This is a genomic window from Leptospira fletcheri (assembly GCF_004769195.1).
Lineage (GTDB): Bacteria > Spirochaetota > Leptospiria > Leptospirales > Leptospiraceae > Leptospira_B > Leptospira_B fletcheri.
The window spans coordinates 114,311-171,363 of the sequence record NZ_RQET01000004.1 but is presented as its reverse complement, the minus strand read 5'-3'; the positions used below and the strand labels follow the sequence as shown (position 1 = coordinate 171,363).

Annotated in this window: 56 protein-coding genes and 1 riboswitch (2 of these 57 running past the window's edge); of the genes, 34 read left to right on the top strand and 22 right to left on the bottom strand. The window is 47.5% G+C overall.

Features of this window, described 5'->3' with window-relative positions:
• The 7 genes from EHO60_RS04145 to EHO60_RS04115 form a co-directional block, all read left to right on the top strand.
• A protein-coding gene (locus EHO60_RS04145) for a neutral/alkaline non-lysosomal ceramidase N-terminal domain-containing protein (RefSeq protein ID WP_135766911.1) crosses the window boundary here: on the top strand, positions 1-1,705 show its 3' portion. It extends 332 nt beyond the left edge of the window; the window shows 1,705 of its 2,037 coding nt (coding positions 333-2,037); its start codon lies beyond the left edge, outside the window; its stop codon occupies positions 1,703-1,705.
• Positions 1,706-2,072: 367 nt separating this feature from the next.
• A complete protein-coding gene (locus EHO60_RS04140; protein ID WP_135766910.1) occupies positions 2,073-2,594 on the top strand; it encodes a GlcG/HbpS family heme-binding protein in 522 nt (173 codons plus the stop codon).
• 76 nt (positions 2,595-2,670) lie between these two features.
• A complete protein-coding gene (locus EHO60_RS04135) occupies positions 2,671-3,903 on the top strand; it encodes a hypothetical protein (RefSeq protein ID WP_135766909.1) in 1,233 nt (410 codons plus the stop codon).
• 138 nt (positions 3,904-4,041) lie between these two features.
• The gene (locus tag EHO60_RS04130; protein WP_135766908.1) at positions 4,042-4,833 is read left to right on the top strand and encodes a dienelactone hydrolase family protein; all 792 of its coding nucleotides are present in this window, start codon (positions 4,042-4,044) and stop codon (positions 4,831-4,833) included.
• Between the two features lie 138 nt (positions 4,834-4,971).
• Positions 4,972-6,000 carry a synaptic vesicle VAT-1 family membrane protein gene (locus EHO60_RS04125; RefSeq protein WP_135766907.1) on the top strand — a complete coding sequence of 343 codons (1,029 nt, stop codon included), beginning with the start codon at positions 4,972-4,974 and terminating at the stop codon, positions 5,998-6,000.
• Between the two features lie 6 nt (positions 6,001-6,006).
• Positions 6,007-6,957 (top strand): polyprenyl synthetase family protein, encoded by a 951-nt coding sequence (locus EHO60_RS04120; RefSeq protein WP_135766906.1) that lies wholly within the window; start codon positions 6,007-6,009, stop codon positions 6,955-6,957.
• Positions 6,938-7,720 carry a TlyA family RNA methyltransferase gene (locus EHO60_RS04115; protein ID WP_135766905.1) on the top strand — a complete coding sequence of 261 codons (783 nt, stop codon included), beginning with the start codon at positions 6,938-6,940 and terminating at the stop codon, positions 7,718-7,720. The genes EHO60_RS04120 and EHO60_RS04115 overlap by 20 nt, the downstream gene beginning before the upstream one ends.
• Here EHO60_RS04115 and EHO60_RS04110 read toward each other — a convergent pair whose 3' ends face one another.
• From EHO60_RS04110 to fcpA, 3 genes are all read right to left on the bottom strand, one after another.
• Positions 7,721-9,298: a flavin-containing monooxygenase gene (locus EHO60_RS04110; protein ID WP_135766904.1), complete on the bottom strand. Its 1,578-nt coding sequence runs from the start codon at positions 9,296-9,298 to the stop codon at positions 7,721-7,723.
• 165 nt (positions 9,299-9,463) lie between these two features.
• The gene (locus tag EHO60_RS04105) at positions 9,464-9,838 is read right to left on the bottom strand and encodes a hypothetical protein (protein WP_135766903.1); all 375 of its coding nucleotides are present in this window, start codon (positions 9,836-9,838) and stop codon (positions 9,464-9,466) included.
• Between the two features lie 133 nt (positions 9,839-9,971).
• Positions 9,972-10,895 (bottom strand): flagellar coiling protein FcpA, encoded by a 924-nt coding sequence (gene fcpA / locus EHO60_RS04100; RefSeq protein ID WP_135767941.1) that lies wholly within the window; start codon positions 10,893-10,895, stop codon positions 9,972-9,974.
• Positions 10,896-11,263: 368 nt separating this feature from the next.
• Here fcpA and EHO60_RS04095 point away from each other — a divergent pair, with 368 nt between their 5' ends.
• The 4 genes from EHO60_RS04095 to EHO60_RS04080 all read left to right on the top strand — a co-directional run bounded on the left by EHO60_RS04095 (position 11,264) and on the right by EHO60_RS04080 (position 14,620).
• Entirely contained in the window at positions 11,264-12,133 is an 870-nt protein-coding gene (locus EHO60_RS04095) for an ATP-binding protein (RefSeq protein ID WP_135766902.1), read from the top strand.
• Complete coding sequence (gene folK / locus EHO60_RS04090; protein WP_135767940.1) at positions 12,133-12,567, top strand: 2-amino-4-hydroxy-6-hydroxymethyldihydropteridine diphosphokinase; 435 nt, start codon at positions 12,133-12,135, stop codon at positions 12,565-12,567. Before EHO60_RS04095 ends, folK begins: the two co-directional genes overlap by 1 nt.
• Positions 12,568-12,576: 9 nt before the next feature.
• Positions 12,577-13,377 carry a 3-methyl-2-oxobutanoate hydroxymethyltransferase gene (gene panB, locus EHO60_RS04085; protein WP_135766901.1) on the top strand — a complete coding sequence of 267 codons (801 nt, stop codon included), beginning with the start codon at positions 12,577-12,579 and terminating at the stop codon, positions 13,375-13,377.
• Positions 13,378-13,477: 100 nt separating this feature from the next.
• Positions 13,478-14,620 (top strand): N-acetylneuraminate synthase family protein, encoded by a 1,143-nt coding sequence (locus tag EHO60_RS04080; protein WP_135767939.1) that lies wholly within the window; start codon positions 13,478-13,480, stop codon positions 14,618-14,620.
• A gap of 62 nt (positions 14,621-14,682) precedes the next feature.
• Here the strand turns inward: EHO60_RS04080 and EHO60_RS04075 are convergent, their stop codons facing one another.
• Entirely contained in the window at positions 14,683-15,030 is a 348-nt protein-coding gene (locus EHO60_RS04075) for an Hpt domain-containing protein (RefSeq protein ID WP_135766900.1), read from the bottom strand.
• A 167-nt stretch (positions 15,031-15,197) separates the two neighbouring features.
• On the opposite strand from EHO60_RS04075, the gene lpxA reads away from it, so the two are divergent.
• Both lpxA and galE read left to right on the top strand, forming a co-directional pair.
• Positions 15,198-15,977, top strand: a complete 780-nt coding sequence (gene lpxA, locus EHO60_RS04070) for an acyl-ACP--UDP-N-acetylglucosamine O-acyltransferase (RefSeq protein ID WP_135766899.1) — start codon at positions 15,198-15,200, stop codon at positions 15,975-15,977.
• Complete coding sequence (gene galE / locus EHO60_RS04065; protein ID WP_135766898.1) at positions 15,974-16,945, top strand: UDP-glucose 4-epimerase GalE; 972 nt, start codon at positions 15,974-15,976, stop codon at positions 16,943-16,945. The genes lpxA and galE overlap by 4 nt, the downstream gene beginning before the upstream one ends.
• Here the strand turns inward: galE and EHO60_RS04060 are convergent.
• From EHO60_RS04060 to EHO60_RS04050, 3 genes are all read right to left on the bottom strand, one after another.
• Positions 16,940-18,523, bottom strand: coding sequence for an aldehyde dehydrogenase family protein (locus EHO60_RS04060; RefSeq protein WP_135766897.1), 1,584 nt, complete (start codon positions 18,521-18,523; stop codon positions 16,940-16,942). The genes galE and EHO60_RS04060 overlap by 6 nt on opposite strands.
• Positions 18,520-19,899: a proline dehydrogenase family protein gene (locus tag EHO60_RS04055; RefSeq protein WP_135766896.1), complete on the bottom strand. Its 1,380-nt coding sequence runs from the start codon at positions 19,897-19,899 to the stop codon at positions 18,520-18,522. The genes EHO60_RS04060 and EHO60_RS04055 overlap by 4 nt, the downstream gene beginning before the upstream one ends.
• A gap of 243 nt (positions 19,900-20,142) precedes the next feature.
• Complete coding sequence (locus EHO60_RS04050) at positions 20,143-20,934, bottom strand: M15 family metallopeptidase (protein WP_135766895.1); 792 nt, start codon at positions 20,932-20,934, stop codon at positions 20,143-20,145.
• Between the two features lie 149 nt (positions 20,935-21,083).
• Here EHO60_RS04050 and EHO60_RS04045 point away from each other — a divergent pair, with 149 nt between their 5' ends.
• Entirely contained in the window at positions 21,084-21,428 is a 345-nt protein-coding gene (locus tag EHO60_RS04045) for a TIGR04452 family lipoprotein (RefSeq protein ID WP_135766894.1), read from the top strand.
• 47 nt (positions 21,429-21,475) lie between these two features.
• Here EHO60_RS04045 and recG read toward each other — a convergent pair whose 3' ends face one another.
• From recG to EHO60_RS04020, 5 genes are all read right to left on the bottom strand, one after another.
• On the bottom strand, positions 21,476-23,596 hold the full coding sequence (gene recG, locus EHO60_RS04040) for an ATP-dependent DNA helicase RecG (protein ID WP_135766893.1): 2,121 nt from the start codon (positions 23,594-23,596) through the stop codon (positions 21,476-21,478).
• Complete coding sequence (locus EHO60_RS04035) at positions 23,577-23,978, bottom strand: hypothetical protein (protein ID WP_135766892.1); 402 nt, start codon at positions 23,976-23,978, stop codon at positions 23,577-23,579. The genes recG and EHO60_RS04035 overlap by 20 nt, the downstream gene beginning before the upstream one ends.
• Complete coding sequence (locus EHO60_RS04030; protein WP_135766891.1) at positions 23,975-24,652, bottom strand: hypothetical protein; 678 nt, start codon at positions 24,650-24,652, stop codon at positions 23,975-23,977. Before EHO60_RS04030 ends, EHO60_RS04035 begins: the two co-directional genes overlap by 4 nt.
• A 4-nt stretch (positions 24,653-24,656) precedes the next feature.
• Positions 24,657-25,655 carry a metallophosphoesterase family protein gene (locus EHO60_RS04025; protein WP_135766890.1) on the bottom strand — a complete coding sequence of 333 codons (999 nt, stop codon included), beginning with the start codon at positions 25,653-25,655 and terminating at the stop codon, positions 24,657-24,659.
• Between the two features lie 183 nt (positions 25,656-25,838).
• Positions 25,839-26,531, bottom strand: coding sequence for a hypothetical protein (locus tag EHO60_RS04020; RefSeq protein ID WP_135766889.1), 693 nt, complete (start codon positions 26,529-26,531; stop codon positions 25,839-25,841).
• Between the two features lie 170 nt (positions 26,532-26,701).
• Between EHO60_RS04020 and EHO60_RS04015 the strand changes: the two genes are divergently transcribed.
• Positions 26,702-27,703 carry an NAD(P)H-dependent glycerol-3-phosphate dehydrogenase gene (locus EHO60_RS04015; RefSeq protein ID WP_135766888.1) on the top strand — a complete coding sequence of 334 codons (1,002 nt, stop codon included), beginning with the start codon at positions 26,702-26,704 and terminating at the stop codon, positions 27,701-27,703.
• Here the strand turns inward: EHO60_RS04015 and EHO60_RS17085 are convergent.
• The gene (locus tag EHO60_RS17085; RefSeq protein ID WP_167880146.1) at positions 27,684-27,944 is read right to left on the bottom strand and encodes a hypothetical protein; all 261 of its coding nucleotides are present in this window, start codon (positions 27,942-27,944) and stop codon (positions 27,684-27,686) included. The two genes, EHO60_RS04015 and EHO60_RS17085, sit on opposite strands and share 20 nt — an antisense overlap.
• On the opposite strand from EHO60_RS17085, the gene EHO60_RS04010 reads away from it, so the two are divergent.
• The 4 genes from EHO60_RS04010 to EHO60_RS03995 all read left to right on the top strand — a co-directional run bounded on the left by EHO60_RS04010 (position 27,934) and on the right by EHO60_RS03995 (position 33,184).
• Positions 27,934-30,372: a tetratricopeptide repeat protein gene (locus EHO60_RS04010; RefSeq protein ID WP_246028129.1), complete on the top strand. Its 2,439-nt coding sequence runs from the start codon at positions 27,934-27,936 to the stop codon at positions 30,370-30,372. The two genes, EHO60_RS17085 and EHO60_RS04010, sit on opposite strands and share 11 nt — an antisense overlap.
• Positions 30,373-30,589: 217 nt before the next feature.
• A complete protein-coding gene (locus EHO60_RS04005; RefSeq protein WP_135766886.1) occupies positions 30,590-31,930 on the top strand; it encodes a hemolysin family protein in 1,341 nt (446 codons plus the stop codon).
• A gap of 36 nt (positions 31,931-31,966) precedes the next feature.
• Positions 31,967-32,503 (top strand): phosphopantothenoylcysteine decarboxylase, encoded by a 537-nt coding sequence (locus EHO60_RS04000; protein ID WP_425460267.1) that lies wholly within the window; start codon positions 31,967-31,969, stop codon positions 32,501-32,503.
• A gap of 18 nt (positions 32,504-32,521) precedes the next feature.
• Entirely contained in the window at positions 32,522-33,184 is a 663-nt protein-coding gene (locus tag EHO60_RS03995) for a phosphopantothenoylcysteine decarboxylase domain-containing protein (RefSeq protein ID WP_135766884.1), read from the top strand.
• On the opposite strand, the gene EHO60_RS17310 is transcribed toward EHO60_RS03995, so the two are convergent.
• On the bottom strand, positions 33,181-33,306 hold the full coding sequence (locus EHO60_RS17310; RefSeq protein ID WP_281276660.1) for a hypothetical protein: 126 nt from the start codon (positions 33,304-33,306) through the stop codon (positions 33,181-33,183). The genes EHO60_RS03995 and EHO60_RS17310 overlap by 4 nt on opposite strands.
• A 117-nt stretch (positions 33,307-33,423) precedes the next feature.
• On the opposite strand from EHO60_RS17310, the gene murB reads away from it, so the two are divergent.
• From murB to EHO60_RS03970, 5 genes are all read left to right on the top strand, one after another.
• Positions 33,424-34,383: a UDP-N-acetylmuramate dehydrogenase gene (gene murB, locus EHO60_RS03990; RefSeq protein WP_425460279.1), complete on the top strand. Its 960-nt coding sequence runs from the start codon at positions 33,424-33,426 to the stop codon at positions 34,381-34,383.
• A gap of 20 nt (positions 34,384-34,403) precedes the next feature.
• Positions 34,404-34,982 carry a TetR/AcrR family transcriptional regulator gene (locus EHO60_RS03985; protein ID WP_135766882.1) on the top strand — a complete coding sequence of 193 codons (579 nt, stop codon included), beginning with the start codon at positions 34,404-34,406 and terminating at the stop codon, positions 34,980-34,982.
• A 25-nt stretch (positions 34,983-35,007) separates the two neighbouring features.
• Positions 35,008-35,760 carry a GNAT family N-acetyltransferase gene (locus EHO60_RS03980; protein ID WP_167880153.1) on the top strand — a complete coding sequence of 251 codons (753 nt, stop codon included), beginning with the start codon at positions 35,008-35,010 and terminating at the stop codon, positions 35,758-35,760.
• A 161-nt stretch (positions 35,761-35,921) separates the two neighbouring features.
• Positions 35,922-36,725 (top strand): SDR family NAD(P)-dependent oxidoreductase, encoded by an 804-nt coding sequence (locus EHO60_RS03975; RefSeq protein WP_135766880.1) that lies wholly within the window; start codon positions 35,922-35,924, stop codon positions 36,723-36,725.
• A 413-nt stretch (positions 36,726-37,138) separates the two neighbouring features.
• Positions 37,139-37,810 carry a TetR/AcrR family transcriptional regulator gene (locus tag EHO60_RS03970; protein WP_135766879.1) on the top strand — a complete coding sequence of 224 codons (672 nt, stop codon included), beginning with the start codon at positions 37,139-37,141 and terminating at the stop codon, positions 37,808-37,810.
• Positions 37,811-37,865: 55 nt separating this feature from the next.
• Here EHO60_RS03970 and EHO60_RS03965 read toward each other — a convergent pair whose 3' ends face one another.
• The 3 genes from EHO60_RS03965 to gpmI all read right to left on the bottom strand — a co-directional run bounded on the left by EHO60_RS03965 (position 37,866) and on the right by gpmI (position 40,894).
• Entirely contained in the window at positions 37,866-38,768 is a 903-nt protein-coding gene (locus EHO60_RS03965; protein WP_135766878.1) for a haloalkane dehalogenase, read from the bottom strand.
• 119 nt (positions 38,769-38,887) lie between these two features.
• Positions 38,888-39,238: a DUF3147 family protein gene (locus EHO60_RS03960; protein WP_135766877.1), complete on the bottom strand. Its 351-nt coding sequence runs from the start codon at positions 39,236-39,238 to the stop codon at positions 38,888-38,890.
• 12 nt (positions 39,239-39,250) lie between these two features.
• Entirely contained in the window at positions 39,251-40,894 is a 1,644-nt protein-coding gene (gpmI, locus tag EHO60_RS03955) for a 2,3-bisphosphoglycerate-independent phosphoglycerate mutase (RefSeq protein WP_135766876.1), read from the bottom strand.
• Between the two features lie 246 nt (positions 40,895-41,140).
• Between gpmI and EHO60_RS03950 the strand changes: the two genes are divergently transcribed.
• Positions 41,141-43,177 (top strand): hypothetical protein, encoded by a 2,037-nt coding sequence (locus EHO60_RS03950; protein ID WP_135766875.1) that lies wholly within the window; start codon positions 41,141-41,143, stop codon positions 43,175-43,177.
• A gap of 318 nt (positions 43,178-43,495) precedes the next feature.
• On the top strand, positions 43,496-44,530 hold the full coding sequence (locus tag EHO60_RS03945) for a DUF1554 domain-containing protein (protein WP_135766874.1): 1,035 nt from the start codon (positions 43,496-43,498) through the stop codon (positions 44,528-44,530).
• 71 nt (positions 44,531-44,601) lie between these two features.
• Here EHO60_RS03945 and EHO60_RS03940 read toward each other — a convergent pair whose 3' ends face one another.
• Together EHO60_RS03940 and EHO60_RS03935 are read right to left on the bottom strand one after the other, a co-directional pair.
• On the bottom strand, positions 44,602-45,051 hold the full coding sequence (locus EHO60_RS03940; RefSeq protein WP_135766873.1) for an AgmX/PglI C-terminal domain-containing protein: 450 nt from the start codon (positions 45,049-45,051) through the stop codon (positions 44,602-44,604).
• A 3-nt stretch (positions 45,052-45,054) separates the two neighbouring features.
• Positions 45,055-46,686, bottom strand: coding sequence for a hypothetical protein (locus EHO60_RS03935; protein WP_135766872.1), 1,632 nt, complete (start codon positions 46,684-46,686; stop codon positions 45,055-45,057).
• A gap of 84 nt (positions 46,687-46,770) precedes the next feature.
• On the opposite strand from EHO60_RS03935, the gene EHO60_RS03930 reads away from it, so the two are divergent.
• The 4 genes from EHO60_RS03930 to chrA all read left to right on the top strand — a co-directional run bounded on the left by EHO60_RS03930 (position 46,771) and on the right by chrA (position 49,266).
• Complete coding sequence (locus EHO60_RS03930) at positions 46,771-47,022, top strand: type II toxin-antitoxin system HicA family toxin (protein ID WP_246028128.1); 252 nt, start codon at positions 46,771-46,773, stop codon at positions 47,020-47,022.
• 82 nt (positions 47,023-47,104) lie between these two features.
• Positions 47,105-47,458 (top strand): helix-turn-helix domain-containing protein, encoded by a 354-nt coding sequence (locus EHO60_RS03925; protein WP_246028127.1) that lies wholly within the window; start codon positions 47,105-47,107, stop codon positions 47,456-47,458.
• 72 nt (positions 47,459-47,530) lie between these two features.
• Positions 47,531-47,950 (top strand): GNAT family N-acetyltransferase, encoded by a 420-nt coding sequence (locus EHO60_RS03920; RefSeq protein ID WP_210409315.1) that lies wholly within the window; start codon positions 47,531-47,533, stop codon positions 47,948-47,950.
• A 113-nt stretch (positions 47,951-48,063) separates the two neighbouring features.
• Positions 48,064-49,266: a chromate efflux transporter gene (gene chrA / locus EHO60_RS03915; protein ID WP_135766870.1), complete on the top strand. Its 1,203-nt coding sequence runs from the start codon at positions 48,064-48,066 to the stop codon at positions 49,264-49,266.
• Positions 49,267-49,271: 5 nt separating this feature from the next.
• Here chrA and EHO60_RS03910 read toward each other — a convergent pair whose 3' ends face one another.
• The 3 genes from EHO60_RS03910 to ppnP all read right to left on the bottom strand — a co-directional run bounded on the left by EHO60_RS03910 (position 49,272) and on the right by ppnP (position 52,773).
• Positions 49,272-49,973 (bottom strand): universal stress protein, encoded by a 702-nt coding sequence (locus tag EHO60_RS03910; RefSeq protein ID WP_135766869.1) that lies wholly within the window; start codon positions 49,971-49,973, stop codon positions 49,272-49,274.
• Positions 49,974-49,982: 9 nt separating this feature from the next.
• Positions 49,983-52,136 (bottom strand): cation:proton antiporter domain-containing protein, encoded by a 2,154-nt coding sequence (locus EHO60_RS03905; RefSeq protein ID WP_135766868.1) that lies wholly within the window; start codon positions 52,134-52,136, stop codon positions 49,983-49,985.
• Positions 52,137-52,258: 122 nt separating this feature from the next.
• Positions 52,259-52,380: riboswitch (cyclic di-AMP (ydaO/yuaA leader) on the bottom strand.
• A 75-nt stretch (positions 52,381-52,455) separates the two neighbouring features.
• Entirely contained in the window at positions 52,456-52,773 is a 318-nt protein-coding gene (gene ppnP / locus EHO60_RS03900) for a pyrimidine/purine nucleoside phosphorylase (RefSeq protein WP_135766867.1), read from the bottom strand.
• A gap of 273 nt (positions 52,774-53,046) precedes the next feature.
• Here ppnP and hrcA point away from each other — a divergent pair, with 273 nt between their 5' ends.
• The 4 genes in view from hrcA to dnaJ are tightly spaced (at most 36 nt apart) and all read left to right on the top strand, a layout consistent with a single transcriptional unit that may run on beyond the window.
• Positions 53,047-54,075 carry a heat-inducible transcriptional repressor HrcA gene (gene hrcA, locus EHO60_RS03895; RefSeq protein WP_135767936.1) on the top strand — a complete coding sequence of 343 codons (1,029 nt, stop codon included), beginning with the start codon at positions 53,047-53,049 and terminating at the stop codon, positions 54,073-54,075.
• 14 nt (positions 54,076-54,089) lie between these two features.
• Positions 54,090-54,764 carry a nucleotide exchange factor GrpE gene (grpE, locus tag EHO60_RS03890; protein ID WP_425460266.1) on the top strand — a complete coding sequence of 225 codons (675 nt, stop codon included), beginning with the start codon at positions 54,090-54,092 and terminating at the stop codon, positions 54,762-54,764.
• A 36-nt stretch (positions 54,765-54,800) separates the two neighbouring features.
• The gene (gene dnaK, locus EHO60_RS03885; protein WP_135766866.1) at positions 54,801-56,735 is read left to right on the top strand and encodes a molecular chaperone DnaK; all 1,935 of its coding nucleotides are present in this window, start codon (positions 54,801-54,803) and stop codon (positions 56,733-56,735) included.
• Positions 56,736-56,742: 7 nt separating this feature from the next.
• Positions 56,743-57,053: the beginning of a molecular chaperone DnaJ gene (gene dnaJ / locus EHO60_RS03880; protein WP_135766865.1), read on the top strand. 805 nt of this gene lie beyond the right edge of the window; only the first 311 of its 1,116 coding nucleotides appear in the window; it begins with the start codon at positions 56,743-56,745; its stop codon lies off the right edge, out of view.

Sequence of the window (57,053 nt, the reverse complement as noted above, 5' to 3'; positions counted from 1 at the left end):
ACTGATTCATCATCTTTTGGCGGAAAGACTGGCTGCCAAAACCGATATTTCCTTCGGAGGAATCATGTTTGCGGGAACTCACACTCATTCTGCTCCCGCGAATTTCTATGATAATAATTTTTATAACGAATTTGCCTCCAACAAGCCCGGATTCGATAAAGTTTGGACGAAATTCGTTTTGGATCGTTTGACCACTGCAGTGGAGGAAGCTTACAAAACGGCCAGACCGGCAAAGATCGCGTCCGGGAAAACTTCCGTCTGGGGACTTACAAGAAACCGATCCTTGGATGCGTTTCGGGCGAATAAAAATTCAGGAATTACCGAGCTGAAACCGGAAATCCAGTATGAGGCGATTAATCCTGAGCTGGTCATGATACGAATCGATGCTCTGGACAAGGACGGCAAATATAAGCCCTTGGGCGCTTTCAGCACGTTCTCCGTTCACGGAACTACCGTCTCCGATTCTACGGAAGTCGTGAATGCCGACGTGTTCGCTTATCCGGAAAGAATATTGGAAAGAAAAATCCGTAAGGAATTCAAACCTAGTTGGGAGCCGATCCATGCGCTTAACAATTCCACCCATGGCGATAATTCCCCTGATTATCGCGAATCTATGCAGGGTTTTATCGAATCTAAACGAATCGGCGATGTATTGGGAAGGAAGGCTGTCGAACTTTTCGAGTCCCTAGGTTCGTCTTTGCATTCGGATGTAACGATTTCCTATCATTCGAAAGAAGTGGATCTTTATGAATCTCCGAAATTCGGAGATTCGGAAGTTTGCGATCGCCCATACGTAGGCACTGCTTTGACTGCAGGAGCGGAAGACGGGAAAACTCCTATTCTGAACTGGGCGCCTTTCTTTGCGGAAGGTTGGCCGAGATGGATTTTTACGGAAGGCTGTCAGGGACACAAGCGCATTGCCGGGTTCAAATATCTTCAGCCGATCGTATTGCCGAAATCTAAATTTCCACATAAGCTTCTTTTTCAGTCGATTCGTGTAGGGGACACCTTGATACTTCCTCTGCCTTTCGAGGTCACTAAAGAATCGGGCAGACGTTTCGTGGAAGCCGCGCTGCGTGCCGACAACGGGGTTTCTAAAATCAAACATGCGTCCATTATCAGTTGTGCTAACGGCTATTTTGGATACGTTACCACTCCGGAAGAATACACTCGCCAGCATTATGAAGGAGGTCATACTCTTTACGGACCAGGCACGCAACCTTTTTTGCAGGCTCATGTTGCCGCTCTTACAAAAGAATTACCCGCAGTAGGCGGTAAGGAGGCGTTCCCCGTTTCCTGGGAATATGAACTCGACGCAAAGAACCATTATCCTTCGGAAGAATCCTTTTCCGGGTCCAGAAAGATCGTTGAAAATCCCGAATTGGTAATGGCCGAGGAAAACCAAGAGAAATATTGGAGTTTCAGATACCGGGATGTCGGTCCTTCCAAGATCAGTTTACACGAATCTTTAGTATCCATAGAATACAAGGATGAAACGGGAGACTGGAAATCTCTTAATACTGAGGGTGAAGCGACAGATGACAAAGGAACCGACATAGAGGTTAAAAAAGTCGGAGGCGCGGGGGAGGGAATGGCCGTTTACGAAGTTAGATGGTATAACCCGGAGCATCTCGGTCGGAGAAAATATAGATTCCGGATCGAATCCCGCGAGAAATTGCCTGTTTTCCTTTCTCCGGAATTTTAATTTCGGATTCCTTGTAGGAGTTCCAACAAGGATCGAAGCAAAAAAAGATTTCCTTTTTTCGCGAAATTGTGTTATGCGCATTGGAGTTGCCGCTTCGGGGGTACCACCGCACCGGCCCCCACCCAGAGCAGGGTGGGGCCTCAATCCTCACAAAATTGATTTGACCTTATCGATTCTCTCTCTATCATGAAAAAGCTCGACGGAGACTTTCGCTCGGGTCCATTTTAGGAAATTCTTCCACACGGGATGAATTTCTTCCCACCTCACATTTTTTACCGTTTCCTTTATCAATACGGTAAGGCACCCAAATCAAAACCGATGACTGTTATCGCCTGTCGATAATCGAAGTCATCGACAGGAGAACACTATGACCAAAAAAGAGAATCTTGTTTCGAAAGCAGTTCCGGCGATTTTGCTGTCTTCCGGCCTACTTTTCTTCGGAATTATAAGTTCGTTGGAATCTCAGACACAGCAACCGTTGATGTACGGTTCGCCCATTAATTTGGAGCAGGCTAGAAAGGTGATTTCAGCCGCGCAGGCCGAAGCCAGAAAAAATAACTGGCTTATGGCGATTGCGATCGTGGATACTGGCGGCAATTTGGTATTGTTCGAGAGATTGGATGGTACTCAGATCGGTTCCATAGAAATCGCAAGATTGAAAGCGGTCACAGCCAATAACTTTAAACGACCTAGTAAAAGTCTGGAAGAGGCGATCGCAGCGGGAGGAATCGGTTTGAGACTACTTGCGATCCAGGGAATCGCCCCTCTGGAAGGAGGCGAATTGATCCTACTGGACGGGAAAATCATCGGAGCGATCGGCGTTTCCGGCGCACAATCCGTTCAGGACGGACAAGTTGCGAGAGCGGGGACAGCCGCCTTAAAACAATAGAAAAACATTTTCGATTGGGAAAGTCGGTAACCGACTTTTTCCTTTTGCTTCTACGGGGGGAAAGGAAAGTTCCCATATGGATTGGGTTTTTTCCAAATGGAAACCAGGAAGGCTCCAGAGATGGGAGTTTCTGCTGCCTCCCGGCAGCGCTAAGGAAACGCAAATGGAACTGGAGTCGGCTATTTCTTCTCCGTATTTACCTAGAACTAATTTTCCGAAAGTGAACGTCTTTCCGGAAAAATTCATATTAGAAAAAGCGAATTTTCGCCAGGCCTTGGAAATTCTGGCGAGATTCCCTTGGGTGCGCGATTTTCGTATAAATCTAGGAAAGTTTTATTTGTCGGAAGATTTTAACTTTTCGGGATTGCAGGAATCTTTGCGCAAGGCCTCTTTACTTCCGGATGGTTGGCAAATTCGATTTCACCCACAAAGTCGAGGTCGAGCTATTGCGAGCCGAGAGGATCTCCAAGTCCTTTGGGAGGAAGCGTACGGAGAATCCCCAAGCGATTCCACGACGGGTAATTTTACGGAACTGAACGCTCTCTGCGTAGGGGAGGATTTAATTCTTTCCTTAAGTTTAGCAGGCGACCCCCTCTTTAAACACGGCGGCTTTGCCCCTCTTTCTAAATCCGCCCCGGTGCGGGAAGATATGGCTCGCTTTTTGTTAAGCGAATTGAAGAAAATTCTTCCGGATCCTGACGCGGTTCTGGTGCCGTTTGCCGGTTCGGGTACTTTCCTTTGGGAATCCGCTTTTCATATTTTCGGAATAGGATTTCCACACTATGATAGGTCCTATGTTTTCGAAGATTTAGAGGAATTCCCGAGGACCACTTGGGACTTCTTAAAACGAAAGATTTCGGAAATGGCGATCAATAAGACCGCCATTCTTTGGTGGAACGAAAAAGAAGCGGATGCCGCTTCGTATTTGCGAGAAAGAGGGGGCCGATTTCAGGAATTTTTGGAGAAGCAAAGGTCCGATCTTCGACCCCTTGCCTTGGTCTCCAGTGAAAAAGATTTTTTTTCCCTTTCTCCACACGAAATTTGGATCTCCTTAGGAAAACCTGCCAAGATCTGGATGCCATTAAATCCTCCATATGGATTGAGGATCCGACAAGAAAACGTTTTCGATCCCTACCGGCGTTTGGCGGAGGTTCTAAAAGAATGGAGAAAACTCCCTGCCGAAATTGCCGGATTTTTACTTTGTCCGGAGGAGGCCGCCTGGTCTTCCTTTGTTCGAGCGAGCGGAACGGAGACGAAAACCGTTCATGTAACTCATGGAGGCATCGATCTGCGGGTCGTCTATTTTTGAGCTTATACTTCTCATCGCAGCGATTAGTTAACCTTCTTAAATATTTTTTGGAGACTTCAATTTTTCGCTGACAATTTTTTTGTAAGATCGTCTATCCTTTATCTGAAATAGGGAGAGATCCCGAGGAAGTCCTCACGTATGAAAAAAGTTCTAACAGGCATTGCGGCGTTGATCCTGTCAGCGTCTTCGATTTCCGCTAAGGTAAAAACCGAAATCGTGGAATACAAACAAGGAGATACCGTTCTGGAAGGCTTCTTGGCTTATCCGGAAGGCAAGGAAAAGAAAGCTCCCGGAATCGTATTGGTACATGATTGGTTCGGGCTAGGTGAAAACACCAAGGCAAGAGCTAAGCAGCTAGCTTCCCTAGGATATGTTGCCTTCGCGGCAGACATTTACGGTAAAGGGGTCCGGCCTAAATCGAATGAAGAAGCGGCAAAAATCGCCGGAAGTTTTCGGCAGGGCGGAGATCGGAAGCTGCTTCGAGACAGGACTCAAGCCGCACTCGACGCCCTCAAAAGCAGACCACAAGTGGATCCGGAAAACTTGGCAATTCTAGGTTATTGCTTCGGAGGTACGGCGGCTTTGGAACTCGCTAGGAGCGGAGCTCCACTTAAAGGAACGATCAGTTTTCACGGTGGATTATCGACTCCGAAACCGGAAGAGTCCGTTGCCATTCGAGGAAAAGTTTTGGCTTTACACGGTGCGGATGATCCTTTCGTAAAACCCGAAGAGGTTGCAGCTTTCCAAGAGGAGATGAGAAAGGCCAAGATTGATTGGCAATTCATTTCCTACGGCGGAGCGGTACATTCTTTTACGATCAAGGAAGCCGGAAACGACAATTCTAAAGGAGCCGCTTATAACGAAAAGGCGGACTTACGCTCCTGGATAGAGTTGAAGAATTTTTTGAAGGAAATCTTTCCTTCCCTATAAGGTTTCCATCTCCAAAGGGCGAGCTCCGGATCGCAGGGATTTTCTCCTGTTTTCCGGGGCGTTTTCGGTAAAAGAAAGAAATCGATCCGATCCGATTTTTTCCTTTAAGAATATCAAAATGCAAAACAGAATGCCCCCATGATTCGCACCGTTTACAGAGTCGATACGAAAGGCTCGCTGGATTCGTTGGAAAGAAAGGAAGAGGAACTCTCCGAACCTGGAGAATTCGAAGTCACCGTTCAGGTTCACGCTATCGGCTTGAATTTTGCGGATATTTTCGCCATCCAGGGTCTCTATAGCGCGACACCGAAAGGTTCCTTCATTCCAGGTTTGGAATATTCGGGAAAGATCGTAGCCCTAGGAAAAAAAGTAAGACATTTTCGTAAAAACGATCGAGTGATGGGTGTGACCCGCTTCGGGGCTTATGCGGATCATCTGAATATCGACCAACGCTATGTTTACAAACTGCCTCCGAAATGGTCCTATGAGGAAGGCGCCGGTTTTTTGGTCCAGGCGTTGACGGCCTACTATGCTCTGGCTCCTTTGGGAAACCTTCGGAAAGGTCAGACGGTTCTGATCCATAGCGCCGCAGGCGGCGTGGGAATTTACGCGAACCGAATCGCGAAGAGAATGGGCGCCTATACGTTAGGAACGGTCGGAAACCCTTCCAAAATTTCTCTCCTGGAAAAAGAAGGATACGACGCTTGGATCATCCGTTCCGGAAGGTTTGCGCAGGAACTAAAGACCGCATTGGGTGGAAGAGAATTGAATCTGGTTTTGGAATGCATCGGGGGAAAGATCTTTGCGGATAGCTATCGTGCCTTGGCTCCCATGGGAAGGTTGGTGGTCTACGGATCTGCTTCCTTTATGAGTCAGGGCGATAAAGTCAATTGGCTATCGTTGGCATGGCGATATTTAAATAGGCCCAAGGTAGATCCGATGGAAATGATTTCTGCGAACAAGGGCGTACTAGGGTTTAACCTCATTTGGTTGTATGATCGTGTGGAGGAAATATCTTCCTATATTAGAAATCTATTAAAAATGAATCTGCCGGCACCGCATATAGGAGCGACATATCCCTTCGTGGATCTGCAGGACGCGGTGAAATATTTTCAAACGGGAAATAGCGTCGGTAAGATTGTTGTTAGTTCGGGTGTAAAAAGGTAGGACGCTTTGGAAACCGGCGGAGCAGATTCTTCCTTTATCGCCCTACTTTCCGAAGCGAAGAAGGATTTCGAATCTTATTTAGAAACGGAAGTCTTTCCTCGATTCCAGAAAGAATCGGCGTCCGAACTCGCCGAAGCCATGGAATACAGCTTAAAAGCCGGAGGCAAACGACTTCGTCCGATTCTGGCAATCGCCGCGTTCGGCTCGATGACCAAGGATTCCCTTGCCGTCGGTTCCTCTTTGGAATTTTTGCACACTTATAGTCTGATCCACGACGACCTTCCTAGTATGGACGATGATGATTTTCGTCGGGGAAATCCCACGCTGCATAAAAAGTATTCCGAAGCTACGGCGATTCTAGCGGGAGACGCATTGCAAGGGTATGCCTTCGAGTGGTTGACCCATGCCAAAGGCCAGGAAACGGATCCTTTTTTACACCGGGATTTGGTCCGTATTCTGCACCAAGGCGGAGGAGGACCGGGTATGGTCTCCGGGCAGGTATTGGATTTAGCGTTGGAGAGAAATCCCGATTCTTTGCATGGAACCAAGCAGGAGCTATTGGCGATGACTCATCGTTTGAAAACCGGCGCCCTGATTCGAGCTTCTCTTCTTCTTGGGAACCGCTTGCGGCCAGATCATCAATCCCGGGCGGCGCTTTTTTCGGACTATGGAATTAAGCTGGGCTTATTGTTTCAGATCACCGACGATATTTTGGACGTGGAAGGATCCCGAGAGGATTTGGGAAAAACTCCGGGAAAGGATTCCCGCTCGGGAAAAATCACATATCCCTTTCTATACGGATTAGACGAATGCAAGAAGATGGTATCTTCACTTGCGCGGGAACTGGAAGAATTGGGAAAAAATTTGGATTCTTCTCTCTCTTCTCCCGAGTCGGGGATCCGTTTTACCGATTTCTTTCGAAGATTACCGGGATCCCTTGGCTCGAGGAAAAACTAGACTGGACCGATTGGTCCTGGAAAAGGGCCTGGCTTCGGACCTCGCTCGTGCCCGGAGTTTAATTCTTTCCGGATCGGTTTTAGTGGACGATCGAGTGGTGGATAAGGTCGGCGTTGCCGTTTCGGATTCGGCCGAAATCAGAATTCGAGAAGCCATACCCGAATACGTGAGTAGAGGCGCCTATAAACTCCTGGAGGCGTTTCGGAAATTCGAAGTTTCCGCGGAGGGCAAACTTTGTATAGATTGGGGAGCTTCGACGGGCGGATTTACTCAAGTCCTTTTGGAAAAAGGGGCTTTTGCGGTTTTTTCCTTCGATGTCGGTTACGGACAAATGGCCTCCCGAATCGCGAACGATCCTCGCGTAACCGTACAGGATCGATTTCACATACGTGATACGGATTGGAATCTGCTGACCGAACTTTGGAAGAACCGCTCACCGGATTCTTTTCCCGGAGAGATTCTCTTAACGATGGATTTGAGTTTTATCTCCTTACGTTCCGTGCTTCCCATTGTTCAGAGATTAAAATCTGAAAATCCGGAGGTGACCTGGACCGGCATCAGTCTATTTAAACCTCAGTTCGAAGTTTCCAAGTCGGAACTATTCAAGGGAGTATTGAAGGATCCGCGGATCCGTTGGCGAGCAATCCGCTCCTTTGCCCGTTTTTTGCGTTCGGAACTGAAAGCGAAGGTCCGCGGCCTTGTGGAATCTCCGATTACCGGGAGAGACGGTAATCGGGAGATTCTAGTGTATTGGATGTTGTGATCAACCCAAGGCTGCGTTTAGTGCCATGGATACGCGGGAACCTAGGCTGATCTTTTCTTCTTTTCCGTCCATCCGGACGAATTCATAATCGCTCGGCCTTAGGAAGAAGGTCTTTGCCTTGAATTCGAACGTAAAACCCGGCCATAAGGTGGTGTTTCTACCCGAGCTGGTATTGTACCAACTTACACAACCTCCTGTCAACCAAACGGACCTGCCGAGCCTTTCTTGGATTTCCGAATTGTACTTATCCTGAACCTCTTTACGCACATCTAGATACTTGATATCTTTCTTTAACAGAGATCGAATGCACTGCAGCGTATATTGAGCTTGGGATTCGATCATTAGAATCATGGAACTGTGACCCAAACCCGTGTTCGGTCCGACGATCATGAAAAAGTTCGGAAACCCGGCGATGGTGGTTCCTAAGTAAGCTTCGGCGGCTTCTTTCCATGCGTCGCTTAACAATTGGCCGTTTTTGCCTCGGATTTCGAAAGGCGAGACGGCCTCGGCGGCCTGAAAGCCGGTCGCGAATATGATCGCGTCCACCTTGTGTTCTTTTCCGTCCTTCGTCAGGATCGAATCCTTTTTGATTTCTCGGATTCCTTCCGTTACGAGATGCACGTTCTCACGGTTCAAAGCCGGATAATAATCGTTGGACAAAAGGATTCTCTTGCAACCGATCGTGTAGTTCGGGGTCAACTTGGTTTGTAACACAGGGTCGTTAACGCTTTTTACAATGAAACCCTTCGCGAATTTTTCGAAGATCTTCATCAGCTTCGGATTGATCGCAAAAGCGATGACTCCCAATTCGTTTAACCAATAGATCGCTTTTCTAAACAACCAACGCAGCGGAGGTAAAAAACGGAAAATCCCGCGTACATTTCCGCCGATAGCCGCGTCCGGTTTAGGAAGGATCCAGGGAGCCGTTCTCTGAAAGAGTTCCAATCGACCCACTTTAGGGGCGATCGCGGGAACGATCTGAATGGCGCTGGCTCCGGTCCCTATCACCGCAACGGTCTTACCGGTCAAGTCGTAGCTGTGATCCCATCTTGCGGAGTGGAATTTCACCCCTTGAAAGGCTTCGATTCCGGGGATATCGGGCAATGCAGGCCGACTGAGACCGCCGGTTCCTCCTACGAGAGCGCGGGCTCGAAACTTTTCCCCGTCGGCGACGGTGATTTCCCAGGTTCCGGTCCTTTCGTCAAAGAAGGCTCCGTCAACTTCCTGGTTCAGAAGGATATGAGGGCGAAGGCCGAATTTATCGGCGCAGTCGTTCATATAATTCAATATTTCCTTTTGAGGCCCGAATAAACGGGACCAATCCGATTTTGGAGCGAAGGAATACGAGTACAAATGGGACTGAACGTCGCATGCAGCTCCGGGATAATCGTTATCTCTCCAGGTTCCTCCGATTCCATTTCCTTTTTCCAAAATCAGGAAGGAATGGTTGCCTGCTTGTTTGAGTCGGATTCCCATACAGAGTCCCGCAAATCCGGAACCGATGATGACTACATCTAGTATCTTTGTGGATTGGGAGGTTCGGCTTTGGCTCGGTCTTTCCAAGGTTTGAGCTACCATCTTTTCTTTCTCTCCTATAAACGGATCCTCCGACGGGTTCCGGCGGAGTTGCAGATTATAGAATAACGGATCGAAAAAAATAGATCGTCCGATCTTAGAAATTGCGACCGGCTTTATTCTCCCGATTTCGGAATCGATAGGGATTTTTCGGTGATTTGCCCGGAGTTATTTCCCCTTTTCTAGGAGATTTTTCACATCTTTCCGCTTCATCCAACCTTGGGGGATGCAAGCTCCGAGTTCGCTGTCTCCCGTTTTGAAGCAGATCTTCCCTCTCGTACAATTGAGGGTCTGGTTGCAGGTTGTTCCTAAGTAGGGATCCGTAGGATCCGGATCTAGATAGTCGTCGTTGGACCGACCGGGGCTATCTCCTCCCAGACAAACTCCGTACTGGGAATTTTGGGGTTTGATGCAGATCGCTCCGGCGGTGCAGTCGTAATCCTGGCGGCAGGCCTGTAAGTTCTCCGTAAAGGCGGGCAGGAGAGCTATGAGATAGATCGTTAGGAAAAACTTCGGGCCTGGGAGAAATCTTAAGAGGGACATCCCACTTGGGTAAGCTAGGAATCCCGTAGGCGCAATATTTTTTTGAAAAAGGAAGATCTTTCGACCTAGTCGGTAGGAATAAAAAAGCCCCGGCTATTGCCGAGGCTTGATTATCCTTTTTATGAAAGAGGAGTTAAGGACGGACCGAAATCACTTCGTCCTTGTTGATCAGAGCGACGATGTGTTTGTATTCGGGGGAATCCTTTCCATATTTCAGCTCGGTTGCGCGGAGAAGGTGAATGTTCTTCTTATGACGGAATTTGAACATCTGATCTTCGCTGGCACCACCGTACTTTTTGATCATGTTTTCTTCGAAGGCGTAGCAGCTAGCAAGATACTTGTGAGCCGGATATTCCTTCTCGTTTTCATCGACCTCGATATAGAGCTCAAGTATGGGGATACATTGAGGTAGATTTTGGAGGTCGTACTCCGTAATGATCCAAGAGCGATAAACATCGGACAAGAGACGCTTAAACTCTGCACGTTCGCGCAGGTCCGGGTTCTTGATCTCGTCCAAATGGTTGACCGCTTTGGTAAAATAGTTAAGGGCTAATTGTTTTGCCTCGAGTTTCTGTCTGGAGACGACGCGATCTTCGCGCGCTTTGCGGTCGACTTTTTGCCAATACCACTTCTCGTCCAAACGCTTCTTCTCGGCTTCTTCCTTACGATACTGCTCGACAGACTCCCGCATCTTTAAGATGGTATTGACTCCGGATTGGTAGCTGGTCAGGGCCAGGCGGAACTTATTGTTCGCGAAAGCCTTAGAGAGCTGATGGAGTTCCTGGAAGTTTTTGTCATAGCCTTTGAAGTCGGGGTTCTTCCAAACAGCTTCCTGCTCTTGGATCACCTTCTTCCGACGCTTCTGCTCTTCCGTAAGGTTCTTGTCGTCGTCCTCGGGAACGAGTTCCCCTTTGAGGAGTTCGTCGATCTTATCGGCCGCCGCTTTGGCCTCTTGTTGGTTCTGTTGTCCTCCGCCTTGCTGCTGGTTCTGTGCGAACAAGGAGAGGTTGAGTCCGACCACGGCCAGAAGAACGAAAATAGTCTTCATCACCTTCATAGTGCTCACACCTGTGCCTTCTCTTTCAAAGATAGGATTCGGGAAAAGAACGGCAAAGTCCTTTTCTCCTGTTTAACTATCGGTTGCTCGGTGTTCTAGATAAACCCGCGAGAGAAAAATTTTCCCTTTTTTAACGAATTTGCGACATAATCGCTGAATCTTTTCCGGTCCAATGCGTTCGACCGATCTCCGATAGATGTTTTCGCGTACGAATTCCGAGGTTTCTCTCCCGCCGGAATCGACCTCCAGAATCGAATACGGAACAGGGAATACCAGCAGATTTTTCCATACTAAGACGGTTTTCCGTCTCTATATGCGATTTTCTTTGTTTCTCTTCCTTCGTCCTCCGATAGACTCGGTTTGTCGGCATGAACTTAAAGAATTTAACTCCGATTCGAGCGGGTTCTCCCGGTTGTAGGATTTGTGAAGGTGTGGGTTTTTTGCTGGAGGAGAATGTTCAAAATTCATCCTCCGGCGTTTTGGTGCTTTGCTCCTGCATGAGTGAAGCGTGCCGATCCTGTCCGTCCAGAGGTAGAGCGCCTTTCATGATCTACGATGAGAGCCAAAATAGGATGATGTCCTGCGTTTGCCATGACGCCAGAGAGGAGATGAATCGCATCGAATCTTTGGTTAAAAAGGCCGGAATTCCCGCGAAGTACAGATATAGAACCTTGGATAGAATGGATTTGAACATCACTACGACCAGTGAGCAGGGTTTCTTTGTCGCTCATGATTGGGCGAACCATTTGGTCAGCGAGTGGGAAAGATTGGGGTCTTTACGCCAAGGATTGTATCTCTGGGGCAATACAGGTTCGGGAAAAACGCTTCTCGCATGTGCTATATTAAACGAATTGATTCTTCGTTATGGACTGGAATGCAAATACGCCAAAATCAATCGGGATTTTCTTTCCACGATCCGGGATACGTACCAAAAAGACAGTCAGATCCACGGGATGGAACAGACGATCAAAAAGCAGTTCATGGAAGTGGAAGTTCTCGTATTGGACGACTTCGGTGCGAATAAGGAATCCGATTGGGCGAATTCGCAGCTTTACGATCTGATCGATTCCAGGTACGAAGAGGAGAAAGTAACCGTATTGACCTCCAATATCTCGCTTTCGGATTGGAAAGACAAGGCTGAAGGAAGGATTTTTTCCCGTTTAATGGAGATGACCAAAGAGATCCATTTGGATTGTTCCGATTATAGATTAACTCACGCGGTGCATACGAAATCATGATGGAACATCGCGTTTTTCTTTGCCTCGGAGCAAATCTCGGAGATAGGCAAGCTTCTCTCGAGGAAGCCGCCCGTAAGATTTCGGGAAAACCCGGAATCCGACTGGTTCGAAGCGGAACTCCTTTGAACACGGAAGCGTTGGAAGTGACCGACCAGCCTGATTTTCTGAATCAGGTTCTGGAAATCGCGACGTCCTTGCCTCCTCATGAATTGTTGGACGTTTTATTGCAGATCGAAACGGAAATGGGGCGGGTGAGAACCGCGGATAAGGGTCCTAGGACGATCGATATCGACATACTGGTTTACGATCGCGTCCGATTGCACGAGAAAGGTTTGCACCTTCCGCACCATAGTCTGTTTACGCGTCCTTTTGTCCGGGAGTTATTGGAAGAATTGGGAGAAGGATCTCTTGCCGACGCGTTCGAGATATCTTAGGAACGAAATATGAGGGACGTTAATAAAGTTTTCCCGAAAGGGAAAAAACCTTTGGAAAAGAAAATCGGCGTGCTGACCTGCTACGATTATATGTTCGCCCGTATTCTGGAAGAAGCGGGAGTGGATTCCATTTTAGTAGGGGATACGTTGGGAGTGGTGGTCCAAGGCCAAACTAGTACCTTACCCGTCACTCTGGATGAAATGATCTATCACGCAAAGGCAGTACGTCGCGGTGCGCCGAATACGTTTATCACAGTGGACCTTCCTTTTTTGTCCTACCAAGTTTCTCTCGAAGATGGGATTCGCTCCGCGGGAAAAGTCATGAAGGAATCCGGTTGCGATGCGGTGAAATTCGAAGGGGGCGGACCGGAAATTCTGGAACTGATTTATAAATTGGAGAGGATCGGTATTCCCGTTATGGGGCATATCGGATTGACTCCTCAGTCGGTGAACGTGTTCGGCGGACATAAGATTCAGGGAAAAGCGGAAGAGGACAGAGTTAGATTGTTAAACGAAGCTAAAGGGATTTCGGATGCAGGCGCCTTTTCCGTCGTGTTCGAATTGATCCCTTCCATTTTAGCGGGGGAGATCAGCTCGTCCATTCCGATCCCGACTATAGGAATCGGAGCGGGATCGTCTACCGACGGCCAGGTCCTGGTGTTATACGATTTTCTCGGATTGAACAAAGACTTCCATCCTAAGTTCCTAAAGACGTACATGGACGGTCGTTCCGGCGTTTTCGAAGCCGTGAAAACGTATGTCCAGGAAGTGAAGGAAGGAATTTTTCCCGGGCCGGAACATTCTCACTGAGTCATTTCCACGGATTTCTTGACGTTCTGCGGTTTAAGGAAAGCCTGGAACGAGAATGTCTCCCGAAACGGGAGGATGCCCGTACCCGGGCGGAGGCTACGTGGACATAGTCGAACTAGAGAAGGGACACCCGGAAACGGAAGCGAAGATCAAAGCTTTGGCCGGTGAATGCGGTAACCAGACCGAAATCATCCGAGGAGCGGTGGTGTCGGATACCATTCATTTCATCGGAGACACTAGAAATATCTCCGAAAAAGAAGGCTATGTGAAGGAACTCCCAGGGGTCACTCGAATTTGGAACGTGTCTTTGCCGTATAAGAATATCGCCCGCACCGCTGCCGGCAAGAACGGAGAAGTGGTTCATCGCGAAAATAGAATCGTAGAAGTGAAGGGCGCGGACGGTCTCGTGCGAAAATTCGGAACCGGAAAACACATTTTCATCGTGGGACCGGATTCTCCCCAAACCTACGAACAAACCGTTACGATCGCGAAGCAAGCGGTCGAGATCGGAAAAAAATTCGGAATCCTCGACCGCATCGTTTTTCGCGGAGGAGCATTTAAACCCAGAACAAGACCTACGGATTGGAGAGGAATGGGTTGGGACGGGATCAAGCTTCTGGATCGGGTAAAAGAAGAAACGGGTCTTCCCTATGTTACGGAAGTGATGGATCACACCATGGCGGAGGAAGTCTCCAAACACGCGGACATGATTCAGATCGGAACCAGAAACGCACAGGATTTCGAACTGCTGGAAGCCGTGGGCCGCACGGGAAAACCCGTTATCCTGAAGCGAGGATTCGGCAATGAGGCCATCGAGTGGTTTTCCGCGGCGGAATATATCGCGAATCAAGGAAATTTGAATATTATCCTTTGCGAAAGGGGTGTAAAGACTCTATTCATCAAGGAAGGGTATTGCAGGAATACTCCGGATCTGAACGTGATCACTCACGCGAAGAACCAGACCATCCTACCTGTGATTTTCGATCCTAGCCATGTTGCAGGGGACGATAAGATCGTAGTCTCCAACCTTTTGGCTTCGCTACCTTTCAATCCGGACGGGTCCATCACGGAGACTCTGCATGTCGAAGAGTTCCGCAAGGAGCAGATGTGCGACGCAGCACAGGCCTTACTTATGACTTTGTACGAAAAAACGGTAGAAGCGATTCTGACGTACGAAGAAAAAATCCGACCACTGACGGATCAGGTGGATTCTTATTTTTCGGAGCGTAAGGGGAAAAAATAAATCGATCAGAACTTCGCAGCCGGTAGGAGTTCCGCCTTCCGGCAAAGGATTCGCAAGTTATTCTATTCCGGGAATTTCGTTTTCAGTTCGTTTTTCGTTTTTTCCCAGATGTCAGGTAAGTCTTCGCATAACGTTAAACAGGCGGTCAAGTCTCCTTGTTTCAATTTCGCTTCCGCCTCGGTGACTATTCCCTGTAAGGAAGCCAGGCCGAAATTCGCAGCGACTCCTTTGGTTTGGTGCAATTCCGCTCTTAGTTCCTCGGATTTTCGTTGTGCTGCGAAGGATTTTATATTCTCCAGACGGATGTTCATGTTCTTTCGAAGAGAACGGATCATGTCTTCCAACCAGAGCCTATCTTCTTCTTCGTCGCCTTGCTTCAGGCCGTTCAAGCGGGACCAATCTAGAAACATACTTTTCCCCCTTAGCCGAAAAATGGATCGAATAAGGCTTCTTTTATTGGAACGAATCGAACGCGGTTCGGATCCTTCGAAGACGAGCCTTCCCCCAATTATTTATAGCTTGAATAAAAAATCCAGGTCGTTTTTCGTATTCTCGGAGATTTAAGAGGCGAAACAGAATGAAAATTCACCCAACAGCCATAGTAGATTCAAAGGCAGAATTGCACGAATCCGTCGAAGTGGGAGCTTACACGATCATAGAAAGGGATACGGTGGTCGGAGAAGGAACGATTATCGAGACCGGAGTCCGTATTTTCGCCGGCACGGAAATGGGAAAGTTCAATCGAGTCTCTCATGGAGCAGTTATAGGAGTCGTGCCCCAGGATCTAGGCTTCGACGCCGCCACTCCGACCAAAACGATCATCGGCGATCATAATACGTTTAAGGAATATTCGAATATTCATCGCGGTACGAAGACGGATTCCCCCACAGTTATAGGAAATCGAAATTATATTATGGGGAATGCGCATGTCGGCCACGACTGTATCTTGGGAGACGGTAATATTCTTACCCACGGTTTGGTTCTTGCCGGCCACGTGACCGTAGGAAACAAGGCTTTCATTTCCGGATTAGTCGCCGTCCATCAATTTTGCTTTGTAGGCGATTACGCGATGATTGGCGGTTGTGCCAAGGTAGTTCAGGATGTTCCTCCCTATTCCACAGCAGACGGAAATCCGTGTACGATTGTCGGATTGAATACGGTGGGATTGAAACGGGGAGGTTTTTCCCCCGAGGTCAGGACCGCCATCAAGCAGGCATATAAGGTCATTTATCATTCCGGAATGAATTATAGCCAGGCTTTGGAAGCTTTGGAAAAGCAGGGAAACCATCGCCAGGAAGTTCTCAACATCATCGCGTTCTTTAAGAACAGCGACCGCGGGGTAATGGATCACAGGTGAGAGTTCTCGTCACCGGGGGAGCCGGTTACATCGGTAGTCACGTCGTCGCACTATTATTGGACAAAGGCTACGAGGTTCTTGTAGTCGATAATATGCAAAAGGGGAACGAGAAAAATCTTTTCCCCCAAGCGGAATTGGTCGTCGGAGACATCCACGATACGTCCGTTTTGGAAAAGGCGTTTTCAAAGCTTGTCGATGCAGTCTTTCATTTTGCCGCATGGAAAGCCGCAGGTGAATCCATGACGGATCCGTCCAAATACGCGCTGAATAATATTGCCGGTTCCATCCAACTGCTCGCATTTATGGAGCGGAAGGGCACGAAGAATTTCGTGTTTTCCTCTTCCGCGGCGGTGTATGGAACTCCCCGATATCTTCCGCTGGATGAAAACCACCCGTTGCATCCCGAGAATTATTACGGCTATACCAAACTCGCCATAGAAGAGAATCTACACTGGTTTGATAAGTTGAAGGGAATCAAATTTGCGGCATTGCGTTATTTTAATGCGGCAGGATACGATCCTTTAGGCAGAGTTAAAGGGTTGGAACGAACTCCTGCAAACCTTCTTCCGATCGTTATGGAAGCCGCGGTAGGTATGAGATCCGGCATGGAGGTATTCGGAACGGATTACGACACTCCGGACGGAAGTTGCGTCAGAGATTATATTCACGTAAGCGATTTAGCCTCCGCCCACGTTCTCGGTTTGGAATACATCATTCGGGAAAAAAAATCCTTAGCAGTAAATTTAGGGACCGGAAAGGGATATTCCGTATTAGAAATTCTTAAATTAGCGGAGAAGGTCGTAGGAAAGTCGATCCCGTATAAATTATCGGAGAGAAGATTCGGGGATCCCGCGAAATTATGGGCCGAGGCAAGCTTGGCTGAAAGGCTTTTGGGTTGGAAGTGCCTTTATAGCGATCCTAAAACGATCCTCGAAACAAGCTGGTCCGTTTATCGGGATCAATCATAATTCAGGAATGAATCCGCGACGCATAGTATTTTCCGTCACGGTTACCGGCTCTACGAATTGTTTCAGGTAATCCGGTCCACCGGCCTTGGCTCCTACTCCGGAGAGTTTGAACCCGCCGAAAGGCTGGCGGTCTACGATGGCACCTGTGATCCCTCGATTGATGTATAGATTTCCCACTTCTAGGAGTCGTTTGGCTAAGGAAATATTTTTCGGATTTCTAGAATATAAGCCGCCGGTTAAAGCGTAGTCCACTTCATTGGCTTTCCGGATCGCCTCTTCGAAATTCCGAACTTTGAATAGGGTCACGATGGGTGCAAAGAATTCGGCCTGGCCTAGATCGGAATCGAATTCCTTGCTTTCCAGCAGGATTGCATCCACGTAATTTCCTTTCTCTTTCAGATCGGCAGAGATCTCCAATTTTTGAAGGAGATTCGGAGCGAATTTTTTGGAAAGATTTTCGATTCTTGTCTTGGATTCGGAATCGATCACCGGACCGATTTTGGACGAAGGATCCTCCGGGGGACCGGGTTTTAAGGAAAGCAGAGCCTCCGAAAATCTTTTTTTGAACAATTCATAACAAGATTCTAATACGATCAAACGGGAGAGAGCGCTGCATTTCTGGCCTTGGAATCCGAAGGCCGACTGTATCGATCCGGCAACCGCCTCGTCCAAATCCGCATCCTCGTCCACGATGATCGCGTTTTTGCCGCCCATTTCGGCCACGACTCTTTTGATGAATTTCAGTTCGAGTGCGGCAGTTTCACGGATCATTTGCAATCCGACTGCGCGGGATCCGGTGAAATTGATCGTATGAACTTTCGGATGTTTCACCAGATAGGAGCCGATTTCTTCTCCCTTCCCCGGCAGGAATTGCAAAGCTTTGTCAGGGGTTCCCGCTTCCTTTAGAAAACCGTAAAGAATAGACGCGATCGCTGAAGATTGTTCCGCCGGTTTCATAATAACGGTATTGCCGGTTACTAGCGGTGCTACGGTCATACCGCAAAGGATGGCCAAAGGAAAATTCCAGGGTGCGATTACGACGGTCAATCCTTTGGGTCTGTAGAAAAACGAATTGTCTTCCCCTTCCAGATTCCGTATTCTAGGAGAGGAAAGTTTGTCGGCTTCCTGTGCGTAGAATTCGCAAAAATCGATGGCCTCCGCGATTTCCGCGTCGGCATCCTTGACTCCTTTTCCGACCTCCAGGATCATCAATGCGGTAAGTTCGTCCTTATTCTTACGCAACAACTGTGCAGTTTTTCTAAGAATGTCGCTCCGTTTATTTTGGGTTTCGTTTTGCCAAGATTCCGCAAAGTCGGAACAGACGGAGACTGCTTGTTCGGCCAATCGAACATCGGCATACGACACTTTCGCCACTGTCTCGCTTAGGTTTGCAGGGTTGAAAACCGGATGAGATTCGGAAGAAGAGACCGTTTTACCGGAAAGAATCGGAGACACCTGAATGGGCAGTCTCTTTCGAAGAGCCTGTACCGCATTTTGCAGCTTTTCTCTCTCTCGGGATAAGGTAAAATCGCGGATCGCTTCGTTTTTCAAAGCGATCGAATCTATTCCGGAATTCATATAGCAGCCTTCTTTCGAATCTCTAAAAGTTGGATTCTATCCTTTTTCTTCGAGTAGATGTTCTTTAAAAACCCTTCGTTCGTGGAATTTTCCAGTAGCCGGCGAACCAGATAAGCCATACCGGGAATTACTTCGCCTATCGGAGAATATTCACGGACGGAAATTCCGAATTTCCGAAGGGCCTTTTTATAAGGGTCGCCCATTCCATACAACATTTGAATTTCGTAATCTTTTTTCGGAATGTTCAATTCTTCGGCCAACGCGAGAGCGTGCGCCATGCTCCTTACATTATGCGTGGCAAAAGCGGGAAAAATACGGGGATGGGATCTAAGTAGCAGTTCGGCGCATTTTTCATAATTCAGATCCGTTTCCGGTTTGGTGAGAAAAACGGGAGGTTCCCAACCCTTTTGTTTGGACTGAACCACTTCGAATTCCCAATAAGCTCCTTTGACCAAACGGACGGTAAGAGGAAACTTTCTCTTACCCGAAACGGTGATCACTTTTTCCAGGTCCTGCAAGGAGGTGAGAAGGTAGGCTTGGATTACCAATCCGAAGTGGGGATAATCGAGAAATTCCTGCTCCGAGAAAAGTTCCAATCCTGCCGTTAGAATCAGATCCTTGGTCTCATACTGTTCTAAGTCGAGATTGACGAAGACGTTTTTGGTGACGGCGGATCTGAAAATGGGACGCAATCTTTCTTTTAACACGGAAACGGAATATTCGAAAGCTAAAGGATCTAATTGGGAAAACAGCGCCGAGCATTTTACGGAGATATTTCCGTTGGCGCTCGGATTGGGTAGATTGGGATTCAGTTTTTGTAGGATCGGATCCCCCGCTATACCTTCCAACAACGAAAGGTATTTTTCGGAATATTCCCCGGCCTCACGTTCGGAAAGCACGGCCTCTCCCAAAATGTCTATCGTATTCGAAATTCCTAATTTGTATCTGGAATATACGGTGTTTTTCGCCTGGTCGTAATTCCTGCCTACTATGAAAAACTTCGCGAAGAAAAGGATCATTTTGCCGGTGATAAAGGAAAGAAGAAACGCGGTGATCGGATTGGACAGCGCGATTCTCATCGCGAATTTTAACAGAACCGGGAGTTCTGTCCGGGTCTGTAAAAAATATAACCGAATATGATCCGCGACTTGTATCCAGTTCCGAAGCGTAGGGAAAACATCCGCGAACCGGAAGGCTTGGACTTTCAATTCGGGTCTATCGTCCAAAAAGGAAAGAGACTTGGAAAAGATGGAATACGAACTGAAAATCGAAGGTTCGAATTCGTCTCCTGCGGAAAAAATGGAAATCCCTTTTTGGATCGTCTTCTCCTCCAGAGACGGGATTGCGTTTTCGGATCGTTCTTGTCCCGGATTCATTTTTCTACGAGTATTCTGCTTCACTACCGATCGTCGAAGTCCGAGGAAGATTTCTTTTTCCACAAACCCAGAGCGGTTTCTCGAAACTTGAATCTTTATGAAACTTATAAAAGTAGAATATTTTTCGGCGGATGATTTTTCTCCGAAAGAATGCCGGAAAATTAAACGGATTGAAATAAACTTTTTTACGTTCGGTAATCGAAGATTAGGAACGCAATTCGGAATCGGGTATTCGGCTAGTACTTATTTCCCGCCGGAGATCGATTTACACTCCGGATTTACCGAGCCGACGTATTCCATTGGCAGTTCTCCAAGTACGTCTGAACCCAAAAATTTTCCCGTCAGGGTAAGGTTGCCTTTTTTATATTCCCTTTCCCAATCTTTTTGGAAATCGTTGGCCAACTTCGCGTAAGACCAGTGCCATTTTTCCTCGTCGTAGCCTTTATTTCCTCGTTCCGATTTAGGAGAGTACGGCTGACAAAACCCGTATTTGGAGGCGTTCTTACGGAGCCATTGATACAGTTTATCCCCGCGACCGCCTTTTTCGAAATAGGAATTCTCCAGGGAATTGATATCTATATCCGTTCCCCAATGGTGCCTGGAAGTTCCCGGCGCGCTCGAATATTCCAGAATCAGGCTTACGATCTGCAGAGGGCTCTTTCCTTGGACCCCTTCTCGCATTTTACGCTTTCCCGTGAATTTATCCTCCCAGATCCCCTTCTGATCGTTAAACGAACGAAAGGCAGAAACCAGGAACGGAATTTGCCTTTCCTCGGGATGGTCTTTTTTGTATGCTTCGACCAGTTTTAAAAATGCGGATAGAGTTTCCTGTCTCAGATAAAAAATCCGCGAGTCCCCCGGATTTTTATAAACGACTAGATTTTTTTCGGCAGAGTAAGATCCCAATAAATAGGAAACAGGCGATATTCCCAGATACAAACCTGTATCGGATTCCGCAAATATGGGTTGTACGAATAACCAGGTCGTGGTAACGAACAAGAGAGTGAAGAAACGGAACGGGGAGGGAACTCGCATATTTCTCCACTTTGCTTCGGAGGGCATCTCGGAAAAGGAATTTTAGATCGAGCAAAATTCCAGGCTGCTCTTTTGACATGGACGGAAATTCGATTGAAGTCGTCGTAAATGTGAAATCTTCTGTAAAAAAACTTCTAGGGAAAACCAGGATGAAACGTATCTTTCCGGCTCTTTTGCCGATTTTCTTTTTCGCCAATTGCTATTTGATCGATAAGGTCGGGATTACGATTCCGGAAAAAGTAAAGGGGGACGAGGCTAAGAATCGGATCGTAACTAGCGCCGTGATCGGAGCTTCCGTAAGTCCGAATTCCTCGTCAATTATCGCCCTGGTATCCTACCAATTGGCGAACGTGGATGAAAGTAAATACTACAACAAAACGGACGTAGACAACTGCGCAAATCGGGCGTTGTTGATCAACTTAAGCGAGCTGAAGATCGGCGGCTTCGATTGCAATTTGGAAGCCGATAAGTTGATCGTACCTTATATATATTGAATTCGTTTCGCGGTATTTCTCTTTGTCCGAGAAATCGGAACGCGACATCAATTGGAGAATAGAAGGGCTCCCTCCGCGAATCGGTGGGAGATTTCATTTTTTTCCATATCTCCGATACTGCCGAATTTTTTCGCGTCGTCCCGGCTGATCTCGATCCAGTCCTTGTCTTCCCTTAAATCCGCGATTCGGAAATCGGGAAGACCGCTTTGCCTGAATCCTAGCAATTCTCCGGGACCTCTCAGCTTTAAATCGATTTCGGAGAGTAGAAAGCCGTCCTCCGAATCTACCAGAGCCTGGATTCTTACCTTTGCTTCCTCGGATACCTGTGAGTTCGATAACAGGATGCAGAAACTTTCATGCGTTCCCCTTCCGACCCGACCGCGTAACTGATGGAGTTGGGAGATCCCGAATCTATCGGAATGCTCGATTACCATGACGGAGGCGTTCGGAACGTCTACTCCGACCTCGATAACCGTGGTGCTGACAAGAATTTGGATTTCGTTTTTTTGGAAAGAATGCATGACTCTCTCTTTTTCCGCGGCGTCCAATCTTCCGTGTAAGAGTCCTACGGAGAATTCCGGGAAAACGTCTCTCTGTAACGTTTCATACGCCTCTATGCAGGATTTTAGGTCCGACTTTTCGGATTCTTCTACTAGCGGATAAACGATATAACATTGTCTTCCTTGTTGGACGTATTTTCGGATCGAATTGTAGACTCCGCTTCTCCGGCTGTCCGTAAACCAACGGGTTTGGATCGGTTTTCTTCCGGCAGGTTTGTGCCTTAACGTGACCAGCTCCAAATCTCCGTACAAGGTAAGGCATAACGTTCTGGGTATGGGTGTGGCAGTCATAGCGAGAATGTCAGGGTTTTTCCCCTTTGCCCTTAAAGCCTCCCTTTGCTCCACTCCGAATTTGTGTTGTTCGTCTATGACGACTAAACCCAGATCCTTGAACTCCACATCTTCCTGGAACAAACTGTGTGTTCCGATCAAGAAATAGGATTCCGCTTTTTTTAGTCTGTATAGTTTTTCCGCCCGGATCTTTTTGGGTTCTTTTCCCACTAGCAATTCTATTCCGAGAAAGGGCATATTGCCCAAAAAACGCAAGACCGTTTGGTAATGCTGCCTCGCCAGAATTTCCGTCGGCGCTACCATGCAAACCTGCACTTGATTGTCTGTGTAACGAAGCGCTGTCAAAAGTGCGACCAAGGTTTTTCCCGAACCGACGTCTCCTTGTAAAAGGATCGCAGCGGGAGTATCCGAGCGGGTCCATTCCTCTATTTTAGAAAGACTTTCCGTCTGGTCTCCGGTCAATCTGAAAGGAAGTTTCGAAACGACTTCCTGGGCGGATCGGGATTCGGGTAAGGGCCATAGAATTCGAGGGACTTTGGCTCTTCGAGATTTTTTATATTCTATTAGTAAATTGAAATAATATAATTCTTCATATTTGAATCTCGTCCTGGCTTTGGATAGATTCGACTCTTCCGAAGGAAAATGGATTTCCCGAAAAGCGGTTTCTCGGTCCAAAAAGGATCTGACGGACACCACTTCCTGGGGGAGTATCTCGGGAATTTTTCCTTTCAGGATTTCGAGGGAATAAAACACCAATCTCCGTAGGCCTCTGGAATCCAGATGTTCTTCCCGGAGAGCTTCGGTCGTAGGATATAACGGAATGATTCTCCCGACATGAATGGATTCCGGAAGATCATCCGTGTTCAGTTCGGCATTTCCTCCGTAGGAAAGGATTTCGTAATCCGGATGGACCAACTGAAAGCCCCGGAAATATTCCAATCGTCCAGTAGCTGCAACTAAAAGACCGGTGTGGAATACGCGCCGAAAATATTGGACCCCTTTGAAGAATACGAGGCTTACGGGCTCGTTATTCTTCGTCTTGGCAGTGACCACTAACCTGGTTTTCTTTCCGTGAGCCAAATAGGAATCTAGGATTTCCAGGATGAGGGTGACAGACTCTCCCTGTTTTAAAAGTATGTTCTCCGTCAGATTGCGATCCAGATATTTTCTAGGAAACCAGAGGAGAAGATCCTGGATAGTCCTGATTCCGACCGAAGCGAGAGCTTCCTCTTTTTTCGCCCCCACTCCTTTTAGGGAAGAGATCGAACTGGATAATCCGACAGCGCCGGTTTTTTTTTCAAAGGCCGAGTTCTTCATCCTGGATCGGTTTTGGGGGAGGGTTTTCCTTCGCCGGTTCTTCCGCCGGCGGGCTCGAATCATCCAATCCTAGGTAACAATATCGGCAACCATAAATCCGAGCTTGCCTTTTGGCTCCCGGGGAAGCAGGTTCGAAAACCACCGCATACAGATATTCGTGCCTATCCAAAAGTCGTCCGCATACCGGGCAGAGTCTCGGCTTGGGAAGATTCGGATCCCAATCTCCGCCGTAGACTTTTTTCGGATTTCCGTATTCTTTTCCTTCGTTCTTGCCGGATCTGGAATTTTTTCTGTCCAAACGTTTCGTATCCACCGTATACAACGCGTGGAAAAAAAGCGCCGCGGCCCCTAAGGCGGCGACTAAGGTAAGAAACGTGATCATTGCTTCAGGTAGTCCTTGATTTTGGCGGCCATGGAGCCTGGTAATTTGATCCCTTTCTCCTCCAAACGTCCCGCGTACTTATGGAAGGAATAAGTATGCTGGGAGGAAACGATGATCCCGTCGAAGCATTCCTCCACGGATTTGGTGATGCTTTCCCAAAGAGGAAGTCTCTCCGATATCAGGTTTTCGTAACGATGGAGAAGCTTGCGATTGACTCCTCTGCAAATGGACCTATAAAAACAGAAGCGGATCAGAAGGGCAGACGATTCGTTGTTTTCTCGGATGTCTTTTTCGAGCTGGTTCAGATTGATGCAATCCACGATTTCCAATTTGTAGGCGTGGGAGTTGTGTTCGAAGGTCACAAGGTTCAGGAACATGTGTTTGAATAGGGAAATTTTGTAGCAATTTTCCAGCCCACATTCCCCCATTTTTCCGTCTTCGCAACGGGTGTACATGACGATATCCGTATCGGAATCGGCCGTCGCCTGACCGAAGTTAAGTGAACCTAATATGTCGAAGGCCACTTCGTCTCCACCGTAATTGATTAGCTTCGAGAATTTCTTGAAATCCTCGATTCTCTCCCTGGAAATACGAGTTTCGTGAGACCTAAAAAATTTTTTTAGGCCGATGAATTTCTGGATCGTAGGGTTGTCATTAAAACCTGGAAGAGTCATTTCACTAACGGATAAAATCCTCCGCGGAAACTTCCGAATCAGGATTCGCTTTCGTTAGGGAAAGTTTCTCCCCAGTGCAATCGACCTCCAGAAGTCTGCGGATGGAGTGATCCGATAGTCTATTCAATTTCACATTTTTTACAAGATCGTTTTCTAATTCTATTTCGGTAAAGAATCCGCCCGGTTGAAAACCGAAGACGGAATCCACAGGGCCGAAATTGGACGGATTTAGAAAAAGGGTTTTTCCCTTTTTTATGATCCCTTGGTCTTCATGAACGTGGCCGGAAACGACCAAGGAAGGCGAATTTTCGTCCAAGTATCTGCGTATTCCCTGGGATCCGACATGTCCAAAACTCGGAATTTTATCCAGATAACCGAAGGCTGGGTTATGGATCACGACGATATCAGGCCTTTCCTCGTTGAAAAAATCCTCAGGTTCGCTATAAGATTTTCCATTCCGGTTGTATTCGTGGAATTTTACGGCCAATTTTTCCGGAATTCCGGAAGTGATGATGGGTGCGCCGCCGTAACCGGCGAATTTTAAACCGTTCATTTCGAACGTTTTTCTGTGCAGGTCTCTCTCGTAAAGGGCGGAATATTGCAGGTCTATATCGTAATTTCCCGGCAGAAGACGGACCGGAGCTTTGGCGTATTTTTGGATGATGATTTCGATGAGTTCGTATTTTTCCTTCATCGTTTTGGACGCTTGGTGGAATAGGCGTCTGTATTCGTGGGATTTTTCCACGATTGGGGCCGGGTATTTTTCGGGAAATCGGACCGCTCTGGTCGCGTAATCGTAAGGATTAATCTCTTCCTTTTGGTCTTCCGTGATGAGGTACATTTCCTCCTGGAGCGTGACGAATTCTATGATTCTTTCCGGATTGAAAAAAGCCTTATATATGATGTCCCCTGAAAATAGATAGAGGTCACCCTCCGTTCCAAGTAAGACTTCTTTCAGACCTCTGAGGCCGTCGTGAATGTCCGTGAGGTAAATTATCTTCATTAAGATTCTTTCCTATAGCACGGTAAGACGGAAGAACGAACGCTGTTCAAACCGCAATCGAACTAATTCTCCAAACCGGTCGAAGAATGTCCAATCAGAAACCTGGTTTTTCAAAGGCAACTTTTTTGTCGGAGTATCGGAATAGAGATTAAAATTTTGAAAAAACTTTCGTCCAAAAAATGTTTAGTCCCGCCAAAGCATCAATAGGCTGTCTTCGTTTTCGGAGATGGGTTCTATCCTTAGATAATCCGGTCCGAAAAAATCGAGTAAGGGTTTCAGGATGGTATTGGATCGCACGAATAAAAATACGTTGCCCTTTTCCGGGATCACCTTCTGCACCGAAATCTTCCCCGCTACTTCCGGGATTTCGGCCAGAAAGTAATTCAAATCTATCCGAACTTCGTTTCCGATTTCGGTAAGCGATAGAATTTCAGGAATTTCCCGTACGATTTCTTCGAGGATCAGCCTCCTGTGGAATTTAAAGACTTTGGAGAAAAAACGGATCGGATCGAAGGATCGAGGGCTGTGGTCGTACAAACGAAACGATTCGATGCGGAAGATGACTTTGTTTCCTTCCACACGTACCGGTCTTAGAGAAAGTTTGAATTTCACATAATCGGTCCGAAGCAACTTGGACCAGGTCAATCCTTTGATGCAATAATGGCCTGATAGAAGTAGAATGCCGCTTCCGGCATCCAAAATCAGGGACTCTAAATCTTCCCTTCCTTCCACCACTTTTTTGCGAAGGACTTTGTTCAAGGAATGGAGAAGGATGGCGATTCGATAATTACTTTTGGTCGGGTTTTCACTGCGGGAAACGTTCCCGGATAAAAAATCCCAGAGATTAAATCCCGGAAGTTTCCGCAAGTCCAGCATGGGAAGGCCAAGGATAGCGTTTCTGATTCCGGCGGTAAACTCATTTCCCGAATTTACGGAATTTCGGATATCGGACGAAATTCGAACCTCCTTTTTTTCTTGTAGGCAACCCGTTTCCGGTCGAGGATCGTCGTTTCTCCGGATTGACGGAGGGGGAAAAGGAAAGCAGGATGCAAATCGGGGTGATCGGATCGGGAAGTTTTGGAACTTCCTTAGGTGCTTTGCTCGCGGATAAGGGGTACGAGGTCACTCTTTGGGCCAGAAACCCGGATCTCATCCGGGAAATGAATGAAAATCACCGCAACGAAAAATACCTTCCCGGAATCGAATTGCCGGAAAACCTAAGGGCAAGTCAAAATCTGGAGGATGCTGTTAAGAATAAAGACATGATCGTCTCCGCTCCTCCTTCCCACGTAATCACGGATATTTTACGAGAGATCAAATCCTATCTACCGGTAAAAGCCCCCATCGTCTCCGCGAGCAAAGGGATCGAAAACGGAAGCCTTAGATTGGTTTCCGAAATTTTCGAAGCGGAACTTCCGGGAAAATTTCATAGCCAGCTTTCTTATCTGTCGGGACCGAGCTTCGCAAAGGAGATCGTGAGAAGGGTTCCTACCATAGTGAGCATCGCTTCCAAAAACGAAGCGACGGCGCGTAAAGTGCAGGAAATCTTTAGTTTCACTTATTTTAGAACCTACTGGACGCCCGATGTGATCGGAGTGGAGGTAGGAGGTTCCTTGAAGAACGTGATCGCTATCGCAGCAGGGGTGAGCGACGGATTGGGGTTCGGACAGAATACCAGAGCCGCACTGATCACGAGAGGTCTGACGGAAATTTCCAGGCTTGGGATAAAGTTGGGAGCGGATCCTCTCACCTTTTTGGGACCTTCCGGGATGGGGGATCTGATTTTGACTTGCTGTGGGGATGCGTCCCGAAACAGAACCGTGGGATTCCGGTTAGGAAAGGGCGAAGGTTTGGATTCGATTTTAGGAGGGATGAACGAAGTCGCAGAAGGAGTGAAAACTTCCAAGAGCGCGTACGAACTGTCCAAAAAGTTAGGAATCGAAATGGCGATCACGACCGAAGTGTATAAAATGCTTTACGAACATAAGAATCCGAAGGATGTTGTTAGGGATCTCATGAGTCGAGATCTCAAGAGAGAAGGACTCTGAAAGCCGCGAGGCCGAGGAAACGAACTTCTTTGTATCGGCACTCTTTCCATATCTTTCCTTCTAGTTTTCCGATCCGTGCACGGCGGATCATTTTTTCCTGCTTCATTTCGGTCGTCTGTTCCTGCTCCTCATTGGCCGCGCAAACGAAAACGTCGGACGGTTGGAGCGGGGGCCCTGGAAATTTCCAATTGAATTTAGGGGGAAGAGTCGTTTTCAATAAGGAGAGCGATTTGTCCGCCATTCCGGATACTTTGAACCCCGGACAGAGATCAGAATACGCGCTGTTCGTCGGAGAGTATCTTCTTTTAAATAAAGATTCCGTAAAATTCGCAAACCTAATGTCCTTGGTAAAGCAGGACAGGAGTTTAGGGTTGGCGGAAGCTCTCCTGTCGTATTTTCAGGATCTGTATTTTTCCAAAAAAGGAAGCGGGGAAAAATTCCTGAAAAACTGGCGGCCCGAAGGAAACGATCCTTATATGGGACAACTTTCCGAATCCGTTAAGAACGTTTTGCTTCTCAAGAAGCCCGCGGAAAAGCTGAAATGCTCCCCGAAAAAAAACTATTATTCCCTTTGTCGCTCACTTCGCTTAAACGGATATCTTTCGGATTTTAAACCGGGAGCCGCGGGCTATGATACGGAATACACGAACCTGCATCGAGTATTGGCTCCTTTTGCGGAGGAGTCCGAATTGCGTCACGTTCCTTTTTTGACGCATTACCTTTCCGGCGTTTCGGATTATCTCTCCGAATTGGGCCTGCCCAGAGACGCGATCCATTTCGGTAAGATAGGAATCGTGTCCGAAAATCTGGGCGGCAGAATGGTTTCCCATTCCTACGAAAAGTTGGCGTATTACTATCTGATAGACGGCGACTTTTCGTCAGCGGAAAAGGTGCTGAACTATATTTTGGATCGTCAGGGCGAGATCACTCCTTCCTATAAAAATTCCATTTATCTAAAATTAGGAGCGCTTTCTTATCTTACCGGAGAACATGCGAAGGCTCTGGACTATTATCTCAATCTCGATTTTCTGGAATGGTCTTCCCGCATCCTTCATCCATTTTTGGGTGAGCCGATATCGATCAATAGCGCCAAAGATCTGGTTTCCGTCGCGGTCTGGAAATCCAAGAATCCCTTTAAAGCTGTGGACGCTTTGAATTCGGTAACCCTTCCGAAAAATCTCACCGAGGACGATCTGTTTCCTAGATTGCGGATCATCCAGATTCTTTCGGAAGACGAGCCGGAAGTGGCCTCTAAAATGGCTATGGATTTGAGTTTTTTGGCGCAGAGCAAGGGCTGGAGAAGAGTGGAATATTCTGCGACTCTTTTGCACGGATTTTTACAGTTCAAGACGAATAATTTAAGAAAGGCCATCATAGAGTTTACGAAGGCGTACGGAATTTTAAAGGATTCGGATCCTTCCTATCGCGAGGAATGGATTCGACTCAACGGTCTCTTTCTTTCCCATAGGGAATCCACGAACGTACGTGGAATCAAGGGATTCCTGGATCAGGCGATGAAGATTTCCGCCGCGGGCCATACCGACGATAAGATCTACGAAATCAAGAACTACCTTCCCATGCTCTACGGATCCAAAAATTTGGAATCTGCGGCGATCGATTTTTATACCAGACATGGATATAATGCGGAATTACTCTCCTTGTTCATCCATTCGGAAACGAACAACGAAATCTCGGAGGAGGATTCTCCTTCGGAGATATCTCTGATACGTACGCATAATAGAATTTTAAAATACAAAGGATTCTATCCTCCCGGTCGGGAGCCTTGGAAATCGACATGGTCGGAAATACGATCCAAAGAGGCCGTTCGGGTTCGGGATGAATTCGATCCCATCAGAAATGCGAATTTGAAAAAGATATCCTATCCGGTCGTCGCCTTTTTCGTTAGGGAAAAGAAGGCGTATCTGTTCACCAAAGACTCCGATTCGCATTCCGAACCGGAATTTCGTGAATTGGGCACGGATAGCGTTTCCAGCTATACCGCTCAGACGGCGTTACGAACCGCTATCGAGTCCTTTTCTAAAAAGGAGAAAATACAGATTTATTTGAATCTATCCGGAGTCGAAGCGGCGGAATATCTCAAAAAGGAATACCCGAATTCGGAGTTTCAGCTTTTTCGGCGGTTCGACAAACGGGAAGCGGACGATTCCGCAAAAAGAATTCTGGGACCTTCCTGCGGGGAACCTTTTCCTAAGTTTTCCGTCGAGGGAAATCGTCACATTCCCTGGCAATCTTTCGGGTCCGAATATTTCGACGGGGTTCGATTGCTACCGGGCAAATCCGCTTTGCTGGTCTGGAGTTTGGGTACATCCGGAAAGACCGGAAATAGACTCCGCGAATACGAATGGGGGTGCGGAGAAGGTTCGGTTTCCTTTAAAAAAATGAAGCGTCGTATGGATTTTCGGAATCTCCCGGATCGGATCCTTTTTACCAAGGATTCCTTAAACGGAAGCGGTTGGGGGAATAAATCAGAGGATTTTCTGGATTGGACCCGATTTTGGCTCTCGGCAGGAACGAATCGGATGTATTACGTACCTTCTTGGAATTCCGGATCCGAATCCGACATAAATCTTGCCGAAAGATTCGCCCACGAAAACGGAGAATCGATTCCCGGAACGAGAGTTTTAAAGTTGGTTCGGCATCTGGAATAGACGGCTTTTGTGTCTTTTTGCGGAAGAATTTTTCATTTTTTCCCACTCCAAAACACTCGACAGAGGACGGTTTTTAGAGGATCGTATCCCCAAGAAAGATGGACCCCGACAGTAGTAGCCGGAAATTTCCGGATCGACATGGTCTCGCCTGGACCGACCTTATTGCAACCCCCTATAGAATCCTTATTCAAGCCTTGATTGGAAATTCGAAACGCTGATGGACGTGGTCGGCTTTTTCGTAATTTTGATCCTTATTTTTGCGAACGGCTTTTTCGTGTCCGCGGAATTCGCGCTTGTTTCCGTTCGTCCGTCCCGCTTGGAAGAGATGATCCGAGACAACCGGCCATTGGCCCATTTGACCAAGAAAGCGGCTAGCAAGCTGAATGACATGCTTTCCGTCTGCCAGGTGGGAATCACGATCGCGAGTCTTCTGCTCGGTTGGGTAGGAGAAGGTTATCTTTCCAGATGGACCGAATTGATTTTCCGATTTGCCGGATACCCCGCTTCCGACCTTACGGTCCACGGGATCTCTGTCGCAATATCTTTTGCATTAATCACGTTTTTGCACATTCTTCTCGGGGAACTGCTTCCAAAAACCGTCGCAATTCAAAAGACGGAACAGATTGCGCTCATGACCAGCGTGCCGATCTTTTTCTTTTACTATCTGTTCTATCCCATTACGTTTTTCTTGAATAGTATGACTTCCTTGATTCTGAAGGTGATCGGCTTTAAGGGAGACGCCCATCGAATCATTCATTCGCCGGAAGAATTGATGATTCTTATCCAAGAACAGAACCGTCAAGGAACGATAGATAAGGAAGAATTCCAGATCATCCAAAATACATTCCAATTTTCGGAACATTTGGCGAAAGATGTGATGACCCACAGGTTGAGTATCGTAGGGGTTCCTACCGATATGTCCATGGAAGGTGTCCTTTCCGTCATTGCGGAACATCATTTTTCCAGATATCCCGTTTACGAAGGAACAACGGATAAGATCGTCGGGATCATACACGTTCAGGCATTTCTAGCCTGGCTTTCCTCTTCGAAACGGAACAAGAAGTCGAAGGTCACGAACATTATGCAGACTCCTGTATTCGTCCCGGAGAGCATGTCCATCGAAAAGGTTCTGCAAAAATTACGGAGCAAGAATCAACACATGGCCATCGTGATCGATGAATACGGCGGTGTAGCGGGGCTCATGACGCTTGAAGATATTATCGAAGAAGTGTTCGGACAGATCAGGGATGAAACCGACGATCACGAGACGGATCCTGTACCCAGCGACATCCCGGACGCCTTCGATATAGACGGGGAAACTGAGCTGGACGAATTGAAGGAAATCCTGACGGGAATCGAGGAAGAAAGTCTGAGCGATATCAGAACCATCGCGGGTTTCATTCTGGACAAGCTGGAAGACATGCCTAAGGAAGGTACCGAGGTCGCGATTCCGGAAGGCAAATTGCGGGTCGAAAAAATGGACGGAAATAAGATCATGACAGTCCGCTTTACCCGCCAATCCGAACCGTCTTCCCAATCTTCCTCCTTCGCTATTTAGATTGTAAGCCGACGTCGGATGGGGAATCTTAGCGGTATGGAAAAAAAGGACATTCTGATCGCCGTAACCGGAAGCATAGCGGCTTTTCGTACCTGCGAGCTCGTCCGCAACCTGACTAAGGAAGGGTATCCTGTCACGGTCATCATGACGGAGCATGCCACTAAATTCATAGGCCCGATTACTTTCGAAGCTCTTACGGGCAAGAAGGTCAGAGTGGACGAGTACGAGCAGGGAATGGCTCATATAGATGCGCGGAATTCCGCCGCCGTCCTTGCCGTGGTGCCGGCTACTGCGAACATCATTGCAAAGATGGCCAACGGAATTGCGGACGATCTTGTAACTTCCACATATCTTGCCGCGAATTGTCCTGTATTGGTCGCCCCCGCTATGAATCCGAATATGTATCTGCATCCGAGCACACAGAGAAATCTGAGGCAATTGGAATCGGACGGCGTAAAGATTCTGGATCCGCAATCCGGAGTCGTGGTTTGCGGCGACGAAGGATACGGTAAATTAGCGGATGTCTCGGTGATCCAATCTAGGATCCTAGAAGAATATTTAAAATTATCTTAATTTACCTGAATTCGGAAAATGGAAATCGTTAAAATCATCGTGAGTTCGGGACCGACCCGGGAATGGATCGATCCGGTAAGATTCATTTCCAACGCCTCTTCCGGAAAAATGGGATTTTGCATAGCCGAGGCGGCGTCCGCGTGGACCCGCGACGTCGTCTATATCCGAGGATTGACTCAAGACGAATATTCCCGTCCCGTCGGTTCTAGAGTGATTTCGGTGGAGACGACCCTGGAAATGAGAAAGGCGGTTTTGGAAGAGATCGGTCCGGGCGCTCTTCTGATCATGGCGGCCGCTCCCGCCGATTTTCGTCCAGTTCGGAGCAGCGAAGCCAAAATAAAAAAAGAGGAAGGTTCCGAAATCATCACCTTGGAGCTTGCAAAGAATCCCGATATCCTTTCTTCGGTATCGGAAAAGATCGGTAAGGAAAATATCTCAGGTGTGGTATTAGTAGGTTTTTCCGCGGAGACCCATAATCTGCAGGAACACGCGCTCGGAAAATTGAAACGTAAAAATCTGGATTATATCGTAGGAAATTACGTGAGCCGGGAGGAGAAAGGGTTCGGCGATTTGGATACGAAAGTGATCGTTTTCGGCAAGGACGGGTCTGAAAAAGGGATCGGACCCGCTTCCAAGGAGTTCATTGCGGGCGAGCTTTTGGCGTATTTAAAAAGTCGCTAAACCGAATCCGCAAGTTTTTCCTGATCTAAAGCCAATCGGATTACGGAATCGAAATACGTATCCCAATCGGATCTGCCGGAAGCATAATCTTGGTAAACGGATTGTAAAAGTAGATAAAACATTTGCCGTCTCCTAAGAAAAGAGTCGGACCGGCAAGGGGACAGCATGAGCCATTTTTTTTCACTCTGGGCTTTAAATCGGACCAAGATGGAATTGAAACTATAATCTCCGGCAAAAATCTGAAGAAAGTGTCCCCTTTAGCCCCAGAGAGAATCGCAGAATTGAAAGGACTGCTTTCCGGGAAGATGATTCCTTTCCGGGAAGAAGCGGATCTTTCCGTGCATTGTTCCTTCAAGATCGGAGGGGTTTGCCCGATTTTGGTCGAGCCTGATTCCTCCGAACAAATCCTGGAAGCGTTGGATTTTTTTTCCAAACTTGATATGCCTTGGAAGATTTTGGGTGGGGGAACGAATTTATTGATTTCCGATCATCCCGACGATTTGGTCGTTTTGAGGTTAGGAGGAATTTTTAAGGAATACGAGGATCTCGGTGGAGGAAGATTCAGGATCGGAGCCGCTACGAATACGACGCCGGTTTTTCGTCAAATCTCGCAGAAGGGTTATACCGGAGCGGAGTTTTTAAGCACGATTCCTGGCTGGACGGGAGGAGCGGTGATCCAGAACGCCGGTTGTTACGGAGGGGAATTTTTCGACCTGATTGAGGAGGTCGAATTTCTCCGGGACGGGAAAATCTTAAAAAGCAAGCCTGAACGGATCGCGCACGGATATCGATATACCGAGTTTTTGGAAAGGAAAGATTCGATCATTCTGACGATCGAAATCCGTTTGGAACCCGGAGATTTAAACGAAATCGAAAATTCTTTAAAAGAAAAACGTGATAAACGTAATTCTTCCCAGCCTAAAAATAAGAAAAGCGCCGGATCCATGTTCAAAAACCCCAAGATCTACGAAAACGGCGCGGAGATCAAGGCCTGGCAGCTTATCGATCGGGCGGGACTCAGGGGAAAAACGATCGGAGGAGCGCAGATTTCCCCCGAACATTGCAATTTTATAGTGAATACCGGAAGCGCCAAGGCTAGCGAAGTGGATGCCTTGGTCCGAATCGTACGGGAAAAAGTGGATAAAGAGTGCGGGATCCGGCTGGATCGGGAAGTGGAATATTTTGGAACGGTGCCATAGATCAAGGATGGTGGATTAAAATGGCGGTGAGAGACCCCGAGGACAAAAAAGAAAGAATCTTAAGTACCGCATTACTTCTCTTTACCGAAAAAGGTTTTGCCGCGACTCCCATGCCGGAGCTGGCAAAAGAAGCAGGGATCGGGGCGGGAACGATCTATCGGTATTATAAAAGTAAAGAAGAACTGGTTAACGAATTATACCGTCTTTGGAAATTAAAATTCAACGAAGCTTTGAAGAGCGGTTATCCGTTCCGAGCGTCGGCCAAAGAGAAGTTTTTCCATCTCTGGAAAGCTCTGGGCGGATTCTATCGACAATACCCTAAGTCTTTCGAATTTTTGGAACTCCATTCCCATTCTCCGTATTTGGACGAAGAGAGTAGAAGAATCACGGCCGAAACGATGGAATATCTAGCGGCGTTTTTAGAGGACGCCAAATCCAAAGGGGATGTTCGGACCGAGTTGGGCTCTATGGAGCTCGTCTCCCTATGCTACGGAGCGTTTGTCGGAATGGTGAAACTTTCCAAAAGCGGACTCGTGAAATTCGACGATGACGCATTGTTACATGCCGGAGAGATCCTTTGGAAAGGGATCTCGGCCTGAGCGTTCTCCTTGTGCGGGCAAAATCATGATCCCTTCCGAGGAAAAAATCGTATTCGAGAATCCTTATAGACTTCATTCTACGATGACCAGGATCGCCGAACTATCCCCTTCGGAGACTGAGCAGGCGATTTTCTTTCCGAATCCGTATTCTTCCTGGTTTGAAAGAACGGTATTAAAAAGGGAGATCCGTTCGCAAGATCTCGAGCTCGGAAGCCTTTTGCTCCCCGAATCCGCGAACAAATCGATTCTTCTGACGTGGAACTCCGATCCGGCTATGGAAAAACACATCCGCGATGCCGGCTATACAGTCTATGAATCCCAAGAGGGAATGATTCTCACGGAGAGAACAATCCTACCCGAATCGAAATGGAAGGGCGATCCTTCGATCGTAGTTTCGCGCATAGAAGACGAGGAAGAAATTCCCGTTTGGCTCGGTATAGTAAACGACGCCTTCGGTTCCTTCGACGAAAGCGATCTGTACAAGAGAGCATTCCGGCAAGAGGTGCTGGAATTTTACGCAGTATATTCGAAAAAAATAATGGTTTCTACCGCGTTAATTTTTGCGGATTCCGATTCCATCGGACTTTATTCCGTGACAACCTCTCCCGAATACAAGAATCGCGGATTTGCCAGTTTTCTAGTGAGCGAGATCTTGCGGGAATATCGTGCGGAAATTCCCGTAACTCTCCAGGCTACTCGTGCAGGTAAGTCTATCTATGAACGTTTGGGTTTCCGCTCGTTGGGAAAATTCCTCCACTGGTCCAAGCTTCCTTCTTAATACGGAAGGAAGTGGGACGAACTGTGTTCTCATTCGTTCGTATTTTTTCGGCTTTGGATCGGATTTATCATACTTTCCGAAGTTCGTTCTTTCCAAAAAGAAGTTGACCTTCTTTTAAAACGGAATGAATATTCATTCTATAAAATTTCGGAGAATTTTCTATGAGGAAACAGGATTGGAAAGACAGGTTCGGAGGAGCTGCGCTCGTAACCGGGGCCTCCGGGGGATTGGGGGAGACTTTTGCGAGGAAGCTCGCAGAGAAAGGGTTGGATTTGGTTTTAGTCGCCAGGAGAAAAGAGGAACTGGAAAGAGTCGCCCAGGAAATCCGAACAGCTCATGGAGTAAGAGTGGAAACCGTCGGTCAGGACCTGAGCCAAAGTGATGCGGCGGAAAAAGTCGGCGCAGTTACCGACAAGTTAAACATTCGGATCGGATTGTTGATCAACAATGCGGGATTCGGGACATACGGATCCTTTGACGAATTGGATCCCCAAAAGGAATCGATGATGGTGGATTTGAACTGTCGTGCGCCAGTGACTTTTACATCCAAGTATCTTCCTGCAATGAAAAAGCGGGGGAAAGGCGCTTTGGTATATTTGGCAAGTATCGCAGCTTACCAGCCCACTCCCTTTTTTGCGACTTATGGCGCAACAAAAGCGTTTAATCTTTTATTCGGAGAAGCTCTCTGGGCAGAACTGAGAGGAACCGGTGTTCAGGTGGTTTCACTTTCCCCCGGCTATACAAAAACAAAATTTCAAGTAAATGCGGGTTATGGTGGAACTGGTCCATTCGGCATCTGGTCTACTCCAGAGGAAGTTGTGGATCAGTGTCTGAGAAAATTGGGAAAAGTTCCTTCCACAGTTCCCGGGTTTTTAAATCGGATTCTGGTTAGCTCGATCCGATTCACTCCAAGGAACGTGGCCGCGTTAGTTAGCTATTGGATTAGCAAACCCAAGCATGCATGAATCTTTTTTATCGAGACGAATATATAGCGATTGGGAGGACTCTTATAGAGTCCTTTTTTTTAAGTTAAGAGAAATCTCTTAGATATCCGGAGTACAAAAATATAAGATTGGATTTATCTTTGAGAAGATCTTCCCAAGAGAAGAAGATTTTTTGTATACTTCTCCTCTAGAATTTAGAAAACCTCCCCAAAAAAGTAGAACGTTTTCCATTCATAACAATGGAAAATTCATTCCGCAAAATTTCTATATTCCAACTTGGGATGAAATAATATTTATTTCTTCATCCTTTCATTCTTGACAGAGAAGGCATGAAGATTAGTTATTTGTTCAATCGTTTCCCATAGATAGAAATTAAAAACAACGTTAGTATAAATAGAAACAAAACCGATTAAAAATGAAACCGCGGTGCTACAATGGAAAACAAAAACTTGGCGGAACTTCCCCATTACGATGCGGGAAGGGAGCCGGACTCTAAAAGGAACACGACTGCCCATCCCAAAGAAGAAGGTACCTTCGAAGAAACAAGCAAAGTGTCTAAGGACAAGATCATCGCGGTAGCGGTGCATCTATTCGGAAAGAAAGGCTTTTTTGAAACGCATATTCCGGATATTGCATCGACTGCAAGGGTCGGAGTAGGCACGATTTATCGAACCTTTCGGAATAAGGATCACTTATTCAACGAGGTCTTTCGGGCTTGCATTCTGGAATTTGCCGTCTTCTTGGAGGAAAAAGCGAAACCGACAATCTCGAAGAGAGAAATTTTTTTCTCTCTTTGGGAGAATATGCACGAATTTTCTCAGGAAAGAAATTCGGAATTCAGTTTTTTGAACAGATATTTCGATTCGCCTTATCTAGATGAAGAAAGTCGTGTTGAATTCGAAGCTTTGAAACTCAAAATTGCGGGTCTTTTTTGTGCGACAGAAGGCGATCAGGAGGAAGAGATTTCTACGGTCTGCGTTTCTCTGGTTTTAGGTTCTTTCTTCGGATTGATGAGATTCCGGAACGAAACACCGACTGCTTCGGACCCTTCGTTCGTTTCCCGTTATGCGGAAATGATTTGGGACGGACTCGCAAAGGCGGAGTAAGACTCGTTTCGCCCTTTGCGATTCGTTAGTCAAGAGAGGAGCGCCAAAGCTTCTCTCAGACTCCGTTACTTCGGATAAAATCGATCAGCACACCGGCGAGTTCTTCTCCCTTATCCTCTTGCAGGAAATGTCCGGCGTTGGAAATGACGGTGTGCTTTTGGCCTTTTGCTCCGGGGATGGCCCGTCGGAAAAAGATTTCTCCTCCCTTCGTGATCGGGTCCGAATCGCTGAATGCGGTCAAAAAAGGCTTTTTCCATTGGCGGAGAATTTCCCAAGCCTTTCGGTTGTCCGCGGAAGCTTCGTTATCCGGAGTGATGGGGACCAGGGTCGGAAAGACTCTGGCGCCCGCCTTATACGTTTCGTCCGGATAAGGCGCGTCATAAGCTGCGAGCACATCCTTGGGAAGATCGGAAATGCATCCGTTTTGGATGATTTTCCCGATTGGAAGGGATTTTACCTTTTGGGAAAAATCTCTCCATTTCAGGAAATCCTCTTTCGGAGGAATGTCTCCTGTAGGTAAAAAGGTGTTAGAAGCGCAAATGCGTAGGAAGCGTTCCGGCTCTTCTGCGACGGCTCTTAGCCCTAATAGCCCTCCCCAATCTTGGCAGAACAGGGTAATCCCCGTAAGGTTGCTCTTTTCTAAAAAAGATTTCAGCCATTCTACATGTCGTTTGTAAGTGAAAGTTTTCCTATCGATCGGTTTGTCGGATTTGCCGAACCCGATCAGATCGGGAGCCACCACGCGAAAACCCGCTTCGATCAAAGGAGGCAGCATTTTTCTGTACAAGAAAGACCAAGAAGGTTCCCCGTGCAGTAAAAGGACGGTCTCCTTCGCTTTGGGATCCCCTTCGTCCAGGTAATGCATTCTATACCCTTCGATTGGTACGTAGTTCGGCGAAAACGGATAATTCGGTAGATCGAGAAAACGATCCTCTGGGGTTCTTAGGAATTCGGTCATCGCTCTTCTCTCCTTTTTTTCCGATTTGTCTTCGGAATCTTAAGGCTGCGGAGCATCCGATCAAGTTTTTTCCCGGTACGGAATTAACGATTCGACTCGGATTTTTCGGTCGTAGAAATCTAAAGTAGGTGGATTCCCGCTTTTCCGAGAATGTACGCGAAGAGGAAAAAGAAGAAAACCGTGAATACCGAAGATATTCCGAGAGCGATCCAAAAATCGAAGAGTCGCATCAGTTTCGGGAAAAGCAAAAACATGGGCAGGGTAGGAATCACGTACCAAAACGTATAATACGCGTGGTTGCTGATCTTTTCGGAAGGGCTATTCTCCATTCTTAACCAGATTAGGGTCATTACCGTGACTAGAGGAAGCGCCGCCAATACTGCTCCGAATCGGTCGTTTCTCCTCGCGATTTCCGAAACGAGAACGACGACCAAAGCGGTAACCGCGTATTTCAGGATCAGGTAAGTCATCCGGTAAATCTCTTATCCACGCTTCAATAGACTGGGGCGGTATCCTTCGGGAGTTTCGTATCCCATGATGTCTAAAAGAGTGGCTGCAACATTGGCCAGTCCCGCGTCCGCTAGGTCGGTTTTCAGGGAAAGTTTTCCTTCAGGATCGAGAAGGCTAAACGGAACAGGATTTAACGTGTGAGAAGTCTTCGGTATCGGATGCCCTGCTCCGTCCATTTGTACCGATCCTTTCTTGTCCAATTGGTACATCTCGTCCGCATTGCCGTGGTCTGCAGTGACCACCATTACGATTCCGTTTTTCTTACATGCGTTCGCCAATCGTTCCATGCATCCGTCCAGGAATTCCATCGCTTTTACCGTTGCCGCGTAATTTCCGGTATGCCCTACCATATCGCCGTTCGGGTAGTTAACACGGTAAAAGTCGTGTCTATTTGCAAAAAGCTCCTTTTCCAATTCGGCAGTGATCGCTTCCGCTTTCATGTCAGGGGTCTGGTCGAAAGGGATCACGTCGGAAGGAATTTCCTTATAATCTTCCTTTGCGGCGTCGAAATGTCCGGAACGATTTCCGTTCCAGAAAAAAGTGACGTGACCGTATTTTTGTGTTTCGGATAACGCATATTGTAAAACGCCGGAATTCGCCATGTATTCACCTAAAGTCCGATCGATGGCAGGAGGGGAAACCAGAAACCTCTCGGGCAATTTTAGGTCTCCGTCATATTGCATCATCCCTGCGTAGCAGATATCCGGTAGAGGTCCACGATCGAATTTTTCGAAATCCTTTTGCGTAAACGCTTGGGAGATTTCTATCGCCCTGTCTCCCCTAAAATTCGTGAACACTACAGAGTCCCCGTCTATGATCGGACCGACGGGTTTTCCGTTTTCGACGATTACGAATGCAGGTAGATATTGGTCGATGACCTTAGGGTCTTCTTGTCGGAACGTGCGAATCGCTTCTTCCGCACTAGAAAATTCTCTTCCTTGTCCTTTTACGTGGATTTTCCAGCCCCTTTCCACCATAGACCAGTCCGCTTCGTAGCGATCCATGGTGATGGTCATTCTTCCTCCTCCGGAAGCGATTTTTATATCGGCACCTTGCGTTCGTAGATCGGTTAGCCAGGTTTCGAAAGGGAGCAGATACTCCAATGCGGACTTTTCCGGAACGTCCCGACCATCCAGAAGGATGTGCAGTCGAATTTTCGGAACACCTTCTTCAACGGCGTTTTTGATTAAAGCTTTGGTATGATTGATATGTGCGTGGACGTTTCCGTCGGAAAAAAGGCCGATCAAGTGCAAGGTCGATCCTCTGGATTTGCAATTGCCTACGATTTCTTTCCAAGCCTTTCCTTGGAACAATAAGGACTTTGAGATTGATTCGCTTACTAACTTCGCTCCTTGGTCGAAAATCCTTCCACAGCCGAGTACATTGTGGCCTACTTCGGAATTTCCCATGTCTTCGTCCGAAGGCATTCCTACCGCCGTCCCGTGGGCTTTTAAATAAACGGTGGGTTTCTCCTTCCATAGTTTATTTAGGAAGGGAAGTCGGGCTCCTGCGATCGCGTTGCCGAACTCGGCTCCTCTCGGAGAGTAACCTACTCCGTCTAGGATAACGAGTAGGATTTTTTTCGGAACAAAGGGGGTTTGTTTCGTGAGTTGCATTCCGGTTTCCAGGAAAGTCCGCCGGACAAGTCCGTCAAGAGGATTAGTCTCAAGTTCCGAATATACGTACTTATATCTAGAGCCGAATCGATGAAAATGGCGTTAAAAATAGGTTTTTGGTGGAAGAAGTCGATGCTGAAGATATTATGACGGCAAATTCTTCGGCGGCGGATTTGTCGGGGTATTTTCAATGCGCGGCCTTGCCGAATTGTAAATTCCGAAAGGAACTAGGATCAATTTTTCGTTATGAGTGTTAAAGATTCGAGACCGTTGGACCCTGCAACCGGAAATCCTGCCTTGCAGAGTTTCCTTCGAGTCAAGAAGTTGAACGAAGTAGTCAGCTATTACATGAACGATAAGGTCACGCATTCACTGTACAAAGCGATTGCGGCCGCCACTTCGTATAAAAACGCAAAATCCCGCCATCTATTCGAGCCGCACCAAAGAATCTCGGAGATCGGGGAACTTACGCAACAGGAGATGGATTTTCATCTCAAACGTCTTTTGGAAGACGTTACCGTTTCACAACTTGCCTATTTTATGCACGAGGAGCTGGGGCACCAACCTTCCGCCAAGCCGTGTTATGCGGCTTTTCCGGAAGGCGAATCCTTGGATCTAAGCAGGATCTACCTGGAATTGCTGGATATTTCCGTCATCGCAATCCTATCATACCTGGATCGAAAACCTGAAACTTCCAAAGCGATTCTTTGGGAAAATTTGGATGCGGATTGGCAAATGGGTTCCCAGAAGGAATCGCCTTTTCCTCATCTCTTTCTTTATTTAAAGGAAGCTTTTTGGGACGACGCGTTTTCGATTCCTCCGAATCCGGAGTTCATGAAAGATTTTCTGTTCGAACTCGAAGACGATCTTACGAAAAAAGGCAGAGTTGTGAGTATTTCCGGCTACGGTCTTTTTTGTTTAAAGGATGCAAAAGAATCGGTTCAAATTCTGGAGTACGCCGACGAATTCATCCAGAGCAAGGGATCGAAATCATTGAGGCATTTCGTCTCGGAGGAATTTCATAAAATTGCGATGGAGGAAAAGATCCATTACTCGGATTCCTCCCGCGGCGATACCGTAAAATTCAAGGTGGCGAGGGCGGAAGCCTTTGCGAAAGCTGCCGCTTCGGCGAATCTCGGTCCAGGAAATCCGGGGATGCTCGGTGTCTCCCTGATTCGTTCCCTTGCGGATATCGCCGAAAGAGAACTGTTGAGGAACCACGCGGAAAACGAAAGGGGTAGGTTCCAGGAAATTAAGAGAGGATTATTGGCGGAAGCGGTGAGATGGGATCGTAAAGTTCTCTTTCTCCCCGATAAGGAGTTCCGTCATTTTCCCGAAGATCTGAAGAGAATGCTTCTCGACGATCTAGAGCTCGCTTACGCTACATGGGAAACCAAAGGCGGTACTATCCACGCTTTCCTTCATAAGGATGCGAATAGCGTCAAACAGATCATCATGAGCCTTAGCGTAAGTCCGATGGTGGAGGCTTGGAAAGTTTTGTGCATCCGACAGTTAGTGGAAACACACGAGCCTCAGATCAAGTCCATCTTTAAAGAGCCTGCTTTGGTCAAGGCTTACGGAAGAGTTTTAAGAAAAGGTTATCTGGAATATTTCCCCTGGTTTTATCCGATTCTGGATCTCATCGGAATCGGAAGGATTTTTCAGGACTTCTTCTTTTCCCAGGCTAAGGAGAAAATCAAGATACAGCAGAATTTTTTAAAAGGCAAGAATCTGGAAGTCGCCAAGAAAGACGAGCAAGTGCGAATCCAGGAAAAACTGAAAGAGGAGGAGAAGATCCGGATGGTGGACCAAAGGACCAAAATCTCCGCCGCTTTAGGGGATTATTATTTTTTGAAAAAACATCCTCCCGTTGCCTCCGATATCCAAGGATTATTGCCGGAATTTACGGCAGATGTTTTTTATCAGGTTCTGGAAAGGGAAAAGTTCGTTCTTCTTTCTTGGGAAGGGAGCAAGGAAAAATACGACCAGATTCTTTGTTATCCCAGCGATGAATCGTTTCGGAGTAAGGCCCGAGAGATTCATAAGATCTTTTCCGATAAGGTCGAAATTCTGCAAAATAAGGTCAGAAATTCGGGAGAAGAAGAAGCAAGGATCCGTATCAACAGAGTGTTGAAGTACATCGACACTTGGTTCCATTCGAACCAAGGTGGGGATAAATCCGGTTCAGTCGCTTCTAAGAACGATGCGGAGGATTCGGACGATCCTTACGAATCGTTTCGGAAAGAGATCCAGAAATTGCGTCACAAAACACCGGTCGCCTAATCCGATCCATTCGGTGTATTTTCCGGTTTGGAATTTCGATTCCGAATCATCCTGAGTAGATCCACGAATTTCAGCTCAGGAATCGGTTTCTTCTTTTTTGAAAAAACGGACAATTTATCTAGGCTAGCCTCTTGTATAACGGAAATAAAATTGAACGGAGATTCTACAAAAAGAATAACAAGCCTGATTCTATCGCCTGTTAGATGGGTTTCGTCTTGGTTTTTGACCTCTTTTGGTCGTTTTGGAAAAAGAGGTCAAACTTTCCTTTCTCGGATTGTATTCTTTATTCGGAGACCGCTCCGATGCGAAGAATTTAAAATGAAACGTTCCCTTTTCCGTTCTTCCCGTTTTCTGTCGGGAATCTTTTTTCTGTTCCTTTTCGGCTGTAACCAGGCCAAACCTTTGAATATAGATGCGAGCAAAAGCGCCTTCGGGGCTTTGCTTCCGAACATTATCGCGTTGTTAAGCGGGAATCCTCTGAATTTTTCTCCTGCTCCGACGATTACGGAAGGTACTTCCTTGTCCGTTTCCATCCAAGCCGCGCATACTTTGGATTCTCCGACTACTTTTACTTTGGGTTTTAGTAATTCCGTTTTTACCGTTTCTCCCGCGACGATTACTCTTTCGGCAACTTCTCCTAGCGCTACTGTGACTCTCACGCACGGCATTGATAACGACTGTCTGGATCAAGTTTACGGGTTGATCGCGACTCAGAAAGATACTGGAGCCGTTCAGACCTTAAACGTAGCGACTACGGATGTGGACAAATGTACGTTCGTTGCCACCAATTCGGCCCAGGGCGGGATCGGATATTTCGGGACCTTTGGCGGGGTAACCGGCGCCGATGCGGCTTGCGCTGCGGACAAGCCTTCTTCCTTGCCGGGAGCGACCACGGATTATAAGGCTTTGATCACCGTTACGACGGGTTCTCCTGCTCGGTACGTTACGACCACTGCGAATTGCGGATTGCCTGCGACTCCGAGTTGTAGTCCTACCAACTGGGTGCTGTACACGAACACGCGCTATTTCGGAAGCGACGGGCTTACGTATCTTTTTACCACCCATGCGCAGGCTCCGATTTTTTATTTCAGCGGTGGAAACCTGTCCCATTCCTTAGGTTTTAGCGGCGGAGGGGCTTGGACCGGTTTGAAATTGGATTGGACCGAAGCCGCCAGCTACCAATGCATGACCGTCGGTACATACCAAGAATGGGCTTCCCCTCCCTATTCCTCTTATATCAATAACGCGCATTTCGGGGATTTGAGTGCGGTCAATTCCACCGCACTGGATACCGGAACAGCGGCTACCGATTGCACTGCGGTTCGCAAAAACTTATTCTGTATCCGGCAGTAGTTCATCGGAGAGACCGAACGTTTCGGCGAAGGGATCTGATCTCTTTTTTGGGAACCTGACGCATTTCCATTCTATCTTTTTTTGAAGGAGAAAGTATGGAATACGTATTTTTCCGTGATCGGAGGCGGAAAGCTCCATTCTGAAATTCGCTCCGTTACACAGCGACTTAAATCGTCCGAAAAGAAGGTGGACAATACTTCTTCGGGCCGGAGTGCCTTTCCTTGTTTGTCGATTTTCCAGTCCACTTTTAGATCCCCCGTTTCGATTTTCGGTTTTGTGGCAAGATAAGCTTCGTAGCAGTCCTTGATTTCCTTTCTTCTTTTTAATATCGTGTTTCGGACTTCGTTTTTGAGATAGGAATCTCCCTTGCCTAAATGTAAGGATTTTTCCTCCAATCGAGCGAGGCCTTCTTCCAACATCTTCCGATGTTCGTTCATTTTATGGATTTGGAATGCGAGTACGATCAACACCGATATGCAAAGTGCGATCATTCCGATAGAAAGCATAGGGCGGTTTTTCATCTTCTACATTCCGAATACGTATGCTGCTCCGTTCGAGTTCCCGTTTCGGTTTGTAGAACTTAGATCGGTTCCGTTGATGATCCAATTCGTGTTGCTGCTTTCTCCCAAGGCTCCTACTAAAATCGTGTTCCCTGAGATTCCCACGGATCCTGCGAAAAAATGCCCGTTTGCCGAATTCGACGCTTTTAGATAGTTTTTGTGGGTCCAGAGCGACTTGCTTCGAGTGAAAACGTACGCTGCCCCTACGAAGAATCCTTGCCGGTTGCTCGAACGTAAATCGTTGCCGGAGAGTATTTCCTTGCTGGTACTTTTTTCTCCCGCGGCTCCTACTACGATCCAATCCCCGAAAATGGATACGGATCCTCCAAATCGGTCTTCTCGGTTCGTATTCGGTGCTTTGAGATAGGCCTGGTGAGTCCAGGTACTTCCGTTCCGTACGAACACATAGGCCGCTCCGTTATTGGATCCGTTCCGGTTGGTGGAGCTCAAATCAGTGCCGGTTAGGACGGCATTCGTTTCGCTGCTTTCCCCGTCCGCCCCTACTACAACGGTATCTCCGCTGATTGCTACGGAGATTCCGAAGGAATCCTGGTTGGAGGCATTCGGAGATTTCAGATAGGCTTGGTGATTCCAATTCGCTCCGTTTCGTACGAATACGTATACCGCTCCGTTTCCATTGCCGGAATGGTTCGTTATGCTTAAGTCGTTACCGGAGATGATGGAGGTTGTGGTGCTATTTTCTGATCGGGCACTTACAGTGATCGTATTTCCGTCGATTGCTACGGAGTTTCCGAAATAATTTTGGTTGTACACGTTGGGGGCTTTGAGGTAGGCCTGGTGCGTCCAGGCGGATCCGGATCGTACGTACACATAGGCCGCTCCGGTATCTGTTCCGACATCGTTGGTGGTTGTAAGATCGGAGCCGGAAACGATTGCGCTAGTACTGCTATCCTCGTAAGGCGCCCCCACGACAATGGTTTCTCCCGAGACGGCTAAAGAAGATCCGAACTGGTCTTGGTTTGTGGTATTCGGTGCCTTGAGATAGGCTTGGTGTGTCCAAGTGTTTCCGTTTCGTACGAATACGTAGACAGCTCCGTTGTCGTTTCCTGCTTTGTTGCTTGAGCTCAGGTCGTTGCCATTGATAATGGAAGTGGTATTTCCGTCTTCTCCCGGTGCTCCTACTGCAATCGTATTTTCGGAGATGGAGACACTGTTCCCGAAATGGTCTCCGTTCGTCGTATTCGGCGCTTTGAGGTAAGCCTGATGTGTCCATTTTCCTCCGGATCTTACGTATACATAGGCGGCTCCGGTGTCCGATCCCGCGTCGTTGGTAGAGCTTAACGCGGAATCCTGCAAGATGGCCGTAGTATTGCTGTCCTCGTAAGGTGCGCCTACGACAATAGTTTCGCCGGAGATGGCAGAAGAAGCTCCGAACTGGTCGGAGGTGCTCGTATTTGGAGCCTTGAGATAACTTTGCTGTCGCAATTCCCCGGCGCCGTTAGAGACGGGAGAAACACTCAGCTCTCCCCATAGTAGCAACGGTTGGTGCGAATGTTTTTTGCAATTCCCTAAATGGGAGGCCGCTAAAAAGAGTAGAATAGGAATTAGCGTTCCGGAAACGGATTTTCTTTTCATATAGGGAACCCTTTTTTAAAAATATTCTAAAATAGAATAATTAGAGTTAGCCGAAATCTCTGTTTCTGGCAAGAATTTTTTGTTGTGCGTGAAGGAGAATTCGGTAGCTTTATTACCGAGTTGACAATACCAATTATAATTGGTATTATGGTTTTTATGCCCTTAAGCGGCAAAGAAATGTTAAAATTATACCTGAAGAACGGATGGGAAGTTCTGAGGCAGAAAGGCAGCCATGTTGTTGTTGGGAAGGGAGGAGATCGTGAAACGATTCCAATGCATAAGGAACTCAAGAAAGGCTTAGAAAACACTCTCTTGAAACATCTGAATGAAAGTTAGGAGTAACATAGTGCATTATCATTTTCGAATTCATACGGATAAAACAGGTTATTGGGCGGAGTGCGTCGAACTCAAAGGATGTATGACTCAGGCGGATTCATTAGATGAGCTGAAGGTAAATATTCGGGAAGTCTTAAATCTCTATTTGAATGAAAACGAAGATTCTAAGTCGGTATTCCCTTTACCAAAGAAAAAAATGTCCGGCAAAAATATCGTCCTAGCGGCAGTCGATCCTAAGATAGCATTTTCTCAGATTTTAAGAATGACTCGTTTGAAGCGAGGTTTGAGCCAAAAACAAGCTGCATTATTGATAGGGATGAAGAATCTTTACAGCTACCAGAGGTTAGAATCTCCGAAGAGCGCTAATCCGGCGCTCTCAACAATTGCGAGGATTAAATCAGTATTTCCCGAGTTAGCATTGGATCAAGTAGTTTAGCTTTATTGAAAAACGCAGGTCCTCGGTCACCAACACGGAATCTGTACCGATTCTTTTTGCGGGAGTTCGTTTGTGGAAGTTTTGTACAATGATTATTCGATCAGCGACGAGAAGTCGAAGATTCAAGCCGAAGCGGTGATCGAATTTTTATCTAAAAGCTATTGGGCGAATTTGCGACCTCCAGATCGAACCAGGAAGGCGATAGAAAATTCGTACTGTGTCGGTGCCTTTCATAAGGGTGAGCAGGTTGGTTTTATAAGAGTCGTTACGGATTGGGCGACATTTTTTTATCTGTGCGACGTTTATGTGGAAGAGGGACACAGAGGCAAAGGCCTAGGAAAGAAATTGATCGAGACGGTTCTGAATTCGGCGGAATTCGAAGGATTGATGGGGCTTTTGGGCACCAAAGACGCCCATGGACTGTATGAGAAGTACGGTTTTATAAAAGAGAAGGATCGTTTTATGAAGCGTCCTCCGGAATGGGCTTCGTAAGAGTAGCGTGACCGAAGGAACCCCCCTGATTCCCTAGCAGATCCGTCTCGAATTTGTTATATTCCTGTCCATAAAACGGTGGCTAGATTTTTCCCAAGCTAGATTTGGGTCTCATGACGGATCCAAGCAGAGCACCGGGGAAACAGGGGTCGCTAGCGGAAGTTTTTCTCGTTTCTCTGAAATTGGGGCTCGTTTCTTTTGGGGGTCCCATCGCCCATCTGGGAACCTTCCATAACGAATACGTAATTTTAAAGAAATGGTTGGATGAGAAATCCTATACGGATCTGGTGGGGCTTTGCCAATTTCTTCCAGGTCCCGCAAGTAGCCAATTGGGAATCTCCATCGGTACGATCCGTGCCGGTTTTTGGGGAGGGATCGTAGCTTGGTTCGGTTTTACTGCTCCTTCCGCAATCGCTCTCATCGTCTTCGCGCTTTTGCTTCGCAGATTCGATTTTGCCGGCGCTGCCTGGATCCATGGTTTGAAAATCGTGGCTGTAGCGGTGGTCGCCCAAGCGATTTTTCTGCTTTGGAAAAAATTGATTCGGTCCACGTCCCAAATCGGGATCGCAATCGGTGCGGCACTCGCCTTATCGTTTTGGAATTCCTCTTTCGCACAAATCACTTTGATTTTTTCCGCCGGCATACTCGGGTATTTCCTATTTAAAAGCCGGTCCGACGCCGAGGTTTTTTCTCTTCCGATCGGGGTTTCCCATCGATTTGCGATCGGCTGCCTCTGTCTTTTTTTCGGACTTTTAGCGCTTCTTCCCGCAATCAGGCTCTTTTCTTCAGATGCCCGACTTTGGATGGCCGATAGTTTTTTTCGATCCGGAGCTTTGGTATTCGGCGGCGGGCATGTGGTTCTTCCTCTTTTGGAGAAGGAGCTTGTTCCGATCGGACTCATCAGCGAGCAGGATTTTCTGGTAGGTTACGGCGCCGCACAGGCGGTTCCCGGACCATTGTTTACGTTTGCGAGTTATTTGGGGGCCGTGATCGGCGGGATCCCCGGTGCCATTCTTGCGACCTTCTTCATTTTTCTTCCGGCATATTTATCGATCATCGGAGTTTTGCCGTTTTGGAATTCCATCCGTAGCGACCGGAGAGTACAGGGAATTTTGACCGGGGTGAATTGTGCGGTTGTAGGCATTTTGATCGCGGCTTTTTATCGACCGCTCTGGACGGATTCGATCCGATCCTTCGGTGATTTTTGCCTTGCTAGCGTGCTTGTAGTGCTTCTGGTTTTTTTCAAATTCCCTTCTTGGATTGCGGTAATCGTCGGCTCTTTGGGAAGCGTTTTGATCCGTCTTCTTCCCCTTTGATCCGATCACCTTCCCTTTCTAAGGATGAGATAAGATAAGTCTTTTCTAGCCAACAATATGGAGTGGAAAGATTTGTACGTCTCGTAGTCTAAGACAGCCAGGTTTTTTTTCGTGTCCGGAGCCAAGGAAAACGGAAGCCAAGGGCGAAAAGACGCCGATCCCTTTAGTCCGAAGTCTTCCTGTTTGGAGCCGGAAAAAACCGGAATCGGGCCGCCTAAGAAATCGGAGAGCCCTCGTAGTAGCGGAAAAATCGCTGCGGATTCCAAACCTGGCGCCAAGACCACCGGTTCTATGGGCGAATTCAATCCGTTGTCCGCTAGAACGGCGACGTCCAACGAGGATAATTTTCGTAGAACTTCCCCGACCTTTCCTCCCAAAAGACCTTCCGAAAATAGGGATCTTGCGGCACCTAACAGAAGTAAGTCGGCATCCTTGCTTTTGGCGATTTCGAGAATTCCCGGAACAACCCAGTCGGACGGAAAACCCACCGTTTCAAATTGAAAGTCGCAACCGGCCGCTTCCTCCCGTACTGCTTGGAAAATTTCGTCTTCTTCCAAACGAGGAAATCCTTCCGATTCCGTCTCCACGGATACTACGTGTAGGGCGATAATGGATAAATTTTGTCCCGAACCGGAAAATAAGGCGCGGGCCAAACCGAATAATTTCGCTCCCATTTTCGGATTTGCGAACGAGACCAATACTTTCATACATCCTCCTTATCTAGTAAGGATCAACATGCTAGGTAAGCGTGCAGCCAAGTCCGTCGATTCTATTTCCCGATAAAATTTCCAACCGAGAAATGCCAGGTCGTATTTCGCCCAGTCCTCGTCCGGCAATTCGGATTTGAGTACGACTTTTCGCCTTTTCTTTACGCCCTTACCGCGAAGATTCGAATTCTTTTCCGAAGTCGTCTCTTCGAGCTCTAGGATTGTGCCCTCCATTTCCGGAAGATTCGAGAAAAACTCGAAGTATTCCCGTAAAAAAATATCGTCTTTGCCGGAGACCAGGAAGGCGATTTTACGCAGATCGACCCAACCCTTATCGATCAGAATCCCTACGGGAGAAGGGGAATTCTCCATAATAAAGCGGACACGACCTGCGATTTCCTTTGCGGAAAATAAGGAATGGGACCGTCCCATGAGTAGCATATCGGGGCGGATCTTTCGGGCCTGATTCAGGATTTCTCGAGCCACTTGGGGAGTGTTCTTGTACACTCGATCGAAGGAACGTCCCAGTTCTTCTCCTTTTGTTTCCAGCGGAAAGAAAACCTCTTTTTCGAGAGACTCCGCCTCCACGGGAGTTAAATCTCCGCTAGAAGTGACATGAAGCGCAGTAATTGTCGGTCCCGGATTTTTTTTCCGGGTTTCGGGAAAGAGTTTCGCTGCAAGTTCTAAAAGTCTGACTCCTGAGGCCGGAGAGGCAAAGGACAAAAGGATTTTTCGACCGGACCGGATCGCCGGGAGTTCCTTGGAAAAGAAGCCTGTTTCTAAAAGGTCCAACACCGGGCCGGTCATAAACGTCGTGAATAGAGCCATGAGCACCATCATCGCGAAAATTTCTTTGGAAAGGATTCCGAGGTCGTAACCGATATTCAAAACCACCAGCTCCATCAGTCCTCTGGTGTTCATTAAGGCTCCGATGGAAAGACTATCCTTCCAGTTTTGACCTACTAACCTTGCGGCTATCGTACTTCCTAAAAATTTTCCCAGGATCGCGATTCCGATTACCGAGGCGCAGGTCATCCAAAGGTTTCCGTCGCTTAACAGACCGATCTGCGTCTTCAATCCGGTGGATACGAAGAACAAAGGAAGAAGCAACAGAAGGCTGATGTCCTCTATTTTTTCCGAAAGCATCCTTCTGAATTCGATCTGAGGAGGCATGATGACTCCGGCAAAAAAGGCCCCGAATAATGCGTGGATTCCTATCAATTCCGTAAGATACGCGGAGGAAATCCAAATCATGAAGACCATTGCAGTGATCGGTCTTCGCAGGGCTTCCTTACTCGGATATACCGAGGCGATTTTCCTGAGCAGAGGTCGAACCGCAAACAGCATGAAAATTACGTAAACAATGGAAAGTCCGACGGTGATAAAGCCTCCGGAGAGACTGCCTGCCTGAGCGATCGCCACCACTCCGGCTAGGATGCACCAGGCGGTAATGTCGTCCGCGGCGGCACAGGTAACGACTAAAGTTCCGAGAGGAGTTTTTGTGAGACCTCTTTCCTGGACGATCCTTGCGAGTACGGGAAAAGCGGTGATGCTCATGGCGATTCCCATGAATAATCCGAAAACGGTAAACGAGATTCCCTTTGGAGCCAAGGATTCGTATAACGTCAGAGAATATGCGGTTCCCAGAAAGAAAGGAAATAGGATGCTGGCGTGACTTACCACTACGGCATCATGCGCTTTTTTCCCTAAAATTCCCAGATTCAGCTCCATTCCGATCAGGAATAAGAAGAGAAGCAAACCTACGTTGCTTAAGGATTGGATGATTTTTAGAGATTCTTTCGGAAAAAGAAAACCCGAGGCTTCGGGCCAAAGCGTTCCCAAAAAAGAAGGACCTAGGAGGATTCCGGCTATGATTTCGCCGATCACGGAAGGTTGTCCGAAAAACGTGAGAAGCGATCCTAACGCTCGCGCCGTCCCGAGAATCACGAGCAATTGCAATAAAAGTAATGCGATCGGTTGTTTGACGTTCTTTCCGATTTCCGCCAGAAAGGTGGAATTTTCTCCGTTTGCGACCGAAACGGTCGAATCTATGGTTACCGGTTCAAGGTTTTTACCGTAGTTTACAACGAAATAGATCGCTATTCCGAAAATCAGCAGGAAGCATGCATATACGAATATGCTTCGAATCGGTTTTATTTCCATCCGGGTTTTTCTCCGCGCGCTCGATAATGTCCACGAAATCGCCGGGATAAGGATTTTTCTCCGAATCGTACGACGACTTAGAATCTATTGAGTAGGGAAGAGTCCGGAGGAAATTCCTCCGATCGTCTTCTCTCGATGCCTGCGAAGTTAGCTGACGGGCTGGGAATGAGAGATTTCCCCCGTAAAGGTTAGCCCCTAAATTTGGTTCCTCCGCTCCGGTTTTCGGATTCGGCAGACTCGGCCTAACCTATAAGCGGACTTTCCTTTTTGTCAAGAGGAATGCAACCCGTTAGGTTTCGGAAATTTTGCGAGCAAATGTTTATGCGGAAAAATAGGAGCAACAGTAGTCGCTGACGGCGGTCACTTTCAATTTGAATTTCGATTTTGCAGGAACCCGAAAGGAACCTCCGCCGGTGATCCGACGCCAATCATTCTCTCCCGGGAGCAATACCGTCAGATCTCCGTCCAAGATCTCCATCAGCTCTTCCACATCCGTACCGAATTCATAGTCTCCTGGTAGAAGAATTCCCAAGGTCTTCTTTTCTCCGCCTGGAAACAGAACGGTTCTGCTGGTCACTTTTCCGTCGAAATATACGTTCGCTTTTTTGACTACGGTCACATTCTCGAATTGCTGCATGGATCCTCTTTACGGTTTTTTGATCGGTTCTGCGATTTTTAGGGGTCAGTTTTCGGAAAGACTCCTTCCCGCCAATTCCCATTTCCTTGTTTCCTTTGGACTTTTTCTCGGAATCCGATTTTTCCCGGCAAAATCCGGTTTTTGGCCCGAACTGGGTGCATGACTTAAAGCTTGCTCCCTTAAAATCCAAAAATCTTGACTTTTTTTGCCTTCTACCGGAAACTTGAATGAGGTATTGGCACTCTAATGATCAGAGTGCTAAAGATGGCAGGCATGGAACTCTCTCCACGACATAGGATGATTCTGAAGGCGACCGTAGACGAGTTTATTTTGGAGAACCGTCCGGTGGGTTCAAAAACCCTATTCGATAAGCACGATATAGGATTGTCTCCTGCTTCCATCCGCTCCGTTTTAAAAGAACTGGAGGATCTGGGATTTTTGGCCTCCCGTCATACTTCCGGCGGGAGAATTCCTACGGAGAGCGGATACAGGTTTTATGTGGATTCTTTGGTGGTTCTTTACGAGCTGACCATAAAGGAAAAACAGCGGATCCAAGAGGAATATCTGAAAATGCAGTTCAAGCTGGATCAGATTCTGAAGGCGACCGCTAGCGTTCTTGCCAATCTTTCCAATTCGGCAGGAGTCGTTCTCGGACCGGCGAAAAGTCTCGATACTCTCAAACATGTGGAACTCATTCACGTTCACGGGGACGAGGTCCTCATGATTATGGTGATGCGGTCCGGGGCTGTGGTTCATCGGAGCGTTTTTCTGGATCGGAACTATAGCCAGGAAGAACTCTATCAGATTTCTAAATATCTGAACGATAACGCCAAGGGTTATGATATGTTCGAAATTCAGGAGGCCGTGATTCCGAAGCTCCTGAAACGGAAAGACGGACCGGAACATTTTTCGAAGGTTTCGGAAGTCATCTCTGCGGCGATGACGCCGGACAATTCCGAAGTCAGCGTTTATATAGACGGTTTAAAAAACCTTTATGGAAGATTCCGAGACGAAGAGCAGAAGCTGAATCAAGTCCTTTCCCTTTTGGACGACAAGATATTTTTACGCGAAATGTTCGGGGAGTATTCGGAACAAGACGGAGTGTATGCCGTAATCGGAAAGGACGGAGACGGGTTGATGGGAGGAGTCAGCATCATCACTTCCAGTTATCGTATGGGAGAAAAAAGGATAGGATCCATGGGGATCATCGGACCGCAACGAATGGACTATAATCGAGCCCTACCGTTGGTGGACTTCACGTCCAAGTTGGTGTCCGAGATGGTAACCCGTATCAGTAAATAATTAGGAGTCATGACGTGGAAACCCGGGATCAGAAAATTTCCGACTCAGGATCCGACGACACCTCGAAATACGCGGAATCGAGGTCCGAAAAAGCGCGGAATGAATTCAATCAAGGACAAGAGAAGGAAATGAGTCAGGAAGAAACCGTTACGGACCGGGAAGAAAATGCGGCAGCGCAACCGGAATCCGCAAAACCGGAACTGGCCGACGATCCGATTCGAAAGGAATTGGAGGCGGCAAAGAAGGAAATAGAATCCTTAAAGGATTCTTGGGCCAGGGAAAGGGCCGAGTTTCAGAATTACAAAAGAAGATCTTCCCAGGAATTTCTGAACATCAAAAGGGAAGCCGTTAAGTCCATGGTCGCAGGATTCCTGAATCCGATCGACAATTTGGATCGTGTCGGTTCCAACGCTTCGCTGACGGAAGAGGTAAAACCCTTCATTGACGGCGTAGGAATGATTCTTAAGGAATTTTATTCTGTATTAGAAAAATCAAATGTTTATCGTTTTTATCCGCAAGGAGAACCTTTCGACCCCACTACGATGGAAGCGTTATCCTCGGAGGAAGGGGACAAATACGCCGAAGAAACCGTGATCGAGGTTTATCAGGCAGGTTTCTTTCTGAAAGAAAACGAGGAAAAGTTTTCCCTGAGACCCGCGCGGGTTCGGATCGGAAAACCGAAAGCTTAGCGAACTTTTTATAGGTACAAGTAAGGAGATACCAACATGTCAAAAGAAAAGATCATCGGAATCGATTTGGGAACCACGAACTCTTGCGTGGCCGTTATGGAAGGCGGAGATCCTGTAGTTATACAAAATTCTGAAGGCTCTCGGACGACTCCGTCCATAGTAGCCTTTACCGCGAAAGGAGAAACCTTAGTCGGACAATTCGCGAAAAACCAGGCTATCACCAACGCGGTAAATACGATCCGTTCCGCAAAGCGTTTTATCGGACGCAGATTCAACGAAGCCGAGCAGGAGATGAAACACGTCTCTTACAAGGTCATTCGCAGCGGAAATGATGGTGTGAAGTTCGAAACCGCTAGCGGGGAATTCACTCCGCAGGAGATTTCCGCCCGGGTGCTTCAAAAGATGAAACAGACCGCCGAGGATTATCTAGGTCATAAAGTTACCAAGGCCGTGATTACCGTACCGGCGTACTTTAACGACGAGCAACGCCAGGCAACCAAAGATGCGGGAAGAATCGCCGGTCTCGAAGTGGAACGTATCATCAACGAACCGACCGCGGCGGCTCTCGCATACGGATTCGATAAAAAGAAGAGTAACGCTAAGATTGCGGTCTACGACTTGGGCGGAGGAACCTTCGACATTTCCATCCTGGAACTCGGAGACGGAGTCTTCGAAGTCAAGTCTACGAACGGAGATACCCATTTGGGTGGGGACGATTTCGATATGGTCATCATGGAATGGATGATCGACGAATTCAAGAAGCAGTATGGAATCGATATCTCTCAGGATAAGAATACGGTTCAGCGTCTGAAAGAGGCTGCGGAAAAAGCGAAGATCGAGCTTTCCGGAACCATGGCCACTCAGATCAATCTTCCATTCATCACTGCGGATGCGACTGGCCCGAAGCATTTGGATATGAATTTGACTCGAGCCAAGTTCGACCAGCTTACGAAGGCTCTCGTGGAAAGAACGAGGATTCCTTGTGAAAACGCTCTCCGAGACGCAGGCATGAAGGCCAGCGAAGTGGATGAGGTCATTCTGGTTGGAGGATCGACTCGGATTCCCGCGGTCCAGGAGTTGGTAAAGGCGACTTTCGGAAAAGAACCGAATCGCTCCGTGAATCCGGACGAAGTGGTCGCGATCGGTGCGGCGATTCAGGGCGGGGTTTTGGCAGGAGAAGTTTCGGACGTTCTTCTTTTGGACGTCACTCCTCTTTCTCTGGGAATAGAAACTCTCGGAGGGGTGATGACCAAGTTGATCGAACGGAACACTACGATTCCTACGAAAAAATCCCAGGTCTTTTCCACCGCAGCGGACAACCAAAACGCGGTTTCCATCCACGTTCTGCAAGGTGAACGGGATATGGCAAAGGACAATCGTACGTTAGGAAGGTTCGATCTGATCGGAATCGCTCCAGCTCCGCGAGGAGTGCCTCAGATCGAAGTGACTTTCGATATAGACGCGAACGGTATCGTTCACGTGTCCGCTAAGGATTTGGGAACCGGTAAAGAGCAGAAGATCCGTATCGAGTCTTCCTCCGGATTGTCGGAAGACGAGATCTCCAAAATGGTAAAAGACGCGGAAGCTCACGCCGCAGCGGACAAGGCCTCTCGGGAACTCGTGGAAGCAAAGAACGAACTCGATACGTTGGCTTATTCCTTGGAAAAAGCTGTAACCGAAGCGGGAGATAAGATCAGCGACAGCGAGAAACAACTTGCTACCGACGAAGTCAAGAGAGCTAGGGAAGCGATCGAGTCCGGAGATATCGCCCGGATCAACGCGGCAAAAACTTCGGTTTCCAAACTGGCTTCGGAGATCGGCTCGAAGATCTACTCTCAAGGCGGAACTTCCGAAAATGCGGGCCCAGGCGCGGGACCGGAAAACGGATCTAAGGCAGAAGAGAAAACTAAAGAGAATGGGGAAAAGGTCGTGGACGCGGACTATACCGTGGTAGACGATGATAAAAAGTAAGTAGCCGATGAGTGAAAGAAGTTACTACGAAATCCTAGGAGTGGCCCAGGGCGCGACCGACGATGAAATCAAGGCCGCGTACCGGAAGCTAGCCATAAAATATCACCCGGATAAAAACAAGGGAGATAAGGCATCCGAGGAAAAGTTTAAAGAGGCAACGGAAGCGTACGAGGTTCTTCGCGATCCTAAGAAACGTCAGGCCTATGACCAATACGGCAAGGCAGGCTTAGGAGCAGGGGGACCCGGAGGCTTCGGGGCAGGAGCCTATACGGACTTTTCCGATATTTTCGGGGATTTCGGAGATATCTTCGGAGACTT

Bases quoted from the DNA above. Each gene is read 5' to 3' on its own strand.
- EHO60_RS04130 (WP_135766908.1), top strand. From the start codon at position 4,042: ATGAAAAAAGTTCTAACAGGCATTGCGGCGTTGATCCTGTCAGCGTCT.
- panB (WP_135766901.1), top strand. From the start codon at position 12,577: ATGAGGGACGTTAATAAAGTTTTCCCGAAAGGGAAAAAACCTTTGGAA.
- EHO60_RS03905 (WP_135766868.1), bottom strand. From the start codon at position 52,136: ATGGAAATAAAACCGATTCGAAGCATATTCGTATATGCATGCTTCCTG.
- EHO60_RS04035 (WP_135766892.1), bottom strand. From the start codon at position 23,978: ATGATCACGTTTCTTACCTTAGTCGCCGCCTTAGGGGCCGCGGCGCTT.
- dnaK (WP_135766866.1), top strand. From the start codon at position 54,801: ATGTCAAAAGAAAAGATCATCGGAATCGATTTGGGAACCACGAACTCT.
- EHO60_RS17085 (WP_167880146.1), bottom strand. From the start codon at position 27,944: ATGGCGGACAAATCGCTCTCCTTATTGAAAACGACTCTTCCCCCTAAA.
- EHO60_RS03945 (WP_135766874.1), top strand. From the start codon at position 43,496: ATGAAACGTTCCCTTTTCCGTTCTTCCCGTTTTCTGTCGGGAATCTTT.
- EHO60_RS03975 (WP_135766880.1), top strand. From the start codon at position 35,922: ATGAGGAAACAGGATTGGAAAGACAGGTTCGGAGGAGCTGCGCTCGTA.
- EHO60_RS03910 (WP_135766869.1), bottom strand. From the start codon at position 49,973: ATGAAAGTATTGGTCTCGTTCGCAAATCCGAAAATGGGAGCGAAATTA.
- EHO60_RS04105 (WP_135766903.1), bottom strand. From the start codon at position 9,838: ATGTCCCTCTTAAGATTTCTCCCAGGCCCGAAGTTTTTCCTAACGATC.
- EHO60_RS04095 (WP_135766902.1), top strand. From the start codon at position 11,264: ATGAACTTAAAGAATTTAACTCCGATTCGAGCGGGTTCTCCCGGTTGT.
- EHO60_RS03970 (WP_135766879.1), top strand. From the start codon at position 37,139: ATGGAAAACAAAAACTTGGCGGAACTTCCCCATTACGATGCGGGAAGG.
- EHO60_RS03925 (WP_246028127.1), top strand. From the start codon at position 47,105: ATGACTCAGGCGGATTCATTAGATGAGCTGAAGGTAAATATTCGGGAA.
- EHO60_RS03985 (WP_135766882.1), top strand. From the start codon at position 34,404: ATGGCGGTGAGAGACCCCGAGGACAAAAAAGAAAGAATCTTAAGTACC.
- EHO60_RS04060 (WP_135766897.1), bottom strand. From the start codon at position 18,523: ATGAATTCCGGAATAGATTCGATCGCTTTGAAAAACGAAGCGATCCGC.
- EHO60_RS03935 (WP_135766872.1), bottom strand. From the start codon at position 46,686: ATGAAAAGAAAATCCGTTTCCGGAACGCTAATTCCTATTCTACTCTTT.
- EHO60_RS04030 (WP_135766891.1), bottom strand. From the start codon at position 24,652: ATGACTCTTCCAGGTTTTAATGACAACCCTACGATCCAGAAATTCATC.
- ppnP (WP_135766867.1), bottom strand. From the start codon at position 52,773: ATGCAGCAATTCGAGAATGTGACCGTAGTCAAAAAAGCGAACGTATAT.
- EHO60_RS04125 (WP_135766907.1), top strand. From the start codon at position 4,972: ATGATTCGCACCGTTTACAGAGTCGATACGAAAGGCTCGCTGGATTCG.
- hrcA (WP_135767936.1), top strand. From the start codon at position 53,047: ATGGAACTCTCTCCACGACATAGGATGATTCTGAAGGCGACCGTAGAC.
- EHO60_RS03965 (WP_135766878.1), bottom strand. From the start codon at position 38,768: ATGACCGAATTCCTAAGAACCCCAGAGGATCGTTTTCTCGATCTACCG.
- folK (WP_135767940.1), top strand. From the start codon at position 12,133: ATGGAACATCGCGTTTTTCTTTGCCTCGGAGCAAATCTCGGAGATAGG.
- EHO60_RS03995 (WP_135766884.1), top strand. From the start codon at position 32,522: ATGGAAATCGTTAAAATCATCGTGAGTTCGGGACCGACCCGGGAATGG.
- EHO60_RS04015 (WP_135766888.1), top strand. From the start codon at position 26,702: ATGCAAATCGGGGTGATCGGATCGGGAAGTTTTGGAACTTCCTTAGGT.
- EHO60_RS03940 (WP_135766873.1), bottom strand. From the start codon at position 45,051: ATGAAAAACCGCCCTATGCTTTCTATCGGAATGATCGCACTTTGCATA.
- EHO60_RS04045 (WP_135766894.1), top strand. From the start codon at position 21,084: ATGAAACGTATCTTTCCGGCTCTTTTGCCGATTTTCTTTTTCGCCAAT.
- lpxA (WP_135766899.1), top strand. From the start codon at position 15,198: ATGAAAATTCACCCAACAGCCATAGTAGATTCAAAGGCAGAATTGCAC.
- EHO60_RS17310 (WP_281276660.1), bottom strand. From the start codon at position 33,306: ATGTTTTATCTACTTTTACAATCCGTTTACCAAGATTATGCTTCCGGC.
- EHO60_RS04110 (WP_135766904.1), bottom strand. From the start codon at position 9,298: ATGGTAGCTCAAACCTTGGAAAGACCGAGCCAAAGCCGAACCTCCCAA.
- EHO60_RS03960 (WP_135766877.1), bottom strand. From the start codon at position 39,238: ATGACTTACCTGATCCTGAAATACGCGGTTACCGCTTTGGTCGTCGTT.
- EHO60_RS04050 (WP_135766895.1), bottom strand. From the start codon at position 20,934: ATGCGAGTTCCCTCCCCGTTCCGTTTCTTCACTCTCTTGTTCGTTACC.
- chrA (WP_135766870.1), top strand. From the start codon at position 48,064: ATGACGGATCCAAGCAGAGCACCGGGGAAACAGGGGTCGCTAGCGGAA.
- EHO60_RS03980 (WP_167880153.1), top strand. From the start codon at position 35,008: ATGATCCCTTCCGAGGAAAAAATCGTATTCGAGAATCCTTATAGACTT.
- recG (WP_135766893.1), bottom strand. From the start codon at position 23,596: ATGAAGAACTCGGCCTTTGAAAAAAAAACCGGCGCTGTCGGATTATCC.
- EHO60_RS04005 (WP_135766886.1), top strand. From the start codon at position 30,590: ATGGACGTGGTCGGCTTTTTCGTAATTTTGATCCTTATTTTTGCGAAC.
- EHO60_RS04075 (WP_135766900.1), bottom strand. From the start codon at position 15,030: ATGTTTCTAGATTGGTCCCGCTTGAACGGCCTGAAGCAAGGCGACGAA.
- EHO60_RS04140 (WP_135766910.1), top strand. From the start codon at position 2,073: ATGACCAAAAAAGAGAATCTTGTTTCGAAAGCAGTTCCGGCGATTTTG.
- EHO60_RS04020 (WP_135766889.1), bottom strand. From the start codon at position 26,531: ATGCTGGACTTGCGGAAACTTCCGGGATTTAATCTCTGGGATTTTTTA.
- EHO60_RS04055 (WP_135766896.1), bottom strand. From the start codon at position 19,899: ATGAATCCGGGACAAGAACGATCCGAAAACGCAATCCCGTCTCTGGAG.
- gpmI (WP_135766876.1), bottom strand. From the start codon at position 40,894: ATGCAACTCACGAAACAAACCCCCTTTGTTCCGAAAAAAATCCTACTC.
- EHO60_RS04000 (WP_425460267.1), top strand. From the start codon at position 31,967: ATGGAAAAAAAGGACATTCTGATCGCCGTAACCGGAAGCATAGCGGCT.
- EHO60_RS04025 (WP_135766890.1), bottom strand. From the start codon at position 25,655: ATGAAGATAATTTACCTCACGGACATTCACGACGGCCTCAGAGGTCTG.
- EHO60_RS04135 (WP_135766909.1), top strand. From the start codon at position 2,671: ATGGATTGGGTTTTTTCCAAATGGAAACCAGGAAGGCTCCAGAGATGG.
- EHO60_RS03950 (WP_135766875.1), top strand. From the start codon at position 41,141: ATGAGTGTTAAAGATTCGAGACCGTTGGACCCTGCAACCGGAAATCCT.
- fcpA (WP_135767941.1), bottom strand. From the start codon at position 10,895: ATGAAGGTGATGAAGACTATTTTCGTTCTTCTGGCCGTGGTCGGACTC.